The sequence below is a fragment of the Streptomyces lavendofoliae genome (assembly GCF_014649735.1).
Classification (GTDB): domain Bacteria; phylum Actinomycetota; class Actinomycetes; order Streptomycetales; family Streptomycetaceae; genus Streptomyces; species Streptomyces lavendofoliae.
On the sequence record NZ_BMTP01000007.1, the window covers coordinates 227,195 to 284,865 of the forward strand.

The 57,671-nt window shown below is 74.0% G+C and carries 49 protein-coding genes and 1 tRNA gene (2 of these 50 running past the window's edge); 29 read left to right on the forward strand and 21 right to left on the reverse strand.

The window, feature by feature from the left end; genetic code table 11:
• On the forward strand, positions 1-2,159 hold the 3' portion of the coding sequence (locus tag IE109_RS15710; protein WP_373297712.1) for a S8 family serine peptidase. It extends 1,162 nt beyond the left edge of the window; the window shows 2,159 of its 3,321 coding nt (coding positions 1,163-3,321); its start codon lies beyond the left edge, outside the window; it ends in the stop codon at positions 2,157-2,159.
• A gap of 92 nt (positions 2,160-2,251) precedes the next feature.
• Here IE109_RS15710 and IE109_RS15715 read toward each other — a convergent pair whose 3' ends face one another.
• The 5 genes from IE109_RS15715 to IE109_RS15735 all read right to left on the reverse strand — a co-directional run bounded on the left by IE109_RS15715 (position 2,252) and on the right by IE109_RS15735 (position 5,445).
• Complete coding sequence (locus IE109_RS15715; RefSeq protein WP_189551493.1) at positions 2,252-2,623, reverse strand: hypothetical protein; 372 nt, start codon at positions 2,621-2,623, stop codon at positions 2,252-2,254.
• 3 nt (positions 2,624-2,626) lie between these two features.
• Complete coding sequence (locus IE109_RS15720) at positions 2,627-3,151, reverse strand: hypothetical protein (protein ID WP_189551494.1); 525 nt, start codon at positions 3,149-3,151, stop codon at positions 2,627-2,629.
• A gap of 46 nt (positions 3,152-3,197) precedes the next feature.
• Positions 3,198-3,917, reverse strand: coding sequence for a hypothetical protein (locus IE109_RS15725; protein WP_189551495.1), 720 nt, complete (start codon positions 3,915-3,917; stop codon positions 3,198-3,200).
• A 215-nt stretch (positions 3,918-4,132) separates the two neighbouring features.
• Complete coding sequence (locus tag IE109_RS15730) at positions 4,133-4,762, reverse strand: hypothetical protein (protein WP_189551496.1); 630 nt, start codon at positions 4,760-4,762, stop codon at positions 4,133-4,135.
• 161 nt (positions 4,763-4,923) lie between these two features.
• The gene (locus IE109_RS15735) at positions 4,924-5,445 is read right to left on the reverse strand and encodes an RNA polymerase sigma factor (RefSeq protein ID WP_189551497.1); all 522 of its coding nucleotides are present in this window, start codon (positions 5,443-5,445) and stop codon (positions 4,924-4,926) included.
• A 167-nt stretch (positions 5,446-5,612) separates the two neighbouring features.
• On the opposite strand from IE109_RS15735, the gene IE109_RS15740 reads away from it, so the two are divergent.
• Entirely contained in the window at positions 5,613-6,632 is a 1,020-nt protein-coding gene (locus tag IE109_RS15740; protein WP_189551498.1) for an aspartate-semialdehyde dehydrogenase, read from the forward strand.
• A 108-nt stretch (positions 6,633-6,740) separates the two neighbouring features.
• Here IE109_RS15740 and IE109_RS15745 read toward each other — a convergent pair whose 3' ends face one another.
• Positions 6,741-7,244: a DUF1203 domain-containing protein gene (locus IE109_RS15745; protein WP_229891090.1), complete on the reverse strand. Its 504-nt coding sequence runs from the start codon at positions 7,242-7,244 to the stop codon at positions 6,741-6,743.
• A gap of 112 nt (positions 7,245-7,356) precedes the next feature.
• On the opposite strand from IE109_RS15745, the gene pepN reads away from it, so the two are divergent.
• The 5 genes from pepN (at position 7,357) to IE109_RS15770 (ending at position 13,075) form a co-directional block, all read left to right on the forward strand.
• Positions 7,357-9,918, forward strand: coding sequence for an aminopeptidase N (pepN, locus tag IE109_RS15750; protein WP_189551500.1), 2,562 nt, complete (start codon positions 7,357-7,359; stop codon positions 9,916-9,918).
• Between the two features lie 179 nt (positions 9,919-10,097).
• Positions 10,098-11,696: a sensor histidine kinase gene (locus IE109_RS15755; protein ID WP_189551501.1), complete on the forward strand. Its 1,599-nt coding sequence runs from the start codon at positions 10,098-10,100 to the stop codon at positions 11,694-11,696.
• Complete coding sequence (locus tag IE109_RS15760; protein WP_073751149.1) at positions 11,693-12,100, forward strand: roadblock/LC7 domain-containing protein; 408 nt, start codon at positions 11,693-11,695, stop codon at positions 12,098-12,100. The genes IE109_RS15755 and IE109_RS15760 overlap by 4 nt, the downstream gene beginning before the upstream one ends.
• Complete coding sequence (locus IE109_RS15765) at positions 12,097-12,474, forward strand: DUF742 domain-containing protein (protein WP_189551502.1); 378 nt, start codon at positions 12,097-12,099, stop codon at positions 12,472-12,474. Before IE109_RS15760 ends, IE109_RS15765 begins: the two co-directional genes overlap by 4 nt.
• Entirely contained in the window at positions 12,455-13,075 is a 621-nt protein-coding gene (locus tag IE109_RS15770; protein WP_189551503.1) for a GTP-binding protein, read from the forward strand. The genes IE109_RS15765 and IE109_RS15770 overlap by 20 nt, the downstream gene beginning before the upstream one ends.
• 92 nt (positions 13,076-13,167) lie before the next feature.
• On the opposite strand, the gene alc is transcribed toward IE109_RS15770, so the two are convergent.
• Positions 13,168-14,358 carry an allantoicase gene (alc, locus tag IE109_RS15775; protein WP_189551504.1) on the reverse strand — a complete coding sequence of 397 codons (1,191 nt, stop codon included), beginning with the start codon at positions 14,356-14,358 and terminating at the stop codon, positions 13,168-13,170.
• Between the two features lie 169 nt (positions 14,359-14,527).
• Between alc and IE109_RS15780 the strand changes: the two genes are divergently transcribed.
• Positions 14,528-15,184 (forward strand): TetR/AcrR family transcriptional regulator, encoded by a 657-nt coding sequence (locus tag IE109_RS15780; protein WP_189551505.1) that lies wholly within the window; start codon positions 14,528-14,530, stop codon positions 15,182-15,184.
• Positions 15,185-15,211: 27 nt separating this feature from the next.
• Here the strand turns inward: IE109_RS15780 and IE109_RS15785 are convergent, their stop codons facing one another.
• From IE109_RS15785 to IE109_RS15795, 3 genes are all read right to left on the reverse strand, one after another.
• A complete protein-coding gene (locus tag IE109_RS15785; RefSeq protein WP_189551506.1) occupies positions 15,212-16,114 on the reverse strand; it encodes a LysR family transcriptional regulator in 903 nt (300 codons plus the stop codon).
• A 10-nt stretch (positions 16,115-16,124) separates the two neighbouring features.
• Positions 16,125-17,126 (reverse strand): DMT family transporter, encoded by a 1,002-nt coding sequence (locus IE109_RS15790; protein ID WP_189551625.1) that lies wholly within the window; start codon positions 17,124-17,126, stop codon positions 16,125-16,127.
• A 128-nt stretch (positions 17,127-17,254) separates the two neighbouring features.
• A complete protein-coding gene (locus IE109_RS15795; RefSeq protein ID WP_189551507.1) occupies positions 17,255-18,181 on the reverse strand; it encodes an EamA family transporter in 927 nt (308 codons plus the stop codon).
• Positions 18,182-18,287: 106 nt separating this feature from the next.
• On the opposite strand from IE109_RS15795, the gene IE109_RS15800 reads away from it, so the two are divergent.
• The gene (locus IE109_RS15800) at positions 18,288-18,800 is read left to right on the forward strand and encodes a MarR family winged helix-turn-helix transcriptional regulator (RefSeq protein ID WP_189551508.1); all 513 of its coding nucleotides are present in this window, start codon (positions 18,288-18,290) and stop codon (positions 18,798-18,800) included.
• A 169-nt stretch (positions 18,801-18,969) separates the two neighbouring features.
• Here IE109_RS15800 and IE109_RS15805 read toward each other — a convergent pair whose 3' ends face one another.
• The 3 genes from IE109_RS15805 to IE109_RS15815 are packed head-to-tail and all read right to left on the reverse strand — an operon-like array spanning position 18,970 to position 21,599.
• Positions 18,970-19,197: a hypothetical protein gene (locus tag IE109_RS15805; protein ID WP_189551509.1), complete on the reverse strand. Its 228-nt coding sequence runs from the start codon at positions 19,195-19,197 to the stop codon at positions 18,970-18,972.
• 20 nt (positions 19,198-19,217) lie between these two features.
• The gene (gene malQ, locus IE109_RS15810) at positions 19,218-21,329 is read right to left on the reverse strand and encodes a 4-alpha-glucanotransferase (RefSeq protein WP_189551510.1); all 2,112 of its coding nucleotides are present in this window, start codon (positions 21,327-21,329) and stop codon (positions 19,218-19,220) included.
• Positions 21,330-21,599 carry a hypothetical protein gene (locus tag IE109_RS15815; protein WP_189551511.1) on the reverse strand — a complete coding sequence of 90 codons (270 nt, stop codon included), beginning with the start codon at positions 21,597-21,599 and terminating at the stop codon, positions 21,330-21,332. It abuts the gene before it with no gap.
• 272 nt (positions 21,600-21,871) lie between these two features.
• On the opposite strand from IE109_RS15815, the gene IE109_RS15820 reads away from it, so the two are divergent.
• Entirely contained in the window at positions 21,872-24,868 is a 2,997-nt protein-coding gene (locus IE109_RS15820) for a glycoside hydrolase family 84 protein (RefSeq protein ID WP_189551512.1), read from the forward strand.
• A gap of 278 nt (positions 24,869-25,146) precedes the next feature.
• Here the strand turns inward: IE109_RS15820 and IE109_RS15825 are convergent, their stop codons facing one another.
• Positions 25,147-25,680 carry an HNH endonuclease gene (locus tag IE109_RS15825; RefSeq protein ID WP_189551513.1) on the reverse strand — a complete coding sequence of 178 codons (534 nt, stop codon included), beginning with the start codon at positions 25,678-25,680 and terminating at the stop codon, positions 25,147-25,149.
• Between the two features lie 234 nt (positions 25,681-25,914).
• Between IE109_RS15825 and IE109_RS15830 the strand changes: the two genes are divergently transcribed.
• The 18 genes from IE109_RS15830 (at position 25,915) to IE109_RS15915 (ending at position 48,467) form a co-directional block, all read left to right on the forward strand.
• Positions 25,915-26,988: a mechanosensitive ion channel family protein gene (locus IE109_RS15830; RefSeq protein ID WP_189551626.1), complete on the forward strand. Its 1,074-nt coding sequence runs from the start codon at positions 25,915-25,917 to the stop codon at positions 26,986-26,988.
• A 202-nt stretch (positions 26,989-27,190) separates the two neighbouring features.
• On the forward strand, positions 27,191-28,405 hold the full coding sequence (locus IE109_RS15835) for an ROK family transcriptional regulator (RefSeq protein ID WP_189551514.1): 1,215 nt from the start codon (positions 27,191-27,193) through the stop codon (positions 28,403-28,405).
• Between the two features lie 208 nt (positions 28,406-28,613).
• On the forward strand, positions 28,614-29,942 hold the full coding sequence (locus IE109_RS15840; protein ID WP_189551515.1) for an ABC transporter substrate-binding protein: 1,329 nt from the start codon (positions 28,614-28,616) through the stop codon (positions 29,940-29,942).
• Positions 29,939-30,880 (forward strand): carbohydrate ABC transporter permease, encoded by a 942-nt coding sequence (locus IE109_RS15845; protein WP_189551516.1) that lies wholly within the window; start codon positions 29,939-29,941, stop codon positions 30,878-30,880. The genes IE109_RS15840 and IE109_RS15845 overlap by 4 nt, the downstream gene beginning before the upstream one ends.
• Before the next feature lie 5 nt (positions 30,881-30,885).
• Positions 30,886-31,767, forward strand: a complete 882-nt coding sequence (locus IE109_RS15850) for a carbohydrate ABC transporter permease (RefSeq protein ID WP_189551517.1) — start codon at positions 30,886-30,888, stop codon at positions 31,765-31,767.
• Between the two features lie 5 nt (positions 31,768-31,772).
• Positions 31,773-33,038 carry a 6-phospho-beta-glucosidase gene (locus tag IE109_RS15855; protein ID WP_189551518.1) on the forward strand — a complete coding sequence of 422 codons (1,266 nt, stop codon included), beginning with the start codon at positions 31,773-31,775 and terminating at the stop codon, positions 33,036-33,038.
• Complete coding sequence (locus IE109_RS15860) at positions 33,029-34,012, forward strand: N-acetylglucosamine kinase (protein ID WP_189551519.1); 984 nt, start codon at positions 33,029-33,031, stop codon at positions 34,010-34,012. The genes IE109_RS15855 and IE109_RS15860 overlap by 10 nt, the downstream gene beginning before the upstream one ends.
• Before the next feature lie 179 nt (positions 34,013-34,191).
• Positions 34,192-35,601 carry a GlnX family signal transduction membrane protein gene (locus IE109_RS15865; RefSeq protein ID WP_373297714.1) on the forward strand — a complete coding sequence of 470 codons (1,410 nt, stop codon included), beginning with the start codon at positions 34,192-34,194 and terminating at the stop codon, positions 35,599-35,601.
• Between the two features lie 176 nt (positions 35,602-35,777).
• Complete coding sequence (locus tag IE109_RS15870) at positions 35,778-36,725, forward strand: glutamate ABC transporter substrate-binding protein (protein WP_506417183.1); 948 nt, start codon at positions 35,778-35,780, stop codon at positions 36,723-36,725.
• Positions 36,726-36,763: 38 nt separating this feature from the next.
• Positions 36,764-38,035, forward strand: coding sequence for a hypothetical protein (locus IE109_RS15875; protein WP_189551521.1), 1,272 nt, complete (start codon positions 36,764-36,766; stop codon positions 38,033-38,035).
• A gap of 41 nt (positions 38,036-38,076) precedes the next feature.
• Complete coding sequence (locus IE109_RS15880) at positions 38,077-40,614, forward strand: serine/threonine-protein kinase (RefSeq protein WP_189551628.1); 2,538 nt, start codon at positions 38,077-38,079, stop codon at positions 40,612-40,614.
• A 3-nt stretch (positions 40,615-40,617) separates the two neighbouring features.
• A complete protein-coding gene (locus IE109_RS15885; protein ID WP_189551522.1) occupies positions 40,618-42,129 on the forward strand; it encodes a PP2C family protein-serine/threonine phosphatase in 1,512 nt (503 codons plus the stop codon).
• Between the two features lie 80 nt (positions 42,130-42,209).
• Positions 42,210-43,568, forward strand: a complete 1,359-nt coding sequence (locus tag IE109_RS15890; RefSeq protein ID WP_189551523.1) for a vWA domain-containing protein — start codon at positions 42,210-42,212, stop codon at positions 43,566-43,568.
• 53 nt (positions 43,569-43,621) lie between these two features.
• Positions 43,622-44,935 (forward strand): FHA domain-containing protein, encoded by a 1,314-nt coding sequence (locus IE109_RS15895; protein ID WP_189551524.1) that lies wholly within the window; start codon positions 43,622-43,624, stop codon positions 44,933-44,935.
• A gap of 65 nt (positions 44,936-45,000) precedes the next feature.
• Positions 45,001-45,405 carry a globin gene (locus IE109_RS15900; RefSeq protein WP_189551525.1) on the forward strand — a complete coding sequence of 135 codons (405 nt, stop codon included), beginning with the start codon at positions 45,001-45,003 and terminating at the stop codon, positions 45,403-45,405.
• 160 nt (positions 45,406-45,565) lie between these two features.
• On the forward strand, positions 45,566-45,913 hold the full coding sequence (locus tag IE109_RS15905) for a hypothetical protein (protein WP_189551526.1): 348 nt from the start codon (positions 45,566-45,568) through the stop codon (positions 45,911-45,913).
• A gap of 5 nt (positions 45,914-45,918) precedes the next feature.
• Positions 45,919-46,221, forward strand: a complete 303-nt coding sequence (locus IE109_RS15910; protein WP_189551527.1) for a hypothetical protein — start codon at positions 45,919-45,921, stop codon at positions 46,219-46,221.
• Positions 46,218-48,467: a hypothetical protein gene (locus tag IE109_RS15915; RefSeq protein ID WP_189551528.1), complete on the forward strand. Its 2,250-nt coding sequence runs from the start codon at positions 46,218-46,220 to the stop codon at positions 48,465-48,467. Before IE109_RS15910 ends, IE109_RS15915 begins: the two co-directional genes overlap by 4 nt.
• Positions 48,468-48,625: 158 nt before the next feature.
• On the opposite strand, the gene IE109_RS15920 is transcribed toward IE109_RS15915, so the two are convergent.
• From IE109_RS15920 to IE109_RS15950, 7 genes are all read right to left on the reverse strand, one after another.
• Entirely contained in the window at positions 48,626-49,285 is a 660-nt protein-coding gene (locus IE109_RS15920) for a DUF8010 domain-containing protein (RefSeq protein WP_189551529.1), read from the reverse strand.
• Positions 49,282-49,722 carry an acyl-CoA thioesterase gene (locus IE109_RS15925; protein WP_189551530.1) on the reverse strand — a complete coding sequence of 147 codons (441 nt, stop codon included), beginning with the start codon at positions 49,720-49,722 and terminating at the stop codon, positions 49,282-49,284. Before IE109_RS15925 ends, IE109_RS15920 begins: the two co-directional genes overlap by 4 nt.
• A 10-nt stretch (positions 49,723-49,732) precedes the next feature.
• Positions 49,733-51,397: an energy-dependent translational throttle protein EttA gene (gene ettA, locus IE109_RS15930; protein ID WP_189551531.1), complete on the reverse strand. Its 1,665-nt coding sequence runs from the start codon at positions 51,395-51,397 to the stop codon at positions 49,733-49,735.
• A 203-nt stretch (positions 51,398-51,600) separates the two neighbouring features.
• Complete coding sequence (locus IE109_RS15935) at positions 51,601-52,968, reverse strand: Cys-Gln thioester bond-forming surface protein (protein WP_373297715.1); 1,368 nt, start codon at positions 52,966-52,968, stop codon at positions 51,601-51,603.
• Between the two features lie 313 nt (positions 52,969-53,281).
• Positions 53,282-53,746, reverse strand: coding sequence for a single-stranded DNA-binding protein (locus tag IE109_RS15940; protein ID WP_189551533.1), 465 nt, complete (start codon positions 53,744-53,746; stop codon positions 53,282-53,284).
• A 155-nt stretch (positions 53,747-53,901) separates the two neighbouring features.
• A complete protein-coding gene (locus IE109_RS15945) occupies positions 53,902-55,719 on the reverse strand; it encodes a GTPase (RefSeq protein ID WP_189551534.1) in 1,818 nt (605 codons plus the stop codon).
• Positions 55,716-57,314, reverse strand: coding sequence for a dynamin family protein (locus IE109_RS15950; protein ID WP_189551629.1), 1,599 nt, complete (start codon positions 57,312-57,314; stop codon positions 55,716-55,718). Before IE109_RS15950 ends, IE109_RS15945 begins: the two co-directional genes overlap by 4 nt.
• A 315-nt stretch (positions 57,315-57,629) precedes the next feature.
• Here IE109_RS15950 and IE109_RS15955 point away from each other — a divergent pair.
• Positions 57,630-57,671 (forward strand) — tRNA-Arg (locus tag IE109_RS15955) (it continues 31 nt past the right edge of the window).

Genomic DNA, 57,671 nt, shown 5'->3' on the forward strand with positions numbered 1-57,671 from the left:
ACATCGGCGTCGTCGAGTCCGACCACGGCTCGCACGTCGCCGGCATCACCGCCGCCCACGGGCTGTTCGGCGGGAAGATGAACGGCGCCGCGCCCGGCGCGAAGCTCGTCTCCTCGCGCGCCTGCACCTGGTCCGGCGGCTGCACCAACACCGCCCTGACCGAGGGCATGGCCGACCTGGTCATCAACCGCGGCGTGGACATCGTCAACATGTCCATCGGCGGTCTGCCGGCGCTGAACTCCGGCGACAACGCCCGCGCGGAGCTGTACGGCCGGCTCATCGACACCTACGGCGTCCAGCTGGTCATCTCGGCCGGCAACGAGGGCCCCGGCATCAACACCATCGGCGACCCCGGCCTGGCCGACAAGGTCGTCTCGGTCGGCGCGGCCATCTCCCGGGAGACCTGGGCGGCCAACTACAACTCGGTCGTCGAGAAGAAGTACGCCATGTTCCCGTTCTCCTCGCGCGGACCGCGCGAGGACGGCGGCTTCACCCCGACGATCTCCGCGCCCGGCTCGGCGGTGAACACCATCCCGCTGTGGATGGCGGGCGCCGGCGTCCCGGAGACCAGCTACAAGCTGCCCGCCGGGTACGGGATGCTCAACGGCACCTCGATGTCCTCGCCGCAGGCGGCGGGCGCGAGCGCACTGCTGATCTCGGCCGCCCGGCAGAAGAAGATCGAGCTGTCGCCGCTGACCCTGCGCACCGCGCTGACCAGCACCGCGCGCCGCATCTCCGGGGTGGCCGCGCACGAGCAGGGCGCCGGCCTGATCGACGTCGTCGAAGCGTGGGAGTCGGTCAAGGACGGGGCGACGGCGCACGACTACAAGGTCGAGGCCCCGGTCGACACCGCGCTGGACCAGCACCTGGCCAAGCCCGGCACCGGCATCTACGACCGTGAGGGCGGCCTCAAGGCCGGCCAGAAGAAGGTCTACGACGTCACCATCACGCGCACGAGCGGCCCGGACCGGCCGGTCGAGCACGAGCTGGACCTGAAGTACGACGACGGCACCTTCCGCATCCTCGGCGACGACGAGGTGGATCTGCCGCTGAACAAGCCGGTCACCGTCAAGGTGCAGGCCAGGCCCGGGTCCGCCGGCGTGCACAGCGCGATCCTGGAGGCGGACGACGAGGACACCGAGGGCGTGGACAAGCAGATCCTCGCCACCGTGGTCGTCTCGCAGGACCTGTCGAAGGCCCCGTACACCTTCTCGGCGAGCGGCAGCGTGCAGCGCAACAGCCACAAGTCGTACTTCGTGACCGTGCCCGAGGGCGCCAAGGCGCTGGAGGTCGCGATCGGCGGGCTGAAGGAGAAGAGCCAGACCCGGTTCATCGCCATCCACCCGTACGGTGTGGCCGTCGAGGACACCGCGTCCAACCGGTGCTACCCGCACTACAACCCGGCGAACACCTGCCGCCCGGACGTGCGCTCGTACGCCGACCCGGCGCCGGGCGTCTGGGAGATCGAGGTCGAGTCGCGCCGTACGTCGCCCGACCTGGACAACCCGTACAAGCTGGACGTCACGCTGCTGGGCGCGGCCTTCGACCCGGCAGTGAAGACGGTTCCGGAGGCCGGGGTCGGCACGCCGGCCGCGGTCGACTGGAAGGTCACCAACACCTTCGCGGCCATCGACGGCAGGCTGAAGGGCGGCTCGCTCGGCTCCGCGAAGGTCGCCGCGCCGACGATCGCCGACCACCAGTCGCAGACCAGCACGGTGACCGTCGGCGAGGGCGTGGAGCGCCTCGACGTGGTGATCGGCAACACCTCCGACAAGGGCGCCGACCTCGACCTGACGGTCAAGAAGGACGGCAAGGTCGTGGGCTCCTCCGCCGACGGCGACTCGGAGGAGGCGGTCTCGCTGGTGAAGCCCGCTCCGGGCACGTACACGATCGTCGTCGACGGGTACGCCGTGCCCGCCGGCACGACCACGTACGACTACAAGGACGTGTACTTCTCGTCCGCGCTCGGCACCCTGAAGGTCGACGAGACCAAGCCGGTCCCCCTGCCGAGCGGCGCCACGGCGCAGGTCTCGGCGGAGGTGCTGGTGAACGGCGCGGCTCCCGAGGGACGGCAGTTCTTCGGCGAGGTGTCGCTGCTGACGGCGCGCGGCACGGCCGCGGGCACGGGCAGCGTCGTGATCGGCAAGGTCACGCCGTAGCCGTGGCCGCGGACGCCCGCGGCTGAAGGGGAAGAGGCGCAGGCCGATGGCCTGCGCCTCTTCCGCGTCCCCGGACCGCGCGGCCGGAGGCGTCAGGAGCGGATGCCGCCGATGTTGATGTCGCAGACCCGCTCGATGAACTGCCCGACCTCATGGCTGGACGCGCGAGCCGCCTTCTCGTCCTCCGGCTCGGGGTGGTCGTACCAGGAGGTCAGCCGGTCGAACGTCGGGGCGACGCCGTCCGGGGCGCTCCTGCCGAGGTCCTCGATGATGTGCTGCCGCTTGTGCGGCGTGAGTTCCTCACTGCGCTGGAGGTCCAGGGGGGCGGCCGTCTCGCAGAACTCCGCGTGGCGCGCGGAGTTCCGGAACGCCTCCTCCTCCGAGTCCCGCGTGACGAGGAAACCCGTCACGGCGAGCGCGGCGGCCGAGACGCCCGCCGCTATGGCGATGGCTGATCTGCGCATGGCTCAGGTCCCCGCCTTGATGGCGTTCAGGTCGTGCTGGTCATAGCGGGTCGGCCATATCTCCACCCGCATGCAGGAGTTGTTGTCCGTGTCGTTGCTTCTGGCGCGGTGGCCGAGGTCGGCGGTGTGGCCGAACTCGTGACAGCCCAGGCTCTTCCACTGGGAGGCGGACTTGCTGTAGCTCTGGTTGAGCCGGACGCGGACGATGTCGCACGAGGTCCACAGGGCGTTCCAGTCGGTGCAGTCGGTGCGGCCGTGCCAGCCCGTGTCACCGTACGAGCCGTCGTAGACCTCGATGTCACCGCCACCCCACGAGGTGGAGATCACGCTGCGCTCGAGTTCGGCCTTTCCGTGGTTCATCGCGGACGTCCCGTTGGCCGTCAGGCTGAATCCCTTGACGGCCTGATTCCTGTTGTCCGGGTCCGTGCCGCTGTCGTCGTGACCGGCGTACGAGGTGGCGGGGAAGGCCATGAGGAGCACGGCGCTCATGGCGACGGCGCCTGAGATCCGGAGGGAGGTGGAGGGCATGCGGATGCCTCTTTCTGGGTGTGGGTCCCCTGGAGCGGGCGGACGGTCAGCTGGACGACGGGTACGGCGTGGGCTCCGAGCCGTCGTCGGTGGAGCCGTCCGGGATCGGCTCCTCGGCGCCACTGTCCGGCGCGGGGGACTCCGCGGCCGGGCCGGTGACCTCGGTGGGCTCCGCCAGCGGCGTCAGCACCTGCTGGTTCTTCTTGTCGAGCATCCACCGGATCTGGAAGGCCAGCTCGTCCGGCTGGTAACCGGTCAGGGCGGCGGCGAGTTCGGAACCCGGCTCGGCGGAGGACTGCAGCCAGCCGCCCTTGTCCAGCGCCCTGGACTGGGTGTTCACCAGCCGCCAGCGCTGGCCGTCGTCCGTCTTGCGCAGGAAGTAGAAGCCGGTGTCACCGACGTTGCTCCACGCGACGTTCTCCACCTGGTAGCCGTTGCCGTCGGCGTCCCAGCCGTACTCCTCCATGACGAGGGTGGTCGTCGCGCCCTGGTAGTTCTTCAGCGTGTCCGTGACCTGGAGCGTGACGTCGCGGGCCTGTTCGACGCCACCGGTCTCCTCACTGCCGGAGGTCCGCCCCGGCTGCACGCCGGTGACCTTCGCCTGGACGACGACGGGCGAGGTGGCGAGCAGTTCGCTCAGGCTCTTGAAGTCGAACACCTCACGGCCGTGGAGGATGCGCTCCGCCTGGACGTCGCGGTGCGGCGCCGCCGGACTTCCGTCGGCCGCGCCGCTCCAGGCGGCCGCCCCCACGACGATTCCGGCCACCGCCGCGCAGACGGTGATTCTTCGGGCAAGGCTCGCTTTCGAGACCCGCACGGGTACCCCCCCACCATGAATGAGGCGCGGAAAACCTTTCCGCGCCTTCGATCTTGATGACCGACAGTAGGTGGGTCCCCACAGTGCGCACATAACCTTTTCCGCCATAAGAATTCGGTCGGCATGGCAGAAAAGGTACTTTTATTTTCGAAAACGTTTTCCCGTCACCCCGGCGAATCGCACGCCATGCCGCGCGACGCAGGCAGCGCGGCCTGCATCCATTCCCGGGTGGTCGCCACCTCGGCTCCGGTGAAATGCAGCACCGGCTCGTCCGGGAAACGGGAAATACTCACCAGTATCCGTTCTCCCGCGCCAAAAAAGGCCGCTTCTTCGCGTGGCACGGAGAATTCCGTCTCCTCAGGGCCCCTGGCCGGCTTCAGGTACCGGTCGACCGCCAGCACGACGCGGGTGCGCTCACCGTCCGGTTCCGCGCGGGCGACGGTTCCCTCGGCGATGACACGCGCGCAGGCCACGACGCCCTCGGAGGACAACTTGGCCGCGCCCTCGTCCTCACCCCCGGCCGCCACACGCAGCACCCCCACGCCCGCGGCCGAGACGAGCACCGCGACCGAGGCGGCCAGCACCCACGTCCGGGGCCGCCACCGCCTGGCGGCTGGGCGGATCGCCGCACCGGGGACAGCCGGACCGCCTCCGGTCACCTCGCCGGCCAGCGCGTCCCCGATCAACCGGACCTGCGCCCGAAGTACCCGCACGTCCCCGGCCGCGGCCGCGTACCGGGCCCGGGTGCCCGCGTCGGCGCCCTCGGGCACCGGCTCACCGAGCAGGATCGCCATCAGCGCGCCGTCGGCCGCGTCGGCCCCGTCCGCACGCCGGCCGGAGCCGTTCTCCCTCATACCGCTCCCGGCCACGCCGCTCTCCTCCACACCGCTCCGGTCCACGCCGTTCCCCTCCGCACCACTTCCGGTCACGCCGTCCTCGCCCCCTCGCCGCACGGTCACACCACCTCGTCCACACGCAGTCGCGCCCGCATGGCCTTCGCCGCCGCATGCAGACGGCTTTTGACCGTTCCTTCGGGTATGCCCAGCTCCACAGCCATCTGCGGCACGGTCAGGTCCGCGTAGAAGCGGAGCACCAGGACCTGCCGCTGCGCGGGCGGCAGCGCGTCCAGCCCCTCGGCGACCGTGAGTGCCAGCAGCCTGGACTCCTGCTCCCCCGGGACCTGCTCGTTCCACAGCCCGAGCCGGCCGAGCCGGGCGGCCGTGCGCTCCAGCCGGTGGCGGGCCCGGTGCCAGTCGGCCGCGATGCGGGAAGCCACCACCGCCGCCCACGCTCCGACGTCCCGTGGGGGCTCGTCACCACCGGCTCCGCGCTCCAGCAGGCGGAGCCGGACCTGCTGGAGGCCGTCCTGGAGGTCGGCCTGCGGTACGCCACCGAGCGCGAGGACGGCACACACCCTCTTCACCTGCGAGGGGTCGAGCGGATCGTCCCCGGGGCCCGGGGCTGTTCTGGTCACCAAGGACTGCCTCCCGACGGATGGTGTTTCCCCTACGACGTGGGAGTCCGTGGAAACGTTCGCCCGTCCGGCACCTGGACAATCGATTGGACAAGGAGGCCCCGGACATACGCATGATGGGTGGGGGCAGCCAGGCCCGCCAGCTCGCACATGTGTACGGAGGAGTCCCCGTGAAGGTCGGAATCGTCGGAGCCACCGGTCAGGTCGGCACGGTCATGCGCAGGATCCTCGCCGAGCGGAACTTCCCGGTCGACGAGCTGCGGCTGTTCGCCTCCGCCCGCTCGGCGGGCACCGAGCTGGACGGGGTGACGGTCGAGGACGCCTCCAGCGCCGACTACACCGGGCTGGACATCGTGCTGTTCTCGGCCGGTGGCGCCACTTCCAGGGCGCTCGCCGAGAAGGTCGCCTCGCAGGGTGCCGTGGTGATCGACAACTCCTCCGCCTGGCGCCGGGACCCCGAGGTACCGCTGGTCGTCTCCGAGGTGAACCCTCACGCGATCAAGGACCGCCCCAAGGGGATCATCGCCAACCCGAACTGCACCACCATGGCCGCCATGCCGGTGCTCAAGCCGCTCCACCAGGAGGCGGGCCTGACCGCGCTGGTCGCCACCACGTACCAGGCCGTGTCCGGCTCGGGCCTGGCGGGCGTCGCGGAGCTGGACGGGCAGGTCAAGGCCGTGGCGGAGAAGGCCGCCGAGCTGACCCATGACGGTGAGGCCGTGGCGTACCCGGAGCCCGGCGTCTACAAGCGCCCGATCGCCTTCAACGTGCTGCCGCTGGCCGGCGCGATCGTCGACGACGGCTCCTTCGAGACGGACGAGGAGCAGAAGCTCCGCAACGAGTCCCGCAAGATCCTGGAGATCCCCGGCCTCAAGGTGTCCGGTACGTGCGTGCGCGTCCCGGTCTTCTCCGGCCACTCCCTCCAGGTCAACGCCCGCTTCGAGCGCCCGATCGGCGTGGAGCGCGCGTACGAGCTGCTGAGGGACGCCGAGGGCGTGGAGCTCTCCGAGATCCCGACCCCGCTCCAGGCGGCCGGCAAGGACGCGTCCTTCGTGGGCCGCATCCGGGTCGACGAGACGGTCGAGAACGGCCTCGCGCTGTTCGTGTCCAACGACAACCTCCGCAAGGGCGCGGCGCTGAACGCCGTGCAGATCGCGGAGCTGGTGGCGCGGGAGCTCAAGGGCGCCTGACCCCGGTACGCACCCGCGAGAGGGCGGCCACCCCGACGGGGGTGGCCGCCCTCCGCCGTACCCGGACCGGCGCCCCGCACCCCCCGCCGTACCCGGCGCCCCGCGGCCTCAGGGCCGGCGCACCTCGAAGTGGAAGCAGCCGTACTCGACGGCCCGGATGTGGACCAGGGCGACGGCCGGGTCGGCGAAGGCTTCCGCGAACGCCCGGTCGAAGCCGTCGGTGGCGTCCTCGGGGATCTCCAGGAGCCGCCCGCCGGCGATCCGGCCCCCCGCGTCGTAGCGGCGGACGACCCGCAGGGCGCCGGGGCGCGCGAAGGGGTAGCCGGCGCCCCCGCCGGCGGGCCCCGCGCACGCCTCGGCGTGGACGAAGACCGGGCCCTGTTCGTCGTACGCGCCGGGCGCCGCGCCCGTCGCGGCGGCCCAGCGGCGCAGCGGGGCGTAGGAGACGAGCGCGACGCGCTCCCCCGGCGTGGAGAGCCGCAGGCAGCAGCGCAGCGGGGAGCCGCCCTCCCCTTCGGTGTACGGGGCGAGGGGGCGGCCCGCGTCGTCGGTCCGGCGCAGGCCCTCCAGGGTGACGGGATCGATGGGGCGTGCGGTGTACGTGGTCGTCATGCGACCAGCGTGGGGCCGCGGCACCCGGCGGCACTGGCGGTAATCGGTCATCGCGTTCCCCGCCCGCCGTGGAAGGATGACCGGAAACGTCACACAACGAGGAGATGACCGGGTGCCTGGCACGAACCTGACCCGTGAAGAGGCCCAGCGGCGGGCGGAACTGCTGACCGTGGACTCGTACGAGATCGACCTGGATCTCAGTGGGGCGCAGGAGGACGCGACCTACCGGTCCGTGACCACCGTGCGCTTCGACTCCGCCGAAGAGGGGGCGGAGACGTTCATCGACCTGGTGGCCCCGGCCGTCCACAAGGTCACGCTGAACGGCCGCGCGCTGGACGTGGCGGCCGTCTTCCGGGACTCGCGGATCACGCTGAAGCACCTGAGGCAGGGGCGCAACGAACTGACGGTCGTCGCGGACTGCGCGTACACCAACACCGGTGAGGGCCTGCACAAGTTCGTCGACCCGGTCGACGACCAGGCGTACCTCTACACCCAGTTCGAGGTGCCGGACGCGCGGCGGGTGTTCGCGAGCTTCGAGCAGCCCGACCTGAAGGCGACGTTCCGGTTCACCGTGAAGGCCCCGTCCGGCTGGACCGTCATCTCCAACAGCCCGACGCCCGAGCCCAAGGACGACACCTGGGCCTTCGAGCCGACGCCGCGCATCTCGACGTACATCACGGCCCTGATCGTCGGGCCCTACCACGCGGTGCACAGCACGTACGAGAAGGACGGGCAGGTCGTGCCGCTGGGCATCTACTGCCGTCCGTCGCTCGCCGAGTTCCTGGACGCCGAGGCGATCTTCGAGGTGACGCGGCAGGGCTTCGACTGGTTCCAGGAGAAGTTCGACTACGCGTACCCCTTCGCCAAGTACGACCAGCTCTTCGTGCCGGAGTTCAACGCCGGCGCGATGGAGAACGCGGGCGCGGTGACCATCCGCGACCAGTACGTCTTCCGCTCCAAGGTCACGGACGCGGCGTACGAGGTGCGCGCGGAGACCATCCTGCACGAGCTGGCGCACATGTGGTTCGGCGACCTGGTCACCATGGAGTGGTGGAACGACCTGTGGCTGAACGAGTCGTTCGCCACCTACACCTCGATCGCCTGCCAGGCCGCGGCGCCGGGCTCGCGCTGGCCGCACTCGTGGACGACGTTCGCGAACTCGATGAAGACCTGGGCGTACCGGCAGGACCAACTGCCGTCGACGCACCCGATCATGGCCGAGATCAACGACCTGGACGACGTCCTGGTCAACTTCGACGGCATCACCTACGCCAAGGGCGCCTCCGTCCTGAAGCAACTGGTGGCGTACGTCGGTGAGGACGCGTTCTTCCGGGGCGTGCAGGCGTACTTCAAGCGCCACGCGTTCGGCAACACGCGCCTGTCGGACCTGCTCGGCGCGCTGGAGGAGACCTCCGGGCGCGACCTGCGGACCTGGTCGAAGGCGTGGCTGGAAACCGCCGGTATCAACATCCTGCGCCCGGAGATCGAGGTCGACGGTGACGGGGTCATCACCTCGTTCGCGGTCCGGCAGGAGGCCCCGGCGCTGCCGGCCGGCGCGAAGGGCGAGCCGGTGCTGCGGCCGCACCGCATCGCGATCGGCCTGTACGAGCTCCAGGACGGCGCGCTGGTCCGCACCGACCGGGTGGAGCTGGACGTCACGGCGACCGACCGCACCGACGTGCCGCGGCTGGTCGGCACACGGCGGCCGGCGGTGGTGCTGCTCAACGACGACGACCTGTCCTACGCCAAGGTCCGCCTGGACGAGCTGTCCCTGGCGAACGTCACCGCCCACCTGGGCGACTTCACCGAGTCGCTGCCGCGCGCCCTGTGCTGGGCCTCGGCGTGGGACATGACGCGGGACGGCGAGCTGGCCACGCACGCGTACCTGGAACTGGTGCTGTCCGGCATCGCGAAGGAGTCGGACATCGGTGTGGTGCAGTCGCTGCACCGGCAGGTGAAGCTGGCGCTGGACCTGTACGCGGCACCGGAGCGGCGGGAGAGCGCGCTGGGCCGCTGGACCGAGGCCACGCTGGCCCACCTGCGCACCGCGGAGCCGGGCAGCGACCACCAGCTGGCGTGGGCGCGGGCGTTCGCGGCGACCGCCCGTACGCCGCAGCAGCTGGACCTGCTGACGGGCCTGCTGGAGGGCACGGAGACGATCGAGGGCCTGGTCGTCGACACCGAGCTGCGCTGGGCGTTCGTGGAGCGGCTGGCGGCCACGGGCGTGTACGACGAGGCGGAGATCGCCGCCGAGTACGAGCGCGACCGGACGGCGGCGGGCGAGCGGCACGCGGCGACCGCGCGGGCGGCCCGGCCGACCGAGGAGGCCAAGGCCGAGGCGTGGGCGTCGGTGGTCGACTCCGACAAGCTCCCCAACGCCGTGCAGGAGGCGGTGATCGGCGGCTTCGTCCAGACCGACCAGCGTGAGCTGCTGGCCCCGTACGCGGAGCGGTTCTTCGCTTCGGTCAAGGACGTGTGGGAGTCCCGTTCGCACGAGATGGCCCAGCAGATCGCGGTCGGGCTGTACCCGGCGCTCCAGGTGTCCCCGGAGACCCTGGAGGCCACGGACGCCTGGCTGGCGAGCGCCGCGCCGAACGCGGCGCTGCGGCGGCTGGTGTCGGAGTCGCGGGCGGGCGTCGAACGCGCGCTCAGGGCACAGGCGGCCGACGCGTAACGACGACCGGGTGAGACGCCCCGGACCCGGGTCGACCGGGTCCGGGGCGTCTTTGCGCCAAGGGCCGTCGTACGGCGGTCCGCATGCTGACCCGATGTCAAGAGGCGTGCACAACAACCGATAAGCTTCCGGGCCGTTGTGTCCTTTGATCTTTCGCTTTCGATCGTTTGAGGGTTCTGATGGTTCGAGAGGGATCGTCGCCCGGTGGTTCTGGGCCCGCCTCACCCGTCATATGGGCGTTGCCCGCCGTCGTGATCGCAGCGGGCACCGCCGTCGCCGTGGCCCTGGTCTCCGGGCCGGCCCGCACCCCGGTCGCCTGGCTCGGAGCCGGCGCCTTCGTCGCGGTCGCGCTCGCCTGCGGTGCGGCCGCCCGGCGCGGCCGGGAGCTGGCGCGTCTGCGGGTCACGGTGGCCGAGCAGCGGACGGCCCTCGCGCGCCAGGAGGCCGAGACGGTACGGCTCGCCGACACACTGCTGCCGGACGTGGTGCGGCGGCTGCGCGAGGGCGAGTTCCCCGAGGACGTCCTCGCCTCGCTGGAAGCGCACGACGCCCACGGTCCCGGGCTCACCCCGGAGTTCCGGGCGGCCCACCTGGCGGTGCTGCGCTCCGTGCTGGACGCCGTGGTCGCCGAGGAGGACCTGCGCGAGTCGGCACAGCGCGCCTTCGTGAACATCGCCCGCCGCGTCCAGGCCATCGTGCACCAACAGGCTCAGGAGCTGCGGGACATGGAGGACCGGCACGGCCAGAGCCCCAGCGTCTTCGGCGACCTGCTGCGGCTCGACCACGGCACCGCGCTCATCGGCCGGCTCGCCGACTCCATCGCGGTGCTCGGCGGCGCGCGGCCGGGCCGGCAGTGGAACAGGGCCGTGCCGCTCTACAGCGTGCTGCGCGGCGCGATGTCCCGGATCATCGACTACCAGCGCGTCGAACTCCACTCGGTCTCCGAGGTCGCCGTCGTCGGCCCCGCCGTCGAACCCCTGATCCACGCGCTGGCCGAGCTGCTGGACAACGCCACCCGCTACTCGCCGCCGCGCACCAGGGTCCACCTGACCGCGGTGGACGTGAACGCCGGCATCGCCATCGAGATCGAGGACGGCGGCGTGAGCATGAGCGAGGAGGCCCGCAACCGGGCCGAGCGCATGCTCCGCCAGGCCCAGCAGGGCATCGACCTGAACGACCTGGGCGAGACGCCGCGCCTGGGCCTCGCCGTGGTGGGCCGGCTGTCGCAGGCGTACGACTTCCAGGTCTCGCTGCGGTCGTCGGCGTACGGCGGTGTCCGCGCCGTCCTCGTCGTCCCACAGGACCTGATCACCACCACCTCGGCCGCGACGGGCATCGCCCACGGCATCGGCACCTCCTCCGGGCCCCGCGGCGCCCTGACCCCGGCCGCCGGGGACACCGGCGGGGCGACGGGCGGGGCGACGACCGGCGTGACCGGCCCGTCCCGCCCGGCCACCGGCCCGTCCGGCCCCGACGCGCCCGCGGTGACCGAGCGCACGCCCAGCGGCCTGCCGCAGCGGCGCCGCAAGACCCGCGTGACGGCACCGGCGTCCGCCGCCGCGCCCGCGGTGCCCCCCGCGCCCGACGGGGCCGCCGGGCCCGCGGGCGCCTCCACGACCACCCGGACCGCGGCCACCGAACCGGAGCCCGCGCCCCACGTGCAGCCCGGCATGTGGCTGGCCGCCTTCCAGAGCGGCCTGTCCGGGGACAGCCGGACCGGCGCAGACCAGAACAGCGACGCCTCGCCGGTCCCGGCGAGCAAGGGGGAACAGCCATGAGTCAGCAGCGGCCCGACATGGACTGGATGCTCAAGGACCTGGCCGAGAGCGTTCCGCAGACCCGCCACGTCATCGTGCTCTCCGCCGACGGCCTGCGCATGGCCCAGTACGGCGCCGAGACCGACACCGCCGACCGGCTGGCCGCCGCCTGCGCCGGCCTGCAGAGCCTCGCGGGCGCGGTCGCCGCCGAACTCCCGCACAGCGAGGGCCGAATGCGGCTCGTCGTGATCGAGATGGACGGCGGCTTCTTCTACCTGATGGCGGCCGGCGCCGGGGCCTATCTCGCCGTCCTGGCCGACGAGGGCGTCGACGCCGGTCTGATGGGCCAGCGGATGCGCGACCTGGTGGCACGGATCGGAGAGCACCTCAGCAGCCCGCCCCGGCGCGACGGACAGCCCGCGTGAGCGACCCGGACCACCGGCACGGTGAGGGTTACGGCTGGGAGGACGGCAGCCCCGAGCGGCTCTACGTCATCACCGGCGGCCGCAGTGGTTCATTAGAGTCGGCCCCGCTCGACCTGGTCACGCTGATCGTGGCCAGGTCGGCGCCCGCACCCGGGATGCAGCCGGAGCACGCGGCGATCATGCGGATGTGCCAGGCTCCGCTGTCGGTGGCCGAGATCTCCGCGTACCTCTCCCTGCCGGTGAGCGTGGTGACCGTCCTGGTGGGTGACCTGCTCACCGACGGGGACGTACTGGCGCGCGCGCCCGTCGCCCGCGCCGAACTCCCCGACCTGGCACTGATTGAGGCAGTGATCGATGGACTTCAGAAGCTCTGAGCCACCCGCCGGGCCGTCCCGCGCGGACGCCCTGCCGGAGACGGCCACCGCCGCGGTCAAGGTGGTGATCGTCGGCGGCTTCGGGGTGGGCAAGACGACCCTGGTCGGCTCGGTGAGCGAGATACGGCCGCTGACCACCGAGGAGACGATGACCCAGGCCGGGGTCGGCGTCGACGACACGGCGGGCGTGGAGCGCAAGAGCTCCACCACCGTGGCCATGGACTTCGGCCGCATCAGCATCAACGAGGAACTGGTGCTGTACCTCTTCGGCACGCCCGGCCAGGAACGCTTCTGGTTCCTGTGGCGCGGCCTGTTCGAGGGCGCGCTGGGCGCGGTGGTCCTGGTCGACACCCGCCGGCTGGAGGTCAGCTTCGACGTGATCGGCAGGCTGGAGGAGCGCGGCGTGCCGTTCGTCGTCGCGGTCAACTCCTTCCCCGGCGCCCCCGAGCACCCCCTGGAGGAGCTGCGGGCCGCCCTCGACCTGCCCGGCTCGGTGCCGATCGTCGTGTGCGACGCCCGGCGGCGCGAGTCCAGCCGCGACGTCCTGATGACGCTGATGCGCTACCTGCACTCCCTCGCCATGACCCCGAAGGCCTCGTGACCACGCCGTCCGCTCCCCCGGCCCCGCGGGCCGCCGCCGGGTGAGTGCCGCCCGGGACCGGGTGGCGGGACGGGGGCCGGGCGGCGGGGCGGTCAGCGGGTCAGTGCGGTCCAGCGGGCGCGCAGGGCGGTGGCGCCGTCCTCGGTGAGCGAGCCGTGCAGGCGCATCCGGGCGATGCCGCCGTCGGGGAAGGCGTCCAGCCGGACGTGGGTGGCGACGGCCGGGGCGGGCAGCGCGAACCGGTGGAGGGTGTCGGGCTGGAGCCGGGTGCGCGGGAGGATCTCGAACCACTCGCCGGACGCGCCGTCGCGGCCCTGGAGGGCGATCCACCCGGCGGAGTTGCCCTTGAGGTACGCGGTGTCGATCTCGACCGCCCGGACGGCGCCCCGCGCGGCGAGCCGGAAGCGGACCCAGTCGTTGGTGCCGCGCACCCGGCGGCGCCGGTTCTCCCAGCCGTCGTCCATCTTGGCGGACGTGCCCGGCAGGATGATCTGGGTGGGCGAGGAGTAGAACCTGTCCGACGCGTCCTCGTACGTACCGCCGTTGAGTACGGAGACGAGGTCGACCGTGCCGAGCAGTTCCAGCCATTCGGGGTCCGGCACGACCTCGCCGTGGACGCGGAGGCGGGCGATGCCGCCGTCGGGGTGCTGGCACAGGCGCAGGTGGGTGAAGCGTCGCTCGACGTCGATCGCGAAGCCGTTGGCGGCATGGCCGCGCACGGGGGTGGGCGGTACGAGCTCCACCCACGTCACGTCGTCGGCGAGCAGCCGCTCCGGGCCGGGCGCACCGGGGACGAGGGCCGCCTGGAGGGACACGCGCCGGGGGTAGTTGCCGCGGAAGTGGGCGGTGTCGACCACGATGCCGCGGATCACGCCGGGGGCGCCGAGGCGGATGATCGCCCAGTCGTGGTCCCCGGGCGCGGGGAACGGGTCCGCGCCGTCGGTACCGCGCCGGCGGCGGGTCTCCCAGCCGTCCATGATCTTGCCCTTGTGCCCGAAGTGCTCGGGGTCGAACACGGCCCGCTCCCGGACCAGCAGGTTCTCGCGCTCGGCGAAGAACTCGTCGTTGGCGGCGATCACGGCCGCGCCGAGGCGGCGGTCCGCGAGGTCGACCAGCTCGGTGAAGGGGAAGTCACCCGTGCGGTAGTCGGCGTACGGGTCACCACCGCCGTAGGGCGCCGCGTCGTTGGCGTGCGGGTCCTGGTGCTGGTGCTGGTCCTGGTCCTGGTCCTGGTGCTGGTGCTGGTCCTGGTGCTGGGCGGCGAGGCCGGCGTCGAAAGTCATGCCCCGACTGTCCCGCCGACCGACCGGTCAGGTCCATCGGAAGTTCCTTCACTGATTGTTCGACCAAACTGAAACAACGTTCCCATGGCGGGTGGGCAGCCATCGCGGTCGACGAGAGGAGCCGGGCGCGAACCGGATAGCTTTCCGTTACCGGGGTTATGCTGGAACCATGGACGTTCCGCAACCGCAGGGCGCGCACCTCCCGCTCGCGAGCGGACCCGACGCGGAAGGATCCGGGCGCGCCGGACGCACCGGTCGCGCCGAGCGCGCGGACGCCGCGGACAACCGCCGCCGGATCATGGAGGCGGCGGCACGGATCGTGGCCGAGAAGGGCCCGGGCGCGCTGACGATGAACGCGGTCGCCCATGAGACCGGCATGGGCGTGGGCACGGTCTACCGCCGCTTCGGCGATGTCGCCCAACTGCTGTTCGCCCTGCTCGACGAGCGGGAGAAGCGGTTCCAGGAGGCGTTCATGACCGGCCCTCCGCCGCTGGGCCCCGACGCCCCGCCCCTGGAGCGGCTGCGCGCCTTCCTGCACGCGCTCGCCGACCGCGTCACCGGGCAGCTGGACATGATGCTGGCCGCCGAGACGGCCGCGCCCAGCGCCCGCTACAGCAGCGGGGCGTACGCGACGATGCACACGCACGTGACGGTGCTCGTCACCCGCGTCCGCCCGGAGTCCGACGCCGCCCTGCTGGCCCATATGCTCCTCGCCCCGTTCATGCCGAGCCTGACGCACCACCTGACGCGGGACGGCGGGCGGACGGTCGACGAGATCAAGGCGGCCACCGACGACCTGCTCCTCGGTATCGCCCACCCGCGCTGAACCGGCGTCCGGCGGACCGGGCGGCGCCTACCGGCTCGCCGCCACCTCGCGCAGTGCCGCCAGCAGCCGGGAGACGGCCGGGGCGGACTCCGCGCCCCGCCGCACCGCCGCGACCACGTGGCGACGCGGCTGGTCGGCCTCCAGCACCCGCGTCACCACCCCCGACGCCCGTTCCGCGCCCGCCATGCGCGGCACCAGCGCGATACCCATGCCGGCCTCCACCATCGCCAGGATGGCCGTCCAGCCGGCCGCCGAGTGCGCCTGCTCCGGCACGAACCCCGCCGCCTCGCACGCCGCCCGGGTGATCTCCGACCAGGGCCCGCTCCCGCCGAAGATCCACCGCTCCCCCGACAGGTCGGCCAGCCGCAGCCCCGGCGCCCCCGCCAGCGCGTGCCCGGCCGGGAGGGCCACGTCCAGCGGGTCGGCGAGCAGCGGCACGCGGCTGAACCGGGCGTCCCGGGCCGTCGGCGCGTGCGCCGCCAGCGACAGCGCCAGGTCCACCTGCCCGGCCGTCAGCAGCTCGTACGCCTCGGCGGCCTCGGCCTCCCGGACCCGCACCTCCAGGCCCGGGTGCGCGGTGCGCAGCCGCAGCACGGCCGGGACGACCAGCGCGGGGACGGCCGTGGAGAACGCCCCCACCCGCACCTCCCCGGCCTCGCCCCGGAGGTAGCCGGTCAACTCGGCGTCCGCCCGCTCCAGTTGCGCGAACACCGCCTCCGCGTGGCGCAGCACGAGGTGGGCGGCGTCCGTGAGCCGCACCCGCCGCCCGTGCGCCTCCAGCAGCCTGACGCCGAGCTGCCTGGAGAGGTTCGTCAGCTGCTGGGACACGGCCGAGGGGGTCATCAGCATCGCCTCCGCGGTGGCGGTCACCGTCCCCCGGTCGCGCAGGGTGCGGAGGATCCGGAGCTTCTTGATGTCCCACTCGGTCATGCCCGGCAACCTACACAGGGTCCCGCCCGGCCCCCGGGGCCCTGGTCCCGGCCCCCCGGGTGCGGACCGGCGACCCGGCCGCCCGCGCCCGCGCCCCCGCCCCGGCCCCGGCCGTCCCCAGGACCACCCCGCCCAGGATCAGCGCCATGCACAGCAGCCCCAGCGGCCCCAGCTCCTCGCCCAGCAGCGCCCAGGAGAGCAGCGCCACGCACACCGGCTGGAGGTAGTACACGACTCCCGCGCGGGCCGCGCCGATCAGCTCGACGGCCCGGTTCCAGGCGAAGAAGGCGACGGCGGAGGAGAGGACCCCGACGTACACCAGGGGGCCGAGCGTCCCGGCGGTGGGCTCGAACCCGCCCTGTACGGCGAGGCTGACCGCGTACGCCGGCAGCAGCATCAGCGCGCCGATCACGAAGGTGGACAGCAGCAGGGCCGGGCCGCCGAGCCCGGCCGGACGCCGCTTCAGCAGGGCGCTGTACGAGGCGAAGCAGACCGCCGCCGCGACGATCCACAGGTCGCCGGTGGCCGGCCCGGAAGCCGGTGACCCGTCGCCGACCAGGAGCAGGACCCCGGTGAAGGCGATCAGCAGGCCGGCCGCCCGGCGGGGGCCGAGCCGGGTGCCGCCGAGCCGTTCGCCCAGTGCCATCAGCACCGGGGAGGCGGCCATGACCATGCCCATGGTGCCCGCGGAGGTGGTCAGGCCGGCCTGGTTGACGAGCGTGTTGTAGACGGTGACGCCGAGCAGCGACGCGAGGCCCACGAAGCCGAGATGACGCCGTATCAGCCGGCGCTGCCGCCAGGTGGCGCGGGCGGCGAAGGGGGCGACGGCGAGGATCGCGACGATCCAGCGCCAGAAGGCGGCCTGCACCGGCGGGACGGAGTCGTGGAGGGCCCGGGAGGTCACGAAGCTGCCGGACCAGACGACCGTCGCGACGGCGGCGAGGAGGAGGCCCGCGCCGGAGAACCGGCCGCCCGCCGCCCGCGAGGCCGTCGCTCGTACGGCCGTCGCCACCCGTGTGCCCGCCCCCCGCGCGGCCGTCGCTCCGGGTGTCGTCGTCCCGTCGATCCGGTCCCGGTCCAGGACTGCCACGGTCGCCCCCGCCTCTCCCCCGTCGCCGCGGGGCCTCGGAATTCAGGGACCTACCGTCGCACCGCCGCATCACTCAGGTCCATCGAAACCTTCTCACCGTTCCCTTCAGGAGAACTGAACGGTGGGCGGGGCGCCCACTGGCCCGCGAGCGTGGCGCCCAGGGCGAGGGCCATCCCGGCCAGCTGGACCGGCCCCAGCGCCTGCCCGAGCGCCGCCCAGCCGATGACGGCGGCGGTGAGCGGGGACAGGGAGCCGAGGAGCGTGACGGAGGTGGCGGGCAGCCGCTCGACGCCCCGCAACCAGAGCCAGTACGACACGGCGGTGTTGGCGAGCGCCAGGTAGGCGTACCCGGCGACCCCCCGGCCGTCGAGGGCCGGCGGGGCGCCCTCCACCAGGAGGGCGACCGGCGCGATCAGCAGGCCGCCGGCGCTCAGCTGCCAGCCCACCATGGCCAGGGGGCCCACCCCCTCGGGCCGGCCCCAGCGCTTGGTCAGCACCGTGCCGGCCGCCATGGACGCCGCCGCGGCGAGCCCGGCCACCACGCCCACCGGGTCGAACGCCGCGCCCGCCTTCAGGACGACCAGGCTGACGCCGAAGGCGGCGGCGATGGCGGCCGACAGGGAACGGGCGGTCGGCCGCTCCCCCAGCAGCAGCGTGGCGAGCCCGACGACGAAGAGCGGCCCCACCGACCCGACGACGGCGGCCACACCGCCAGGCAAGCGGTAGGCGGCCAGGAACAGCAGGGGGAAGAAGGCGCCGATGTTGAGCGCTCCCAGCACGGCCGAACGCCACCACCACGCGCCGCGCGGCAGCGACCGGGTGAGGGCCAGCAGCGCCAGTCCGGCGGGCAGGGCGCGCATCAGGCCGGTGAACAGCGGCCGGTCGGGCGGCAGGAACTCGGTGGTGACCGCGTAGGTCGATCCCCAGGAGACGGGCGCGAGCGCGGTGAGGCCTATGACGGTGGCTCTGCGGGACATGGACGCTCCCCCTCGAATGGCTTGGCGATAAGTAGCTTACCTCTAAGCTACTTACTCGTAAGCCACTTTCTTGCGTGCGAGGGGAACCGGAAGCAGACTGGCCGCCATGACCTCCGCGACACCCGCGCCCCAGGACCCCGTCGACGCGATCACCGCCCAGTGGGCGGCCGTACGCCCCGACCTGGACACCGTGCCCATGGCGGTCTTCGGGCGGATCTACCGGCTGAGCAGCGCCATGGCGGTCCGTATGGACAGGGCGTACGCGCCCCTCGGCGTCTCACGCGGCGAGTTCGACGTCCTGGCGACCCTGCGGCGCTCGGGCGAGCCGTACACCCTCTCACCCCGTGAGCTGTCGGCTACGCTCATGCTGACGACGGGCGGAATGACGGGGCGGCTGGACAAGCTGGAGCGGGCCGGGCTGCTCAGCCGCAGCCCCGACCCGCACGACCGGCGCGGCCTGCGGGTGACGCTCAGCGAACGCGGTCGCGCGCTGGTGGACGAGGCGGTGGTGGCCGGGCTCGCGGTGCAGCGGGAGGCCCTCGAGTCGGCCCTGGACGCCGAGGAGGCCGAGCAGCTCGGCGGCCTGCTGCGCAAGCTCCTGGCGGCGACGGGCGCGTGACCCCTGCGGAGCGGGGGTTCACAAGAAACGCCGCAGCGGATGGCTCACGGAAAACGCCGACGGCCCGGGCGGTACGGGAGTACCACCCGGGCGGGTCGGCGACGGAGCCGAAGGGGCGCGGCCGGCGGCCGGCGCTCGCGCCCCGGGAGGCGGGGGAGTCTCGGGAAGGTCAGACCTTCTTGGACTTGTCCAGCACCATGACCAGGCCGGCGATCACGGCGAAGAGCACGAGCGGGGCGGCGACGTACAGACCGAGGGTCTCCGCGACGCTCAGGCCGGGGCCCGGGTCGTCACCGTCGTCGCGGTTGAGCGCGAGCGCGGGGGACGACATGAGCAGCATCATCAGCGTCGTACCGGCCGCGACGGCGCCGGCGCGCAGGGCGTTCTTCTTGTCCACGGTGCAAACGTAGCGAACGCCTAGAGACCTCGCGCGCCCGGGGGTGGGGTGGACGGCCGCAGAACCTCCATCAGGGCGTGCAGGCGCGGGGAGACGGCCAGGTCCTCCAGGGTGACGGGGCGGCCCTCGGCGTCGGCCACCGGCAGCCGCCAGTTCGGGTACTGGTCCCAGGTGCCGGGCAGGTTCTGCGGGCGGCGGTCGCCCACCGCGTCCGGCAGCCAGATCCCGGTCATCCGGGCGGGGGTGCGTCGCAGGAAGCGGTACACGGCCCGGATCTCGGCCTCCTCGTCGCGCGGGCCGTCCTCCAGCAGGCCGAGCTCCCGCAGGTACGCCAGCCACTCGGCGACCTCGTCGGCGTCCTCTGCCCGCTCCTCCTCCAGGGGGCGGGCGAGCAACCCGAGCCGGTGGCGCAGCTCGACGTGCTCTCCGGTGAGCCGCGCGGCGGTGGAGGGCAGGTCGTGCGTCGTGGCGGTGGCCACGCAGTCGGCCCGCCACGTCCCGGGGGCCAGCGGGCGCCGGTCGCCCTCCCAGTCCCGCTCGAACCACAGCACCGACGTCCCGAGGACGCCGCGCCGCTGGAGGGACTCCCGTACGCCGGCCTCGACCGTGCCGAGGTCCTCGCCGATCACGACGGCACCCGCGCGGTGGGCCTCCAGGGCGAGGACGGCGAGCATGGCGTCGGCGTCGTACCGGACGTACGTCCCCTCCGTGGGCCGCCGCCCCTCGGGCACCCACCACAGCCGGAACAGCCCCATGACATGGTCGATGCGCAGCGCGCCCGCGTGCCGCAGCAGGCCGCGCAGCAGATCCCGGTAGGGGGCGTAGCCGGAGGCGGCCAGCGCGTCGGGGCGCCAGGGCGGCAGGCCCCAGTCCTGGCCGTGGGCGTTGAACGCGTCCGGCGGGGCGCCCACCGACATGCCGGCGGCGAACGCGTCCGCCTGCGCCCACGCGTCGGCGCCGTCCGGGTGCACGCCGACCGCGAGGTCGTGGACGATCCCGACCGGCATGCCCGCCTCCGCCGCGGCCCGGGCCGCGGCGCCGAGCTGCTCGTCGGTGAGCCAGGCGAGCCGGCAGTGGAAGTCGACGCGGTCGGCCAGCTCGTCCCGCTCCCGCGCGGTGGCGGCCGACCGGGGGTCGCGCAGGCCCTCGGGCCACTGCCGCCGGTCGGCGCCGTACCGCTCGGTGAACGCGCACCAGGTGGCGTGGTCCAGCAGGGCCTGGCCCTGCTCGGCGCGGAACTGTCGCAGCGCGGCCTGCCGGCCGGGGCCGAGCGGTACGCGCCGCAGCACCTCCAGGGCCTGTCGCTTGAGCACCCACACCGCGTCCCGGTCGATCAGCTCGCCCTTGCGCAGCACCCCTTCACGCAGCTCGGCCGCACGCCCGGTGAGCGCGTCGAGCTCGGCGCGGTCTTCACCGCTCACGTACGCGTACTCGGGGACGTCCTCGACGCGCAGGTGGACCGGGTCGGGGAAGCGCCGCGAGGAGGGGCGGTACGGCGACGGGTCGGTGGGCGTGCCGGGAACGGCCGCGTGCAGCGGGTTGACCTGGACGAACCCGGCTCCCAGGTCCCGGCCCGCCCAGCCGGCCAGCTCGCGCAGGTCCCCCAGGTCGCCCATGCCCCAGGACCGGCCGGACAGCAGCGAGTACAGCTGGACCAGCACGCCGTACCCGCGCCCCGGGGGCTGCGGCACGCGCGCGGGGGCGACGACGAGGGTGCTGTGCGCCGTGCGCCCGTCGCGCGCCCGGGCGTTGATCCGGTGCACGCCCAGCGGCAGCCGCTCCCAGCGGGGCGTGCCGGAGATCTCGTCACCGTGCTCGGTGGTGATCCGCACATCGGTGCCCGGCGGGAGCGCGGTGAGCGGGCGGGGCAGCTCGGGCGGGCGGCCAGGGGGCTGCGCCCCGGTGTCCGGGTCGTCGTGCCACAGGACCAGTGTCGGCGGGAGCAGCCGGGCGTCCCTGGCCGCTTCGGTGGCGGTCAGGGACGCGCGCAGCGCCTCGGGCGTGGAGGCGTCGACGTCCAGGGCGGCGAGGACCTCCACCACCGTGGCGTCGGGGACCGGGACGGTGACACCCGCGGACGGGGAGTACGCGGTGGCGACACCGTGCAGCGCGGCGAGCCGGGCAAGGGTCATTCAGGCTCCTGGGGACTCCGGTCCGCCGGCCGCGCGGTGCGCGGTCGGCTCGCTGGTCAGGGGGGTGAGGTCGGTCAGCGCGGGTTCGCTGGTCAGGGGGGTGGCGCCGGCGAGCGGTGGCTCACTGGTCAGGGGGGTGCCGACGGCGGGCAGGCCGGTCAGGGGGCAGAAGCCGGGACCGGTGCCGTCGGCGGGCCGGTCGGCGGCGGGCGCCGGTCCCGGGACCTGTTTGGAGAGGGCGGAGAGCAGGAGCTGGGCGGAAGCGGCCACGGTGGCCTCCCTGTGCAGGTGACGGTGGGACACACCAGCAGCCCTACCCAGCGGGCGGCCACACATCCGCGCAACGTGGCGTCGGTCACAGGGCGTTCCCGCGGGGGAGACGTGCACGCCTCCCGTGACGCGGTAGGCAAATACGACACAACGGCCACGCACATTGACACCTTCGGCGAGTCGGTGGTGGGCTCGAAACCGACCGGTTCAGCCATCGCTCCGGCCACCGGCAAAGCTACTCGCAGAACAACGAAAGACGAGGGGAGACGCGCGTGCAGTTCGGGCGCTTCGGCCGCGGCAAGCGGACCGCGACGGCCGTGGCCGTCGCCGTGATCGGCGGCCTCCTGGGCGGCGCCCCCGGCGCGCTGGCCGCGCCCGGCGGCCCCGGCTCCCCCACCACGGCCGCTCCCGGGCGGGACGCCACCGCCCTGCCCCCGGTGTGGCCGCGGCCCCAGTCGCTCCGGCCGGCCGGCACCGCGGTGCCCCTCGGCGACGAGGTGACGGTCCTCGCGGAGGGGGACGCCGACCCTTACGCCGTGACGGCCCTGGAGGGCGTCCTGCGCGACGCGGGCGTGCGTACCGTCCGCACCGCGCCGGGCGGGCGCGGGCCGGTCGTGCTGCTGGGCGGCACCGGCGGGCGTGACGCGCTGCGGGCCCTGCGGGCGCCGGAGCGGGGCGACCTTCCGGCGGGCGGCTACCGCATCGCGACCGGCCGGTACGAGGGGCGGGACACGGTCGCCGTGGACGGCGTCGGCACGGACGGCCTCTTCCACGCCGTGCAGACACTGCGCCAGCTCATAACCGCCGGCCGGACGGTGCCCGGTGTCCTGGTGCGCGACTGGCCCGGGACGGCCGTGCGCGGCATGACGGAAGGTTTCTACGGCCGCCCCTGGAGCCACCGGCAGCGGCTGGCCCAGCTCGACTTCATGGGCCGCACCAAGCAGAACCGGTACCTCTACGCCCCCGGCGACGACCCCTACCGGCAGGCCCAGTGGCGTGAGCCCTACCCGGCCGCCCAGCGGGCCGAGTTCCGGGAGCTGGCCGACCGGGCGCGGCGCAACCACGTGACACTGGCCTGGGCCGTGGCGCCCGTCCAGTCGATGTGCCTGGCCTCGCCGGAGGATTTGGCGGCGCTCAAGCGCAAGGTCGACGCGATGTACGCGCTGGGGGTGCGCGCCTTCCAGGTGCAGTTCCAGGACGCCTCGTACGACGAGTGGCACTGCTCCCGGGACGCCGACACCTTCGGCTCCGGCCCCGCCTCGGCGGCGCGGGCCCACGCGCGCGTGGCGACGGAACTGGCCCGGCACCTGGCCGGCCGGTACCCGGACGCGCAGCCCCTGGCGCTGATGCCGACCGAGTACTACCAGGACGGCGCCACCGAGTACCGCACGGCGCTCGCCGCGGAGCTGGACGACCGGGTGCAGGTGGCCTGGACCGGGGTGGGGGTCGTGCCCCGTACGATCACCGGCCGCGAACTGGCGGGCGCGCGGGCCGCGTTCGGCCACGCGCTGGTCACCCTGGACAACTACCCGGTCAACGACTACGCGCAGGACCGTGTCTTCCTGGGCCCGTACATGGGCCGTGAACCGGCCGTCGCCGCCGGTTCCGCCGCCCTGCTGGCCAACGCGATGGAGCAGGCGACCGCGTCCCGCATCCCGGTGTTCACCGCCGCCGACTACGCCTGGAACCCGAAGGGCTACCGGCCCGGGGAGTCGTGGCACGCCGCACTGGACGACCTGGCCGGCGGCGACCCGCGGGCCAGGGAGGCGCTGCACGCCCTGGCGGGCAACGACGCCTCCTCGATCCTCACCCGCACCGAGTCGGCGTACCTGCGGCCGCTGCTGGCCGATTTCTGGCGGACCCGGGCGAGCACGACCGCCGACGCGGCGGCCCGGGACCGGGCGGCGGGCGCGCTGCGGGCGGCGTTCGGCGTGATGCGGCAGGCGCCCGAGCGGCTGACCGGCACGGCAGACGGGCTGCTGGACGACGAGGTACGGCCCTGGCTGGAGCAGCTGGCGCGGTACGGGCGCGCGGGCGAGGCGGCCGTCGACATGCTCCAGGCGCAGTCCCGGGGCGACGGGGCGGGCGCCTGGCGGGCGTCGCTGGACCTGGAGCCGCTGCGCAAGGAGGTGGCGTCCAGCCCGGTCACGGTGGGCGAGGGCGTGCTGGACCCGTTCCTGACGCGGGCCGTGCGGGAGGGCGCGCGGTGGACGGGCGCCGCGCGCGACGCGGGCACCGTGGAGCGCGAGGACGGGGCGTACACCGTGCGCCTGGAGCGGGCCCGCTCCCTGGACACGATCACCGCCATGACGCTGCCGGGCGGCGCGCACCCCGCGAGCGGCTCCGTCGAGGCGCACGTGCCCGGCCAGGGGTGGCGGCCGCTGGGCGCGCTGTCGGGCAGCGGCTGGACGCAGGCGGTCGCCCGGGGCCTGACCGCCGACGCGGTACGGATCACCTGGACGGGGCGGTCCCCCGGCGTCCGGGCCCTGGTGCCGTGGTTCGCCGACGAGCCGCAGGCCCGGCTGGACCTGCCGCACGCCGAGACGGACGCGGTGATCGGGGGAGCCCCGCGCCGGGTGAACGCGGTGCTCGCGGCGCAGCGGCCCGGCGAGGTGCGCGGCACCCTCACGGCGAAAGCCCCCAAGGGCCTGAAGGTCACCGTCCCGAAGCGGACCACCGTCCCGCGCGGCACGGCCGCCACCGTCCCGGTCGACATCACCGTTCCGGCGGACACGCCGTCGGGCGACTACCGGGTGCCGCTCGCCTTCGCCGGCCAGGAGCGCACGCTGACGGTCCGGGCGTACCCGGCGACCGGTGGCCCGGACCTGGCCCGTACGGCGACGGCGTCCTCGTCGGGCGACGAGACCGCCGACTTCCCCGCCTCGGCGGCGATCGACGGCGACCGTGAGTCGCGCTGGTCGTCCCCGCCCGAGGACGGCGCCTGGTGGCAGCTGGAGCTGGAGCGGCCCGTACGGCTCGGCCAGGTGGTCCTGCACTGGCAGGACGCCCACGCGGCGAGGTACCGCATCCAGGTGTCGGCGGACGGCCGCGTCTGGCGCACGGCGGCGACCGTACGGGACGGCAGGGGCGGCCGCGAGGCGATCCGCATGGACGCTCCCGGCACCCGTTTCATGCGCGTCCAGGGCGACGCGCGGGCGACCGAGTACGGCTACTCGCTCTTCGCGGTGGAGGCGTACGCGGTGACCCCGCCCCCGGCGGACAAGCCGCGCGCCACCCCCCGTCCCGCCGCCTCACCCCCCGGCGAGTGAGGCGAAGGGGCGCGGCGGGTGTCGAGAGGGAGAACGCGCGGAGGGTCGCGAGGCACGAGCGACCCGAGCACGATCGACCGTCGACACACGCTCCAGCGCCCCGGAGCCGAACCGAGCCGCCGGAAAAAGAAGCGCGAGGCACGAGCGACCCGAGCACGATCGACCGTCGACACACGCTCCAGCGCCCCGGAGCCGAACCGAGCCGCCGGAAAAAGAAGCGCGCGGCGGGTGTCGAGAGGGAGAGCGGCCTTTTGGCGCCCCCGTGCCGGTCCGGGCCTTCAGGAGACGCGGTCGATGCGGGCCATGGCGTCGTCCGCGCCGTAGGGCTGGAGGTAGGGCAGCCAGCGCGGGTCCCGGTGGCCGGTGCCGATGATGCGCCAGGCCAGTCCGGTGGGCGGGGCGGGCTGCTGGTGGAGCCGCCAGCCCAGCTCCCGCAGGTGCCGGTCGGCCTTGACGTGGTTGCAGCGGCGGCAGGCCGCCACGACGTTCTCCCAGGCGTGCTGTCCGCCGCGGCTGCGCGGCACGACGTGGTCGACGCTGGTTGCGACGCCACCGCAGTACATGCAACGCCCGCCGTCGCGGGCGAAGAGGGCCTTGCGGGTCAGAGGAACGGGCCCCCGGTAGGGGACCCGTACGAACCGTTTCAGGCGGACCACGCTGGGGGCTGGCATGACGCGGGTCGCGCTGTGCATGAAGGCGCCGGACTCCTCGAGGCAGATGGCCTTGTTCTCGAGGACGAGGACGAGCGCGCGGCGGAGCGGTACGACGCCGAGGGGCTCGTACGACGCGTTGAGGACCAGGACGTGCGGCACGGATGCCTCCTTGTACGCCGGCGGCGCGTGGCTCGCGCCGGGACGATCTGCTCTCAGTCTCTCCTCATGCCAGGTCGAAGCGCCACCACGTACCGGTAACGGGCCCGAAGTGTTTTCGACCACACCCTGATCATCCCCAGGTGAGACGCACCTCTCCCTCGAACACGGCAACGAACCACCCCCGATGCACCGTTAATGTAATTGGTCCGCTTGTCCATCCTGGAGGTTCCCGCCGTGCTCTGGTCCGCCGTTCCGGCTGCCGACCCCACACCCGCGCCGGTGTCGCTCGACGAAGCCGCCAAGCAGGCCGGCGAGGCCGCCGGCTGGGTGGAGCAGAACTGGTCCACCTGGCTGAGCACCGGTCTGCGCATCCTGCTGATCCTGGTGGTGGCCGTGGTGCTGCGGCACCTGGTCCGCCGGGCCCTGACCAAACTGATCGAACGCATGAACCGCAGTGCCCAGGCGGTCGAGGGTTCCGCGCTGGGCGGTCTGCTGGTGAACGCGGAGCGGCGCCGGCAGCGCTCCGAGGCCATCGGCTCGGTGCTGCGCTCGGTGGCCTCCTTCCTGATCATGGGTACCGCCGGTCTGATGATCCTCGGCGCGTTCAACGTGAACCTGGCCCCGCTGCTGGCCTCGGCCGGTGTCGCCGGTGTCGCCATCGGTTTCGGTGCCCGGAACCTGGTCACGGACTTCCTCTCCGGCGTCTTCATGATCCTTGAGGACCAGTACGGCGTCGGCGACTCGATCGACGCGGGGGTCGCCTCCGGCGAGGTGATAGAGGTGGGCCTGCGCGTGACCAAGCTGCGCGGCGACAACGGTGAGATCTGGTACGTCCGCAACGGCGAGATCAAGCGGATAGGCAACCTGAGCCAGGGCTGGTCCACGGCGACGGTCGATGTGACGGTCCGCCCGGGGGAGGACCTGGACCGGGTCCGCACGGTGATCACCGAGGTGGGCGAGAGCCTCGCCAAGGAGGAGCCGTGGAACGAGCGCCTGTGGGGGCCGGTCGAGGTGCTGGGCCTCACGGAGGTGCTGCTCGACTCCATGACGGTCCGGCTGTCCGCGAAGACGATGCCGGGCAAGTCCCTCGGCGTGGAGCGCGAGCTGCGCTGGCGCATCAAGCGGGCCTTCGACGAGGTCGGCATCCGCATCGTGGGCGGCCTTCCGGCGGTCGCCGGGGAGGACGCCGCCGCCGACCCGACGGCGTCGATGGCGCCGCCGTCCGCCTTCGCCTCCACCACCTCCCCCCAGTCCGTCGCGGCGACCCCGCTGACCCCGCCGCCGAACCTGGCCAAGCAGGACCGGTGACCGGCACCGGGCGGCCGGCGACCGGATGACCCGGCACCGGACGACCCGGATGCGGTGACCTGCGAAGGGCGCCCCCGCCATGACGGCGGGGGCGCCCTTCGTCGTCGGCCGGAACGGGGTCTTGACGGGTACCTGACGTCCGCCATAACGTCTGCCCACCACGACAGTAAAGTTTCCTAACAGTGCGGGCAGGTGCACGTCCATGAGCGCGACCTCCGGCAACACCCCCGGCACGCCCCGGGTCCTGCGCGCCATGAACGACCGCGCGGCGCTCGATCTGCTCCTGGAGCACGGGCCCCTGTCGCGGACCCGGATCGGGAAGCTGACCGGGCTGTCCAAGCCGACCGCCTCCCAGTTGCTCGCCCGGCTGGAGGCCGCCGGGCTGGTCGTGGCGACCGGTGTGACGGAGGGCCGGCCGGGGCCGAACGCGCAGCTGTACGCCGTCAACGCCCGCGCCGCGTACGCCGCCGGGCTCGACGTGACCCCGCGGCGCATCCGCGCGGCGGTGGCCGACCTGACCGGAGCGGTGGCCGGGGAGTTCCGGCTCGCCACCCCGAGAAAGGCGGCCGGGGACGTCGCACGGCAGGTCACCGAGGCGCTCGACGGGGCGGTGAAGGCGGCCGGGATCACCCGGGGCGAGGTGCGCCGGCTGGTGATCGGCACGCCCGGCGCCTTCGACCCGTCGACCGGGCGGCTGCGGTACGCGTCCCACCTGCCGGGCTGGCACTCCCCCGCGCTGCTGGACGAGCTCGCCGCCGCGCTGCCCATGCCGGTCGGGTACGAGAACGACGTGAACCTGGTGGCCGTGGCCGAGCAGCGGCTCGGGGCGGCCCGGGGGCACGGCGACTTCGTGCTGCTGTGGAACCAGGAGGGCCTGGGCGCCGCGCTGGTGCTCGGCGGGCGACTGCACCGAGGGTTCACCGGCGGCGCCGGCGAGGTGGGTTTCCTGCCCGTGCCGGGCGCGCCGCTGGTGCGGCAGGTCACCCGGGCCAACAGCGGCGGCTTCCAGGAGCTGGCCGGCGCCCAGGCGCTGGCCCGGCTGGCGCGCGAGTACGGCATCGGGGACGTGCCTCGCGGGGAGCACTCCGAGGTCGCCGCCGAGCTCGTCCGCCGGGCGGCCGGGGCGGGCTCCGGCCCGTACGCGAGGCTCCTGGACGCCTTCGCGACCGGTCTGGCCACCGGTCTGGCGTCGCTGGTCGCCGTCCTGGACCCGGAACTGGTGGTGCTGTCGGGCGAGGTGATCGTCGCCGGTGGCGAGGCGCTGCGCGAGCGGGTGGAGGCCGAGCTGGGCGAGCTGGCCGCGTCCCGGCCCCGGCTGGTCGTCGGCGGCGTCCAGCGGCACCCCGTGCTGCGCGGCGCGCTGGAGAGCGCGCTGGCCGCCACCCGGGACGAGGTCTTCGACACCTCCCGCCGCTGAGCGGCGCGCGCCGGACGCTCCCGAACCCGAACCCGCGCCCGGCACCGGCCCCACCCAGCCGGCCCACCGGCCTCACCCAGCCCACCGGCCCCGCCCACCTCCACCAGCCCCACCGACCTCCTGAGCGCCGCCACCCCACTCCCCCCAGCACCACCCCGGAGCACCATCCCCCAGCACCGCGCCGAGAACGAACCAGGGAGACACCGTCATGAACCGCACAGCCGCCGGGGCGCTCGCGTCGGCCGCCGTCATAGCCCTGCTCACCTCCGCCTGCACCGGCTCGGCCGCGTCGGGCGCGAACGACGACCCGGCGGCGAAGGTCACGCTGACGTTCTGGCACGGCTGGTCGGCGCCGGGCGAGGTGAAGGCGGTCGAGGCCGGCATCGAACGGTTCGAGGCCGCCCACCCCAACATCACGGTCAAGGCCGTCCCCAACATCACCGACGACAAGATCCAGCAGGCGCTGCGGGCCGGGGGCTCCGCCGCCCCCGACGTGGTGTCCTCGTTCACCACCGACAACGTGGGCAAGTTCTGCTCCTCCGGGGCCCTCGCCGACCTGGCCCCGTTCGTCGGGAAGGCGGGGATAGACCTGGAGAAGACGTTCGCGAAGCCGCGCCTGGACTACACGCAGTTCCGGGGCAAGCGCTGCGCGCTGCCGCTGCTGGGCGACGCGTACGGGCTGTATTACAACAAGGACGCCTTCGAGGAGGCGGGCATCACGGCGCCGCCCAGGACCTGGAGCGAGTTCGACCGGGCCGCCGAGAAGCTGACCAAGCCGAAGGGCGACTCGTACGAGCGGCTCGGCTTCATGCCGAACTTCCACGGCTACGAGTCCACCCCCGGGCACCTGGTCGCCCAGTGGAGCCCGGCGTACTTCGACCGGGACGGCAGGTCGAACATCGCGAGGGATCCGGCCTTCGCGGCGATGTTCACCTGGCAGAGGAACCTGATCGGGAAGCTGGGCGGCTTCGCGAAGCTGGAGAAGTACCGCAACACCTTCGGTGACGAGTGGGGCGCCAAGCACCCCTTCCACACCGGCCAGGTCGCCATGCAGCTCGACGGCGAATGGCGGCTGGGCATGACCACCGACGCCAAGGTGCCCTTCGAGGTGGGCGTCGCACCGCTGCCGGTCCCCGACGACCGGGCCGCCGACTACGGCATGGGCTACCTCTCCGGCACCATCGTCGGCATCGCGTCCACCAGCCGGAAGCAGAACGCCGCCTGGGAACTGGTGGAGTACCTGACCACCGACACCGACGCGGTCGTGCGCTTCGCCAACGAGCTGCGCAACGTCCCCTCCACACACGCCGCGCTCGCCTCCCCGAAGCTGAAGCTCGACCCGCGTTTCAGGACCTTCCTGGACATCGCCCGGCACCCCAGGTCCAACACCACCCCCGCGTCCGTCAACGGCGGCGCCTACCAGGTCACCCTCCAGGAGTTCGGCTACCGGCACGAGGCGGGCAAGGTGCCCGACCTGAAGGCCGGTCTGGAGGAGACCGCCGAGCAGATCGACACGGACATCGAGAAGGCGAAGTGACGGTCCGCGCGCTCCGGGCCAGGCGCGCCCGCGCCGCGCTGCGCACCACCGCGTTCCTGTCCCCGTGGCTGGTCGGCTTCGGCGTCTTCTTCGCCTACCCGCTCGCGTCGACCGTGTACTTCTCCTTCATGGACTACGACGGGTTCGCGGCGCCCGTCTTCAACGGCCTGGAGAACTGGACGTACGTCCTCACCGACTACCCCGCCTTCTGGCCGTCGATGGGGAACACCTTGTGGCTGGTGCTCGTCATGGTCACCTGCCGGGTCGTCTTCGGGCTCGGCACCGGCCTGCTGATCACCACGATCAGGACGGGGGCCGGGGTCTTCCGGACCCTGTTCTACCTGCCTTACCTGGCCCCGCCGGTCGCAGCCACCCTCGGCTTCGTCTTCCTGCTCAACCCCGGTACGGGCCCGGTCAACGCGCTCCTGGGCGACCTGGGCCTGCCGGCCCCCGGCTGGTTCACCGACCCGGCCTGGTCCAAACCGGCGCTGACCGCCCTGGCCGTGTGGGGCGTCGGCGACCTCATGGTCATCTTCATGGCCGCCCTGCTCGACGTGCCGAAGGAGCAGTACGAGGCGGCCGAGCTGGACGGGGCGTCGGCCTGGCAGCGCTTCCGGTACGTCACCCTGCCGAACATCTCGCCCATCGTGCTGTTCGCCGTGGTCACCGGGGTCATCCAGACCATGCAGTACTACACGCAGCCGCTGGTCGCCGGGAAGGTCGCCTCCGGCGTCATCGGCAACAGCGGCCAGCAGTTCGAACCGGGCTACCCGGAGAGGTCGACGCTCACGCTGCCGCAGCTCGTGTACAACCTCGGCTTCCAGCGCTTCGACTACGGATCGGCCTGTGTCGTCGCCCTGGTGCTCTTCGCACTCGCCATGGCCTGCACGGCGCTGCTGATGCGGCGGCGCGGCGGCCTTCTGCAAGGAGGCGACTGACCGCCATGACGTATGTGCTCGACACGCCTCCGCGGACCACGGCCGCCGCCCGTGGCGCCCGGCGCAGGGCGGTGCTGCACTGGATCGCCGTGCACGCCCTGGGTGTCGCCGCCGCGCTGTTCTTCGTGCTGCCGTTCGTCTTCCTGTTCCTCACCTCGCTGATGAGCGACCAGCAGGCACTCACCCGCGACCTCACCCCCGACACCTGGGAGTGGGGCAACTACACGCGCGTGTGGAACACGCCCGGCTTCCTCACCTGGTGGAAGAACACCCTGCTGTACGCCGGGCTCGGCACCCTGCTCACGGTCCTGTCGTCGGTCCCGGTCGCCTACGCGCTCGCGAAGTTCCGCTTCCGGGGACGGCGGCTCGCGCTGATGCTGGTCATCTCGATGATGATGCTGCCGCCCCAGGTGGTCATCATCCCGATGTACCTGTTCTGGGCGAAGCAGATGGACCTGTCCGGATCGCTGTGGCCCCTGATCGTCCCCATGGCGTTCGGGGACGCGTTCTCCGTCTTCCTGCTGCGGCAGTTCCTCCTCACCATCCCGGACGAGTACCTGGACGCCGCGAGGGTGGACGGCTGCGGCGAGCTGAGGACACTCGTGCGAGTGGTTCTGCCCATGGCCAGGCCGGGTATCGCGGCCGTGGCGCTGTTCCAGTTCTTCTACGCCTGGAACGACTACTTCGGGCCGCAGATCTACGCCTCCGAGAACCCGGCCGCCTGGACCCTCAGTTACGGCCTGGAGTCCTTCAAGGGCGCGCACCACACCGACTGGAACCTGACCATGGCCGCGACCGTCCTGGTCATGGCCCCCGTGATCCTCGTCTTCTTCTTCGCCCAGAAGGCGTTCGTCGAGGGCGTCACCCTCACCGGAGTGAAGGGCTGAAGCGTATGAAGCTGGCTGTCGTCGGGGGCGGCTCCACCTACACCCCCGAACTGATCGACGGGTTCGCGCGGCTGCGCGACACCCTTCCCGTCACCGAACTGGTCCTGGTCGATCCGGCCGCCGACCGGCTGGAGAAGGTCGGCGGGCTGGCCCGGCGGATCTTCGCCAGGCTGGGCCACGACGGGCTGATCACGACCACGTCCGACCTGGACGCCGCCGTCGAGGGCGCCGACGCCGTGCTGCTCCAGCTGCGCGTCGGCGGACAGGCGGCGAGGCAGCGCGACGAGACCTGGCCGCTGGAGTGCGGCTGCGTCGGGCAGGAGACGACCGGCGCGGGCGGGCTCGCCAAGGCGCTGCGCACCGTGCCGGTGGTGCTGGACATCGCCGAGCGCGTACGGCGGGCCAGTCCCCGGGCCTGGATCATCGATTTCACCAACCCGGTGGGCATCGTCACCCGGGCCCTGCTCCAGGCCGGTCACCGGGCCGTGGGACTGTGCAACGTGGCCATCGGCTTCCAGCGGAGGTTCGCGCGGCTGCTGGACGTCACCCCGGACGCGGTGCACCTGGACCATGTGGGGCTCAACCACCTGACGTGGGAGCGGGGCGTGCGGCTCGGCGGGCCGGACGGGGAGGACGTACTGCCGAGGCTGCTCGCCGGCCACGGTGACTCCATCGCCGGCGACCTGCGGCTGCCGCGCGCCCTCCTCGACCGGCTGGGCGTCGTCCCGTCGTACTACCTGCGGTACTTCTACGCGCACGACGAGGTGGTCCGCGAGCTGGGCACCAAGCCGTCGCGGGCCGCCGAAGTGGCCGCGATGGAGCGGGAGCTGCTGGAGATGTACGACGACCCGGCGCTGGACGAGAAGCCCGAGCTGCTCGCCCGGCGGGGCGGCGCGTTCTACTCGGAGGCGGCGGTGGACCTGGCGGCGGCGCTGCTGGGCGGCTCCGGGCCGGCGACGCAGGTCGTCAACACGTACAACCGGGGCACGCTGCCGTTCCTGCCGGACGACGCGGTGATCGAGACGCAGGCGGCGGTGGATCCCTCCGGGGCCGTGCCGCTGGCCGTACCGGAGCTCGATCCGCTGTTCGCGGGGCTCGTCGCGGGCGTCACGGCGTACGAGGACCTGGCGCTGGAGGCGGCGCTGCGCGGCGGGCGCGAGCGGGTGTTCAAGGCCCTGCTGGCGCATCCGCTGGTCGGCCAGTACGCGCTCGCCGACGGGCTGACCGACCGGCTGATCGCCCACAACCGGGAGCACCTGACGTGGGCGTGACGGCCGCCGTCCTGGCGATCGACGCGGGCAACAGCAAGTCGGACGTGGCGCTGGTCGGCGAGGACGGCTCGGTCCTGGCCACGTCCCGCGGACCGGGGTTCCAGCCCCCGCGGGTGGGCGTCACGGCGGCGCTCGACGTGCTGGCGGACACCGTGCGCGAGGCGCTCGGGTCGGCGCGGGTGCCCGCCGGCCGCGTACGGCACGTGTCGGCGTGCCTGGCCAACGCCGACTTCCCGTCGGAGGAGGCGGAGTTGGCCGCCGCCGTGCACGCGCGCGCGTGGGGGCGGACCGCCGAGGTGCGCAACGACACGTTCGCGATCCTGCGGGCGGGTGTCGACGAGCCGCGGGGCGTGGCCGTGGTGTGCGGCGCGGGCATCAACTGCGTGGGCATGCTGCCGGACGGGCGCACCGCCCGGTTCCCCTCGATCGGCCGGATCTCCGGGGACTGGGGCGGCGGTTCGGGGCTGGCCGAGGAGGCGATGTGGTGGGCGGCGCGGGCGGAGGACGGGCGCGGCGAGCCGACGGCGCTGGCCCGTGCCCTGCCGGAGCACTTCGGGTTTCCCTCGGTGTACGCGCTGGTCGAGGCCCTGCACCTGGGGCGGATCCCGGCGGAGCGGCGGCACGAGCTGACGCCGGTGCTGTTCGCGGTGGCCGCGGCGGGTGACCCGGTCGCACGGTCGCTGGTGGAGCGGCAGGCCGAGGAGGTCGCCGCCTTGGCGACGGTCGCCCTGGACCGGCTGGGGCTGCTGGACGCGGAGGCCCCGGTGCTGCTGGGCGGCAGCGTCCTGGCGGCCCGGCACCCGCGGCTGAACGGGCGGGTGACCGAACTGCTGGCCGTCAAGGCGCCGAGGGCCACCGTCCATGTGGTGACCGAGCCGCCGGTGCTGGGCGCGGCGCTGCTGGGCCTGGACCACCTGGGGGCGCCGGCCACGGCACGGGACCGGCTGCGGGCGCACTGGGCACGGCGTCCCTGAGGGGCTCCGGCAAGGCCGCGGCGGGGAACCGGCGGGGCCCGGCGGGCGTATACACAGGGGGGAAGGCGAGCGGTGGTGCGGCGGGGCGGCGGGCACGAGAACCACAAGATCGAGTCAAGCCTGGTGTGAACACCGGCCCCTCCAGCCATACTGCGGTGAGCGACCGAGGGGGAGGTCCCGTGACATACGCACCGGATGCGCCGGCTGTGCCGGGCACGCCGCCGCCCGCGTCCGGCGTGCTGCCGCCCCGGCCGCCGGCGGGGCCCGCGGGGCCGCCCGCGGGGCGGGGCGCGTGGGCCGAGGGCGCGGCACGGCTGCGCGCCGCGGCGACGACCGAGCCGGGCCGGCTGCGCGTCCTGGGCGCCGTACTGGCGGCGCTGGTCGTCACGTTCGGGGCGGTCACCGCGTTCGAGGTCTCCGACCGGGCGGCGGCGGCCGACGACGTGGTGAGCCGCAGCCAGCCGCTGAGCGCGGACGCGGCCGACATCTACCGCTCGCTGGCGGACGCCGACACTGCGGCGGCGGGCGGCTTCCTGGCCGGCGCCCAGGAGCCCGCCGGCGTGCGGGAGCGGTACGAGAAGGACATCACCACCGCGTCGCGGCTGCTGGTCAAGGCGGCGGCGAACACGGACGGTTCCTCGCGGTCCGCCCGCGACATCGCCATCCTCAACGAGTACCTGCCGCGCTACTCGGGCCTGGTCGAGCGCGCCCGCGCGGCCAACCGTCAGGGTCTGCCGCTGGGCGGCGCGTACCTGCGCTACGCCAACCAGCAGATGAGCACCCGGATGCTGCCCGCCGCGGAGCGGCTGTACGCGGCGGAGACCGCGCGGCTCGGTCAGGACGACCGGGACGCCCGGACGTGGCCGTTCCTCTCGCTGGGTGCCGGGATCGTGGCGCTGGCCGCCCTGTTGTGGGCGCAGCGCCGCACGTACCTGCGGACCAACCGGGTGTTCAACCAGGGTCTGCTGGCCGCGACGGCCGCGTCCACGGCGGTGCTGCTGTGGCTGGTGGTGGGGCACGGTGTGGCGCGGGCGGAGCTGGACGAGGCGAGGGCCCACGGCCAGGATTCGCTCGAGGTGCTGAACGAGGCGCGGATCAACTCCCTCAAGGCCCGCGCCGACGAGAACCTGACGCTGGTCGCCCGCGGCGCGGTGCTGACCGCCGACGGCAGGAGCGACAAGTACGAGACGGACTACGGCACGGGCATGGGCCGGCTGACCGCCGCCCTGACCCGGGCGGCCGCGCTCGCCGACGACCCGGCGGGCGGCGACCCGGTCGCGGACGCCGCGCGGCGCGTGGTGGAGTGGCGGCAGCGGCACAAGGCCGCGCGCGAGACGGACGACGGCGGCGACTACGAGGGCGCGCTCGCCCGGGTGATCGGCGCGAAGGACTCCACCGGGGAGTCCTTCGACGAGGTGGACGCGGCGCTGGAGAAGGCCCTGGTCCATGAGCAGGGCGAGTTCACCAGAGCCGCCGAGGACGGGCGGGCCGCGCTGACCGGCCTGCCGGCCGGGGCCGCGGTCCTGGCCGCGCTGGCCGCCGCCGGGGCCGTCATGGGCGTCAACCGCAGGCTGTCGGAGTACCGGTGAGGGCGAGGGGAGGCACGATGAGGGGCGACGACGGGACGCACGGCGCCGACGGCACGGCCCCCGGCACCCGCGCGGGCGGAGCCGCCCCGGCCACCGCCGGGGCGAGGGCGGCCCCGGGCATCCGCGCGGGCGGGCGGGCGGCTTGGCGGCTGCGCGGCTGGGGCGGGGTCGCGGCGATGGCCGCCGCCTGCGGGCTGACCGCCGCGCTGACCCTGGTGCCGCTGTCGCGGGGCGACCTGGGGCCCGCCCGGGTGTCCGGCGCGGGCAGGGCCCTGCCCGCCGAGACCGGCACGTGCCGCGACCCGGAGGCGTCCCTGCCGCCGTCCCCCGCCGGCGGACCGACCGTCGACGCCATCAAGGCGCGCGGCAAGCTGATCGTCGGCGTGGACCAGAACAGCTACCGGTGGGGGTACCGCGACCCGGCGACCGGCCGGCTGGAGGGGTTCGACATCGACCTCGCCCGCGCGATCGCCGACGACCTCCTCGGCAGCAGGGACGCCGTGATCTTCCGCGCCGTCCCCACCAACCAGCGGATCGCCGCCCTGGAGAACGGGACGGTCGACCTGGTGGTGCGCACGATGACGATCAACTGCAAGCGGATCGAGCAGGTCGCCTTCTCCACCGCCTACTTCCAGGCGGGGCAGCAGGTCCTCGCTCCCGAGGTCTCCCCCGTCACGGGCTACGACTCCTCCCTCAAGGGAAAGCGGGTCTGCTCGGCCGAGGGGTCGACGGCGTACGAGGCGCTGGAGAGGCAGTCGTTCGGCGCCGTCTTCCGGGACACGCACGAGGACTCCCCCGAGGACGAGGACGTCCACACCGTGCCCAACCAGCTGGACTGCCTGGTGCGGCTCCAGCTGGGCGAGGTCGACGCGGTGGTGACCGACAACGCGCTGGCCGCCGGTCAGGCGGCGCAGGACCCGGCGGTCGAGCTGAAGGGCAGGCCGTTCACGACCGAGTACTACGGCGTGGCCGCGAAGCTCGGCAACGACGACCTGGTGCGGCGGGTCAACCAGGTGCTGGTGGACTACCGCAAGGGGCCGTGGATGAAGGCGTACGACCGGTGGCTGCGTGCGGTGCTGCCCGGCATCACCGGGCCGCCCGCGCCGAAGTACCGCACCGACTGATGCGCTGTTACGAGCCTGTACGAGTGGAGAGGTGATCGATGGGCGTCACGGGACATCCTGGGCCGGTGATGGACCGGGACGAGGTGGACCGTGCGCTGGCGCGGCTCGGGGCGGAGCACAAGGCGGTCGAGGACTCGCTGCTCGCCCTCCAGGACCACGCGGGCCGCAGGCTCCTCGAAGGGGCGGAGCTGACCGGTACGACCAAGGACCGCTGGGCCGCGACGGAGCGGAAGATCACCCTGCTGTGGACCTACTTCGACGCGTACACGGCGGCGTTGCGCGAGGCACGCGAGGTGCGCGCCCGGCGCCGGTGGCCGGGGCGCGAGGAGCTGGCCGAGCTGACGGAGCGGCTGCGGGGCGAGAGCGTGACGGTGTCGGGCTCGCCGGCCAAGCTGGCCGAGCGGTTCACGCTGGAGCGGCTGGTGGAGCGGATGAACGAGCTGTACGCCGACTCGCTCGACATGGTGGTGACGGCGGACGCGGTGTGGTCGGCGCTGCCGGCGCGGATAGACCTGCTGGCCGCCGAGCTGCACCGCACCCGCTCGCTGGCGCACTCGGTGGGCGTACGGCCCGGTGAGCACCCGTCCGGGGACGACCTGGAGGCCATCACGCACGAGCTGGCGTCGCTGCGGTCGCAGGTGGTGACCGACCCGCTGGCGTTCTGGCGGCCGGCGGCGGGCAGTTCGGCGCCGGGCGGCGGGCGGCCGGACACCGACCGGTACGACCGGGCGGCCCGCGCGCTGGAGGACGTGCGCCGGGAGATCGAGGCGGTGCTCCAGGTACGGCAGGACTCGGAGACGCGCCTGCTGCGGCTGCGGGACGTGCTGTCGCGCGCCGACCGGACGCTGGCGGAGGCGCGGGCCGCGCGGGGCGAGGTGCTGGCGAAGATCGCCGCGTCGGAGGTGCCGGTGGTGAGCGGTCCGCCGACCGCGTTGCAGGAGCGGCTGGCGACCGCCGCCGAGTACCGGCGGCACGCCCAGTGGCACCGGCTGTCGCCCCTGCTGGAGGCGCTGGAGCGGGAGGCGGAGGAGGAGTTGCTGCGGGCGCGCGAGCAGTTGACCGCGGTCACCGCGCCGCTCGCGGTGCGGGCGGAGCTGCGCGGCCGGCTCGACGCGTACAAGGCGAAGGTCGCCCGGCACGGCATGGCGGAGGATCCGCTGCTGGTCGAGCGGTACGACGTGGCGCGCCGGATGCTGTGGAGCGCCCCGTGCGACCTGCGGGTCGCCGAGCAGGCGGTGCTGCGCTACCAGCGGCTGGCGGCGGACATGCTGTCCGGGGCGGGGCCCGTGGACCGTGGGGGGATGCAGTGAGGACGTGTCAGCGGCCCGGTTGCGGGGGCTCGTACGAGGACATGGGCGGCGGCGAGCTGTACTGCGGCACGTGCGGTCTGGCGCCCGTCGTCTCGCCGTCGGGGATGGTGTCGTCGCCGCCGACGGGGATCGCGGGGGGCGGGAAGGGCTCGGCCGGCGGTTCCCGCTCGTCGTCCGGGGCGTCGTCCCGGTCGTCCCGGTCGTCGTCCCGGTCGTCGTCCCGGTCGTCGCGGCGCTCGGTGTCGGGGCGGCTGTCGCGTTCGGTGGCGGGTGGGACGGGGGCGTCCCGGTCGGTGTCGGTGCGCAGTTCCGGGTCCTCCACCGGAGGGTCGGGGCGGGGCAGGCTGGGCGCGGGGCTGGTGTCGGTCCCCGCGGTGCCGCGTCCCGATCCCCGGTCGGTGGTCATGGCGGACCCCGAGGTGCCCGAGCGGAAGCGGTTCTGCTCGCGGTCCGACTGCGGGGCGCCGGTCGGCCGGGCGCGCGGGGACCGGCCGGGGCGTACGGAGGGCTTCTGCACCAAGTGCGGTCACCCGTACTCGTTCGTGCCGAAGCTGCGGACTGGTGACGTGGTGCACGGCCAGTACGAGGTGGCCGGGTGCCTGGCGCACGGCGGGCTGGGCTGGGTCTATCTCGCCGTGGACCGGGCGGTGTCGGACCGGTGGGTGGTCCTGAAGGGCCTGCTGGACACCGGCGACCAGGACGCGATGGCGGCGGCGATATCGGAGCGGCGGTTCCTCGCGGAGATCGAGCACTCCAACATCGTCCGCATCTACAACTTCGTGGAGCACCTGGACCAGCGGACCGGTTCGCTGGACGGGTACATCGTCATGGAGTACGTCGGCGGCAAGTCCCTGAAGGACCTCGCCAACGAGCGGCGGGGGCCCGACGGGCGGCGCGACCCGCTGCCGGTGGAGCAGGCGTGCGCGTACGGCATCGAGGCGCTGGAGGCGCTCGGGCACCTGCACGGCCGGAACCTCCTGTACTGCGACTTCAAGGTCGACAACGCGATCCAGACCGAGGACCAGCTGAAGCTGATCGACATGGGCGCGGTGCGGAGGATGGACGACGACGAGTCGGCCATCTACGGCACGGTGGGCTACCAGGCGCCGGAGGTGGCGGAGACGGGCCCGTCGGTCGCGTCGGACCTGTACACGGTGGCGCGGACGCTGGCGGTCCTGACGTTCGACTTCCAGGGCTACACGAACGTGTTCGTGGACTCGCTGCCGGACCCGGACAACATCGCGGTGTTCCGGAGCTACGAGTCGTTCTACCGGCTCCTGGTGCGGGCGACCGACCCGGACCCGGCGCGCCGGTTCGCCTCGGCGCAGGAGATGGCCGACCAGCTCACGGGCGTGCTGCGGGAGGTGGTCGCGCTCCAGACGGGCCGTCCCCGCCCGGCCCTGTCGACGCTGTTCGGCCCGGAGGTTCGGGTGACGGACACGGAGTTGTTCGCGGCCGACGACGGGGACGTGTCGGAGCTGGGCGCGCGGCAGGTCCCGAAGGGTCTCGGGCTCCTCGGTGGCCGGCGCGGGCGCGGCCCCGTGGCGGTGGTCCTGCCCGCCCCGCGGACGCCGCCGGCCGGCGCCGGGGATCCGGTGGGTGCGGCGGCGGGCGCCGTCCCGGGTCCAGGGCCGGCGCCTTCGGCCGCGCCGCTGCTCGCCCCGCTCGACGCCCGCGCCACCGCGCTGGCGCTGCCCGTGCCGCACGTCGACGCCGCCGACCCGAACGCCGGGTTCCTGGCGGGCCTGATGGCGTCCGCGCCCGCCGAGCTGATCTCCGCCCTGCGCACCGCCCCGGCCGACTCCCTCGAACTGCGGCTGCGTGAACTGCGCGCCCGCCTGGAGATGGGGGAGGCGGGCTCGGCGGTCCGGGCGCTGGAGACGCTGGAGGCGCGCCATCCCGACGACTGGCGGGTCGTCTGGTACCGCGGCGTCGTGTCCCTGGCGACGGGTGACCACGAGCACGCCGCGCTGTCGTTCGACGCGGTGTACGACGCGTTCCCCGGTGAGCCGGCGCCGAAGCTGGCGCTGGGCGTGTGCGCCGAGGTGCTGGGCCAGTCGGACAACGCGGCGGAGTACTACCGGCTGGTGTGGACGACGGATCCGGGGTACGTGAGCGCCGCGTTCGGCCTGGCGCGGGTGCGGCTGGCCGCCGGTGACCGCGCCGGTGCCGTCGGGGCGCTGGAGTCGGTGCCCGAGGTGTCGATCCACTACACGGCCGCGCGCGTGGCGGCCGTACGGGCCCGGCTGCGGCGCCGCAGCGAGCGGGAGCCGCTGGCCGGCGACCTGACGGCGGCGGCCGCACAGGTGTCCGCGCTCCGGCAGCTCGGGCTGGACGCGGTGCGGCGCGAGCGGTTGTCGACGGAGGTGCTGGGCAAGGCGCTGGACTGGGTACTCTCCGGTAGTCCCGGCGCGGGCACCGCACGGACTTCGCTGCTGGGCAGCGAACCGGACGAGCGGTCCTTGCGTCTCGGACTGGAACGCTCCTACCGGGTGCTCGCCCGGCTCGCTCAGCGCGGCGAGGAGAGGATCGACATGGTGGAACGGGCGAACCGCTTCCGCCCCCGGACATGGGTGTGATTGATGTCGCAGAGGCACCAGCTGTCCGCCTGCCCCAGCTGCGAGGAGCCGCTGGAGTCGGGCGACCTGTTCTGTGGTGCGTGCGGGTACGACCTGTCGGCCGTACCGCCGCCGCCCGAGGACCGTCCGACCGTGGTGACGGGTCCCCCCGCGGCCGGCGCCGCGTGGCCCCCTGCCCCGGCCGGGTCCGGTCACGAGCAGCCGCTCGGTGACCCACCGGGCGGGCGGACCGCCCCCGGCGTCCCGGCGGTGCGGTTCGACGCCCGCGCCGCGGTGGCCGGCGACGCCGGGGACTTCGAGCTGCCGGCGCCCGCCCCGGCGCCCGTGCCCGGAACGGCCGCCGAGCCCTGGGGCCCCGGCGCCCCGGTGCCTCCGCCCGCTCCGGAGGCCGCTCCCGAGGCCGTCCCCGAAGCCGCTGCCGAGGCCGCCCCGGCGGCCGGGACCCGCGCGCCGGCGCCCCCGGCTCCCGCGACCGCGCCCGCCCCCGCGCCGTACGCGGAGGCGTCCGGACATGCCCCCGCGCCCGGCCAGGCACCCGATCCGCGGGCGGCGGAGCACACGGCGACCCCGCCGGCCGGGACCCGGCTGTGCGTGGCCTGCCGGGCCGGGCATGTGGACCCGGACGGGTACTGCGAGAACTGCGGGCACGCGCAGCCGCGCGAGCGGGACCACATGGAGGAGGAGCTCGGCGCCGTCGCCGCCGTCAGCGACCGGGGGCTGCGCCACCACCGCAACGAGGACGCGTTCGCCGTGTCCTCGACGGCCCTGCCGGACGGGTCGCCTGCCGTCGTCGCGATCGTCTGCGACGGGGTGTCGTCGGCGACCCGCCCCGACGAGGCGTCGGCGGCCGCCGCGGCCGCCGCCAACGAGTCGCTGCTGGCCTCCCTCCCGCGCGGTACGCACCCGCAGACGGCGATGCACGACGCCATCGTCGCGGCGTCCGAGGCCGTGAACGCCCTCGCGGACGGCGACGGCGGCCAGGACGGCGACGCCATGGAACACGACCCGCACCGCCACCACCGGAACGCGCCGGCGTGCACGCTCGTCGGGGCGGTCGTCGCGAACGGCCTGCTGGTGGTCGGCTGGGTCGGCGACAGCCGCGCCTACTGGGTGCCGGACGACCGCGGCGGCCCGCCCGCCCGGCTCACCGAGGACGACTCGTGGGCCGCGCAGATGGTCGCGGCCGGCCTGATGAACGAGGCGGAGGCGTACGCGGACGAGCGCGCCCACGCCATCACCGGCTGGCTCGGGGCCGACGCCTACGAACTGGACCCGCACACCGCCGCGTTCAAGCCGGACCGTCCGGGCGTGGTCGTGGTGTGCACGGACGGCCTGTGGAACTACGCGGAGGGAGCCGGGGACATGGCGCGGGTCGTGCCGCCGGACGCGGCCGACCGCCCCCTGCACAGCGCCCAGGTCCTCGTCGGGCACGCGCTCGACGGCGGCGGGCACGACAACGTAACAGTGGCCGTCGTGCCGTTCGCCGTGGTGCCCGGAGGGGCAGGATCGGCCTGACCGTTTCGCCCGACGACCAGCCCCCCACCCCCCTCCGTCCTTCGTGTGGGCGCCAGTCCACGTCCTGAGGAGCCGATCAGATGGCGAACTTCTCGAAGTCGACCGTGCCGCAGTTCTCGGTGGACGTGTACCAGAACGAGTTCCTGCCGGAGGGCGGGCGCGAGGTCAACGCGATCGTCACGGTCACCTCGACGGGCGGCGGAACGAGCGGAGGGATCCCGCTGACCGGGGCGTCGGCCGGCCCCGCCGCCCTGCCGGGACGGGCGCCGGCCGCCGCCGTGGTGATCATGGTGGACTGCTCCGGCTCCATGGAGTACCCGCCGACGAAGATGCGCAACGCGCGCGACGCCACGGCCGCCGCGATCGACACCCTGCGCGACGGCGTGGCCTTCGCGGTCGTCGCGGGCACCCACGTCGCCGACGAGGTCTACCCGGGCGGCGGCCGGCTGGCCGTCGCCGACCCGGGCACCCGCGCCCGGGCGAAGGAGGCACTGCGTGGGCTGGGCGCCGGCGGCGGCACCGCGATCGGTACGTGGCTGACGCTCGCCGACCGGCTCCTGGCGTCCGCCGACGTACCGATCCGGCACGGCATCCTGCTCACCGACGGCCGCAACGAGCACGAGTCCCCGGGCGACCTGCGGGCCGCCCTCGACGCCTGCGCCGGCCGCTTCACCTGCGACGCCCGCGGCGTCGGCACGGACTGGGAGGTCAAGGAGGTCACCGGGATCGCCTCGGCGCTGCTCGGCAGTGCCGACATCGTCGCCGATCCGGCGGGCCTGGCCGCGGACTTCACGCGGATGATGGAGAACGCGATGGGCAAGGAGGTCGCCGACGTCGCGCTGCGCCTGTGGACCCCGGTGGGCGTGGAGATCGTGTTCGTGAAGCAGGTGGCGCCGACCGTCGAGGAGCTGACGGACCGGCGTACGGAGGCCGGGCCGCGGGCGGGCGACTACCCGACCGGGTCGTGGGGCGACGAGTCCCGCGACTACCACGTGTGCGTCCGGGTGCCGGAGGCCGGGGTCGGCCAGGAGATGCTCGCGGCCCGGGTCTCGCTGATCCTCCCCGACCCGGCGGGCGGTACGCCGCGGTCCCTGTCGCAGGGTCTGGTACGGGCGGTGTGGACGGACGACATGGCGGCCTCCACCTCCATCAACCCCCAGGTCGCGCACTACACGGGCCAGGCCGAACTGGCGGACGTCATCCAGCAGGGGCTCGACGCCCGCAAGTCGGGCGATTTCGACGGCGCGACGGCGAAACTCGGCCGCGCCGTGCAGCTGGCGGCCGCCTCCGGCAACGCGGACACCGCGAAACTCCTTTCGAAGGTGGTGGACGTGGTCGATGCGGCGACAGGTACTGTGCGACTGAAGGCGAAGGTCGCGGAAGCGGACGAGATGACACTCGAGACGCGCTCCACCAAGACCGTTCGTGTCAAGAAATAGGTCACGATCTGCACGGCCCGCGCGGCCGGACGAGGAGAGGGGGAAGCGCCGACATGCCGACCTGCCCGAACGGACACCAGTCGGGTTCCGACGACTGGTGCGAGGTCTGCGGCCACCGCATGGCCGGGGCGGGCGCGCCTGCGGGTGCCGTTCCGCCGCCGCCTCCCCCGCCGCCGCCCGCGTACGGCTATCCCGGTCCGGGCGGACCGGGCGGCACCCCCGGTGGACACGGTGGCCCCGGCGGCTTCGCCGGCGGCGACCCGAACGCCACCGCCCAGGCGGAGCTGTGCCCGCAGTGCCGCACCCCGCGGGAGGCCATGGCGCCGTTCTGCGAGGAGTGCCGGTGGAACTTCCTCACCAACACGGCGACGTCGTACACCCCTGTCGCACCGCCCCCCAACCCGGGCGCCCAGGGCCGCCCCGGCGGTCCCGGCGGTCCCGGCGGTCCCGGCGGTCCGCCGCCCGGGATGAGCCTGCCGCCCGGCTTCCAGTCGCGGCCGCAGGCGCCTTCCGCGCCGCAGGCGCCGCGCCCGCCGGACCCGTTCGACTACCAGGGTTCGCGCCCGTCGCAGATGAACCGCCCGGCCGAGCCCCTGCCGCACGAGCCGTCGACGCCCCAGCGCCCGCCGCAGGGTCCGCCGCCGGTACCCCAGGCGTTCCAGCAGCCTCCCGGTCCGCCGCGTCCGCCCGAGGCGTTCCAGCAGCCCGGTCCGCCGCCCCCGCCGCAGCCCCGGTCCCCCTCCCGGCCGCAGGCGCAGCCGGCCGGCGGCGGGGACGACTGGATGCTGCCGCCGCCCTCGCAGCAGCGCCCCCCGGCGCCGCAGCCGCAGGCACCCCAGCCGCAGCAGCAGCAGCCTGCGCCTCAGCCGCAACACGCGCCGCAGCAGCCGCAGCAGGCCGACCACCAGTCGCAGGCCCCGCACGCGGACGGCCCCCCGCCCCCGCAGTACCAGGCGGCGCCCGCTGACTGGACGGCCGTCGTGGCACCCGACCGCACGTACTTCATGGCGATGATGCGGCGCAGCGGCCCCGAGGCCGCGGGGCTGAACCTGCCCGCCTACTCCCCCGAGCAGCGCCTGACGCTGTCCGGGAACCAGGTGAGCATCGGCCGCCGCCGGCACTCCACGGGCGAGTCCCCCGACATCGACCTGTCCGTACCGCCGGAGGACCCGGGCGTCTCGCACCAGCACGCCGTGCTGGTGCGGCAGCCCGACGGCTCCTGGGCGGTCGTCGACCAGAACTCCACCAACGGCACCACGCTCAACGGCGCCGAGGACCCGATCCAGCCCTATGTGCCCGTCCCGCTCAAGGACGGCGACCGGGTCCACGTCGGCGCCTGGACGACCATCACCATCCAGCGCGGTTAGCCGGTCGCGGGGTCCCGGGTCCTAGGGCCCGGGACCTCGGCCGGTGCGTCTGAGACGATGGAGTCGTGAATGAGATCCCGCGCGGCACGCTTCAGGAGCAGACCTTCTACGAGCAGGTCGGCGGCGAGCCCACCTTCCGGCGCCTCGTCCACCGTTTCTACGAGGGAGTCGCGGGCGACCCCCTGCTGCGGCCGATGTACCCGGAGGAGGACCTCGGTCCGGCCGAGGAGCGGCTGGTGCTGTTCCTCATGCAGTACTGGGGCGGCCCCCGCACCTACAGCGACAACCGCGGCCACCCGCGCCTGCGGATGCGGCACGCCCCCTTCACCGTCGACCGGGCGGCGCACGACGCCTGGCTGAAGCACATGCGGGCGGCGGTCGACGAGCTCGGCCTGCCGGAGGAGCACGAGCGGACCCTGTGGAACTACCTGACGTACGCCGCCGCGTCGATGGTCAACACCCCGGACTGAGCGCGCGTACGCTCCGTGACCGGTAAGTGACAGAAAAGGTTCCGGCCAACTCTGCTCCGTCCTGTCCCCCTGAGCCCCCCGACCACCTAAGTTCACAGCCGCAACACTTCGAACGGGCATCCGCAGCCGGCGGGTGCCCCTCGTCTTGTGGAGGTGCGACGTGCGGCGGAGGACCACACGGCTGGGTGCCGTGGCGATCGCGACGGTCGCGGTACTGCTCGGTGCCGGTACCGCTCTCGGTGACACGTTCTACGTCTACGAGGGCGAGGACTTCGGCTACATCGGCGGGGACCACAAGTACGCGGGGGTCTGCGACCGCGAGTACGACGGCTTCAACGTGTACGTCAACTTCAAGCGCACCACACCCAACACCGTGGTGCGCATGGAGGAGCCGAACGGCTACTGCCGGACCTCCACGACCGGTACGTACCCGATCTACACCATGCAGACGTGCGAGAACCGCCCGCTGATGACGGACGCGTGCTCCGGCTGGCAGAGGCACCCCTGACCGTCATGGCCGCACCGACCATGACGGTCTCCGCGACGGCCCGCACCGGGGCGCTCGGCGGGCGCGGCGCCGGCGACACCCGCGCGCTGCTGTTCGGGCCGGCCGTCCCGTACGGCCGCACGCCGGCCGGCGTCACGCACCACCCGGTGGCCACCTGCCACCCCGGCCGGCAACTCGCCCTGAAGGACGGCGCCCTGCGCCGGCCGACCGGCATCGGCACCTCCCGCCCCTCCGGAACTCCCTCCACCGGCGCCACCAACACCGACCGCATTGGCGGCACTTCCGGCGCCAGGGCGGCCGACGCGTGAGCCGCCTCCGGCGGCCGGGCGCGATCGCGCGGCCGCCCACCACCGGCCCGCGCGCCTCGGCCGACGCGGCCGACGCGACCCGCCGGCACGATCCGCGGCTGACCGTGCGGGCGCTGTGCCTGGTCCTCACCGGAATGGCGGCGGCCCTGCTGGTGTGGGGCGCGCAGGCGGTCCAGGCCGTGTACGAGGCGCGGGAAACCCGCGTCGCGGCCCGTACGCCGGTGCCCGCCGCGCCCGGCACGCGCCCGGTCGCCTGGTGGAACCAGGGCGACGACAGCTGGCGGGAGCGGGTCTTCTCGGTGGTGCGCGTCGAGCCCGCCGTGCCGTCGGCGCCGCCGCCACCCGGCCTGCCCCGATGGCCGGAGCCGGGTGAGGCGTTCGTGTCACCGGCGCTGCTCGGCCTCATGCCGCCGGCCGCCACCCGGTACGGCGAACTGGCCGGCACGGTGGCGCGGGAGGGGCTGGCCGACTCCGGTGAGCTGTTCGTGTACGTCCGCCCGCCGTCCGGCCTGCGGGTCCAGGGGTACGGGACGACCTTGGGGATCAGCGGCTTCGGCGCCCCGGGGCCGGCCACCGACCCCTACTTCGTCAGCCAGTCGTTCGACCGGCCGAGGAGCGACCTCCATGCGCTGTTGGCCTGCCAGCTCGGGCTGCCCGTCGCCGTCCTGCTGATCGTCGCCGCCCGCCTCGGGGCCCGGCAGCGGGACCGGCGCCCGGCGGCGTACGCGATCGGCGCCGGCCGTTCCGGGCACGCGCGGATCGCCCTCGGCGAGTGCGTGCGCCCGCTGGGGGCCGGTGCCCTGCTCGCGGGCGTGCCGCTGACGGCGCTCACGCTGACCGGCGTACGGCTGCCGCTGACGGGTTACCCGGTGGCGGCCGCCGATCTGGCGCCGCTGCGCTGGCAGTTCCCGCTCGCGCTGGCCGGGGCGTGGGCCATCCTGTGCCTGCTGTTCGCCGCGCTGCGCCCGCGGGTGCGCCCGCCCGGGTCCGGGCGGCCCCGGGCGGCGCGGTCCCGGGCGGCGCGGTCCCTGCCGTCGGCCTGGCCGGGCGTGCTGTGCCTGACCGGCGGCCTGGCCGTGGTCTCCGGGGCGGCGACCGGCCAGGCGACGGGCACCCGGCTGTTCGTGCTGGGCGCGGCCCTGGTACTCGCCGGGCTGCCGCCGCTGCTGGGCCGCGCGGCGGCGCGGGCCTGCGCGCGGCTGACAGTGCGCGGCACGGGCGACGCGGCGCGGCTGGCCGGCGGGCGCTGGGCGGCCGCCCGTCCCGCGGTGTTCGCCCGGGCGTGCGCGGCGCTCGTCGTCATGCTGGGACCGGCCGCCCAGGCCCTGGTGATGGTCACCGACCTGACGGACGCGGCCAGGAACGCCACCGTGCTCGGGCGGCGGCTGGACGACCGCCTGCTGGAGGTCCGCAGCGCGCCGGCCGACGCCCGGGCGCACGCCCGCTTCGTGGCCGCCCTCGCCCCGGGGGACCGGGTGCTGCGCGTGGTGCCGGGCGGTGACGCGTCCGGGACCGGCGGGCCGCCCGTGCTCGTCGGCGACTGCGGCGACCTGGCCGCCCTCGGGGCCTTGCGCTCCTGCCCGCGTGAGCGCGCGGTACCGGCGCACGAGGTCTACCGGCAGCGCACGCCCCGTACGGAGGCGCTGCGTTGGATGGGCTTCGGGCCCGTCCACGTCCGGGCGGCCGGCTCCCGGGCCGGGTCGCCGGCGACGGCGACGGCGCCGCAGGGGCCTTTCGTGGTGCTGACGAGCGGGCCGGAGGGGCGTGAGCGGGCCGAGCGGGCCGCCCTGGCGACGCTGCCGCTCCCGCATGTCGCCGTCCCCGGCGACGACGACGTCGTCGGCGGCCGGGCCCGCGCGCGGCAGGCCGACTGGGTGCTGCTCCTGGCGGCCGCCGGGTTCCTGCTGCTGGCGCTCACCGGGGCGGCCGGGCTGCTGCACGCCTTCCTCGACGGGGCAGACGCGCTGCGGCCACCGGCCGGGTACGCCGGGGACGTACGGTTCCACCTGCGGGTCGCGTGGTGGGCCATGGGCGTCCCGATGGTCTGTGCGCTGGGCCTGGCCACGGTGTTCACGGGGCTGCTCGCCGGGGTGAACCTCGCCTTCCTGTCGCCGTCGGGCGGTTCGCCGCTGGGGTTGCTCGGCGGCGGGCTGGCGGTGGCGCTCGCGGTGTGCGCGGCGGCGACCGTGGGGGGCGGGCTGCTGGCGGCGCGGTGCACGCACCGGTGGGGTAAGCGGGGCGACTGAACCGCCCGGGAACGCGCGCCGCCGGGCCGGCGCCCCCGAACCCGGAGCTGGTGGAAGCCGGGAGCCCCGAACCCTGAACCTGGAACCCGGAGCCCGACCGCGTCGTGGGGCCCGGACGGCGCCCCGCTCCCCGGCGTGCGGCCCGCGAGGGGGCGGGGTCAGACGGCGGTGACGGTCAGTCCGGTGCCGAGGCCGGTCCTGCGCACGGCGATCGACCCGTAGGGGCTGCGCAGCCGCAGCCACGACCCGGCGGCGAGCAGGGCGACGGGTGCGTCGTGCGGGGGGAGGAAGCCCAGCGACTGGGCGGCGTGCACGGCGCGCAGCGGAAGCCCGGTCGCGCCGAGGGTCCGGGACCAGATGTCCCGGCCGATCCGGTCGCGCTCCGCTCGGGTGCGCCGCTCGGCGGGCAACGCGCCGTCCCGCTCCCGGAATTCGGCCACGGCGGCGGTGACCGCCGCGCGCAGGCCCGCGGCGTCCGGCAGCCCGGGGACCTCCTGCCAGCCGGCCCGCGGGGGCAGCAGGCCCGCCCACGGGGGGCCGGTGACGGGGGCGGGCACCATGGCCTTGCCCGCCGACTCCTCGATGCCGTCGAGGAGTTGTCCCGCGGAGACGGTGACGTCCAGCGGTGTGTCGTCCAGGAGTGCCGCCGTCCGGATGGCGAGGACCTCGAAGGACGGCGGCCGTCCGAACACGGCCAGGGCGCCGCCACCGGCCTGGAGGCGGACGGCGGCGGCCCGGTCGTAGTGGATCAGCCGGGCCAGGAAGGCGGCCAGACCGGCCGCCTCCCTGGCATCGGCGAAGTGCAGCGGCGGAGTCATGCCGCGGCGGCCTCCCCCGGGGAGCGCATGCCGTCGTCCACGTACTCCTCCAGGAAGGACCGCTCCTCCGCCGTGATGCGGCGGGGGCGCTGGGCCTCCAGGTCGAACGGCACGACGACCGTCGAGGCCCGCACGTACACCTGGTCCGGGTCCTTGATCTCGTACGCGATCGTCAGCGACGCCGCGCCGATCTTCGTGACCCACGACTCGATGGTCACCGGCTCGTGGCGGTGGACCAGCGGTCGCAGGTAGTCGATCTCGTGCCGGGCCACGACGGACCCTCCGGAGAACGACGGCGAACCGTCCCCCGGCGCGAGCCGGAACATGAAGTCGATCCGCGCCTCCTCCAGGTAGCGGAGGAAGACGACGTTGTTGACGTGCCCGAAGGCGTCCATGTCCGACCAGCGCAGGGGGCAGCTGTAGAGGTGACGGGCCACTGTCTCCGCCTCAGCCCCGGGTGAGCTTCTTGTACGTGGCGCGGTGCGGGCGTGCCGCGTCCGGGCCGAGGCGCTCGATCTTGTTCTTCTCGTACGACTCGAAGTTGCCCTCGAACCAGAACCACTTGGAGTCGCCCTCGTAGGCCAGGATGTGCGTGGCCACCCGGTCGAGGAACCAGCGGTCGTGGGAGACGACCACGGCCGCGCCCGGGAACTCCAGCAGCGCGTTCTCCAGCGACGACAGGGTCTCGACGTCGAGGTCGTTGGTCGGCTCGTCGAGGAGCAGCAGGTTGCCGCCCTGCTTGAGGGTCAGCGCCAGGTTCAGGCGGTTGCGCTCACCGCCGGACAGGACACCGGCCGGCTTCTGCTGGTCCGGGCCCTTGAAGCCGAACGCGGACACGTAGGCGCGGGACGGCATCTCGACCTGGCCGACGTTGATGTAGTCCAGCTCGTCGGAGACGACGGCCCACAGCGTCTTCTTGGGGTCGATGTTGGCGCGGCTCTGGTCGACGTAGGAGATCTTGACGGTCTCGCCGACGCGGATCGAGCCGGAGTCCGGCTCCTCCAGTCCCTGGATCATCTTGAACAGCGTGGTCTTGCCGGCGCCGTTGGGGCCGATGACGCCGACGATGCCGTTGCGCGGGAGGCTGAAGCTCAGGTCGTCGATGAGGACCTTGTCGCCGAAGGCCTTGTTGAGATTCTCGACCTCGACGACGACGCTGCCCAGACGCGGGCCCGGCGGGATCTGGATCTCCTCGAAGTCCAGCTTCCGCATCTTGTCGGCCTCGGCGGCCATCTCCTCGTACCGGGCGAGACGGGCCTTGGACTTGGCCTGGCGCCCCTTGGCGTTGGAGCGGACCCACTCCAGCTCTTCCTTGAGCCGCTTCTGGCGCTTGGCGTCCTTCTGGCCCTCGACCTTCAGGCGCGAGGCCTTGTTCTCCAGGTAGGTGGAGTAGTTGCCCTCGTAGGGGTGGGCGCGGCCGCGGTCGAGCTCCAGGATCCACTCGGCGACGTTGTCGAGGAAGTACCGGTCGTGGGTGATGGCGACGACGGTGCCCTCGTACTTGGCGAGGTGCTGCTCCAGCCACTGCACGGACTCGGCGTCCAGGTGGTTGGTGGGCTCGTCGAGCAGCAGCAGGTCGGGGGCCTCCAGCAGCAGCTTGCAGAGCGCGACGCGGCGCTTCTCACCACCGGAGAGGTTGGTGACCGGCCAGTCGCCGGGCGGGCAGCCAAGGGCGTCCATGGCCTGCTCCAGCTGGGCGTCGAGGTCCCACGCGTTGGCGTGGTCCAGCTCCTCCTGGAGCTTGCCCATCTCCTCCATCAGCGCGTCCGTGTAGTTCGTGGCCATCTCCTCGGCGATGGCGTTGAACCGGTCGAGCTTGCCCTTGACCTCGCCCACGCCGTCCTGGACGTTCTCCAGGACCGTCTTGGACTCGTCCAGCGGCGGCTCCTGGAGCAGGATGCCGACGGTGTAGCCGGGCGACAGGAACGCGTCGCCGTTGGACGGCTGCTCCAGGCCGGCCATGATCTTCAGCACGGTCGACTTACCGGCGCCGTTCGGGCCGACCACACCGATCTTCGCACCGGGCAGGAAGCTCAGCGTCACGTCATCGAGGATGACCTTGTCGCCGTGCGCCTTGCGCGTCTTGCGCATCGTGTAGATGTACTCAGCCAAGAGAAACCGTCCGGCAATCCGAGAGTGGGCAGATACACCCCATCTTGCCTGACGTCCACCCCGCGAAGGAAACCAGTAAGGCCCGGGGCCCGCTTCGTGCGCCCGCGTCCGGTGCGCGGTAGCCGCCCGGTCACCCGGGGTCGTCGCGCCGCCGGCGCCCGGCGCTCCCGCCACCCGGTGGCGGGGTGGCGGGAGGGGGTGGGTCAGTCCTCGGCGCCGGGGTCCTTCTTCTTGCGCAGGAGCAGCACGACGACACCGCCGACGACCAGCATCGCCAGCGCGATGCCCGCGATCATGGGGGTGGCGCCGGAGGCTCCGGTCTCGGCGAGGTCCGGCCCGTCGGCCGGGTCGCCCGGGCCGGCCGAGGTGCCGCCGGCGGAGAGCGGGCTGGGCTGGGAGCCCTGCGGGCCGGCCATGGCGACGGCGGTGGAACCGGTGGTCCGGCAGTCGAGGATGCCGCCGAACGTCTTCAGGAAGCCGTCGGGCCCGGTGAGGGTGAACTCGTACGCCTGGTCCTCGCCGACCGGGACGCTCACCGTCCGGGTCCCGCCCGCCTCGACCGTGTACGTCGCGCCCAGCAGCTCGAAGGTGAACGGCGCGTCGCCCTTGTTCGTGGCGGTGACGTCCACGCGGCCCTCGGCGCAGTTCTTCCGGGCCGAGAGCGCCGGAATGGCGCCCGAGGCGGCCCAGGTGGCCGTGGCGGTGGCGGAGACCGTCGACTGGCTGGAGCCGGCCAGGATCTGCGTCTGGCTCTTGGTCACCCCGGCGAAGACCCGGCCGACCGGCACGGACGTGGTGGCCTGCACGGTCAGGGCGGCGGAGCCCGCGGCGGCCCCGGCCGGCACGTCGACGTACAGCCGGCTGCCGTCGGCCGCCGAGGCGACCGGCGTGCCCTTGGCGTCGGTGATCCGGATGCCGCTGGCGGCCGCGTCGGCGGGCGGGGTCACCGTGACGCGGTCGGCGTCCGTGCGCACGGTCACCGGTCCGATGCGGGTGCCGGCCGGACCGGACACGGCGCCGGGCAGCAGGCTGAGGGACGCGCCGGGCTCGGCGATGTTCTCGGCCTCCTTCTCCAGCCAGTCCGCGAGCTTCTCGGCAGCCGGGTCGAGCGCCTGGACCTGGGCGTCGTCCGAGTAGCGCCAGATGGCGACCTGGGTTCCCGCGGCGGCGGTCCCGGCGGTCAGCGGGCCCGTGCCGGCGTTCTTCGCCAGGCCCACCAGGTCGTCGACCCGGGGGTAGGAGTGCTGGAGGATCCACCGGATCCGTCCCGCGTCCCGGTTGCGGCCGAGCGAGGTCTGGTCCCAGGACGTCTCCAGGTACCGGGCCTTCTCCTGGGTGGGGTTGTGGAGGTCCACGCAGTAGGTCTTCAGGGTTCCGCCGCCGTCGACGGTCATCTCGAACAGGCCGGCCGGGATCTCCTGCTTCTCGCCGTCGACGCGGAGGACCGCCTGGTCGAAGGTGGTCAGCCCGTTGAGGGTGGCGGAGGCACCGCCCTGATGCTGAGATGCCTCGTCGGCCGAGGCGGCGGACGCCCCGGCTATGAAGCCTCCGGCGACCAGCCCGGAGGTCACGACCGCGGCGAGGAGGCGGGCGGGACCCCTCCTCCGTCTCCGTACAGCGAACCCAGCAACCCCAGCAAACACAGACTTCCCCTCCGGGCGAGACCTCGGCGCGTGTGGCGCGTGGGGGGAGTGCCTCGCCTGCCGACTCAAGTGCCCCGTGAGTACCCGGGAATCCTAAGGAGGCGACCCAGCACAGTCCCCTGTCATACCGTCAGACAACCATTCCGACTCGGAATCGTTATCGCGAACGCGTGTCCTGCGGCCCGCGCTCGCCGAATCTCCACATCACCGCACCGCACGGTGTCCCGGCCCTGACACACCGTCACGACACCGGCTCCGGCGTGCGCTCGGCGCCGGCGACACTGCCGGCGGTACTCACACCTCCCCCTGCGCCGACGGCGGCCGCTTCCACGGCGTCCGGCCGCTCCGCCCTCGGCCCCCGCCGGAACGCGCAGGTCCCGCGCGACAGATCGTGGCCCACCGACGAGGCGTCGATGTCCACGAACGTCCTGCGCCGGCCGTCCCGGTCCTCTTCCCGCACCCTCAGTCGCCCGTGCACGACCAGCGGGTCCCCCACCGACACCGACGCCGCCAGGTTGGCACCGAGCGCCCGCCACGCGCTCACCGTGTAGAAGCTGGTGGGCCCGTCGACCCAGACCGCCCGCTCGCGGTCCCAGCGCCGCGCGGTCGCGGCGAACCGGAACCTCGCCAAGCCTCCCGCCGCCGTGTCGCGGTAGTCCACGCTCGTCGCCACATTGCCCACCACCGTCACCATCGTGTCGTTCATGACACCCACCCCTCACGGTCGTCCTGCTGACGACGTCCATGCTGGACCGGCTGCCGGAAGCCCGCTCGGCCCTGTGGACGACCACCCGGCTGTGGACAACTCGACCACCCGCAAGGGGGACGCCCGACCGGCCGTACCCCGGTCACCGCCCGGTGTCACCTCCGCCCCCGCCCCGCCTGCCCGGCGAACCCGGCCCCCGGCCCCGCGACCGCGCCGCCCACTCCCCCGGCCCCCACGCCGCCGCCCTCGCCGGGCCCGCGCGCCACATGGGCGTACCGCTCACGTACCTCCCGGTAACGCATCAGCTCCGCCGCGACCGGGTCGAGGACCATGGCCCGGCCGCAGCCGGCCGCGGCCTCCCTGAGCCGGCGTTCCGTCTCCTGCCCGTACCTCCGGGCCGGCCCCCGGGCCGCGGCCGCGCACGCCCACTCCACCAGGGGCCCGCCGACGATGCCCGCCAGCATGATCAGCACCGGCGGGACCAGCCCCGGCTCCAGGACGCCCACGATCTGCCCGACCAGCCACAGCGCGCCGTAGAACTGGAGCAACGTCATCGCGGCCTGGGCCAGTACGGCCGCCGGCCACCAGGCCGGCCGGGGCGGGCGCGCGCCCGCCGGCGGGGCGGCCAGGGACACCGCCAGTTCGTCCAGCGCCTCCGGCAGCCCGCGCGCCCCGCGCACCGCCGCCTCCCGCACCGCCTGCGCCCACGGCCCGGGCAGCCCGCGCGACGCCTCCTCCGCGACCACCCGTACGGCCTGCTCGACGCGCTGACGGGCGGTCAGCTCGTCCTCCTCCACCACGCCGGCCGCCGGCTCGGCGCCCTCCTCCGCGCCCGCCGCGCCGCCCTGGGTGCGCAGCCGCTCGTACCAGCGCCACAGCCGCAGCCACGGCGTCCCGCACGCCCGGCCCGCGTTGCGCCGCCACTCGCGCTCCGCCGCCTCCCCGGCGGCCCGCGCCCCGACGGCGACCGCGAGCCGGGTGCCGAAGTCCTCGCGGGACCGCTCACCCAGCCCGGGGTGGCCGTCCGCGACGTACACCGGGTGCAGCCGCGCCGCCGCCGCGTCCACGTCGGCGGACAACCGCCGTTCGGCGGCGCCGCGGCCCTGCACGAACGCCCCGAGCATCTCGCGCAGTTCCGCCACGCCCTCCCCGGTGAGCGCGGACACCGCGAGGACCGTGGCCCCCGGCTCGCCGTGCTCGCCCAGCGCCATGCCGTCCTCGTCGAGCAGCCTGCGCAGGTCGTCCAGCACCTGGTGGGCGGCGTCGCCGGGCAGCCGGTCGACCTGGTTGAGCACCACGAACGTCACCTCCGCGTGGCCGGCGAGCGGCCGCAGGTACCTCTCGTGCAGCGCGGCGTCCGCGTACTTCTCCGGGTCGACGACCCAGATCACCGCGTCCACCAGGGCCAGCACCCGGTCGACCTGCCTGCGGTGCGCGGTGACCGCCGAGTCGTGGTCGGGCAGGTCGACCAGGACCAGGCCCTGGAGGGCCTCGTCGCCGGCCCCGCCCGCCAGCGGCCGGCGCCGCAGCCGCCCCGGGATGGCGAGCCGGTCCAGCAGGCCGGCGGCGCCCTCGGACCAGGTGCAGGCGATGGGGTTGGCCGTCGTGGGCCTGCGCAGCCCGGTCTCCGAGACCGGCACCCCCGCCAGCGCGTTGATCAGCGCCGACTTGCCGCTGCCGGTGGGTCCCGCGATGGCGACGACGGTGTGCCGCGACGACAGCCGCTGCCGTGCGGCGGCCTCCTCCAGCACCCGCCCCGCCTCGGCGAGGGTGTCGCCGTCCAGGCGGGTCCTGGACAGGCCCACCAGCTCCCGCAGGGCGTCCAGCCGGGTCCGCAGCGTCCCGGCGTACGCCTCGCCGATCGGCAGGTACGGCTCGTCCGGCGGGGGCCCTCCGTCGGCGGCCTGCTCCTGCGCACGGCGGGCGATCAGCCCGTCGTCCCAGCGTTCGTCAACGGCGCTCACCGCCGTCACCTCTCCTTCTGCAGTCGGGACAGCGCGGCGATGAGCTCGGCCTGTGGCTCGGGGGTCACGTCGAGGGCCCGCAGCGGCTGGAGCCGCCGGGCCCGCTCCTCGGTCAGTACGCGGTCGATGTACGTGGTCACCAGCTCGCCGCCCCGGTCGCGCAGCCGCAGGGCCCCCTGCGCCCCGAGCAGTTCGGCGAGCCGCTCGCCCGCGCCCCGGGCCCTGCGCCCGCCGAGCAGCGCGGCCGCCAGCAGCGCGGCAACCGTCTCGGGGTCCGGGGCGGCGGCCCGGTCCATGCGCCGTACCTCGTCCTCGGCCAGCTCCTCCAGGACGCGCCGCCAGCGCCGTACGGCCATCCCGATCCGCTCGCCGGTCTCGCGGTCGGGCCCGGGCTGGGCCCCGGCGTCGTCCTCCAGGACGCGCGCGGCCGGTTCACGGCGCCAGGCTTCCCGTACGTGGTCGTCGGCGGCGGCGACGGCGCACTGGAGCAGGGCGGTGAGGGACTCGGCCAGGGAGTCGAGCAGTTCGGTGGCCGAGCAGTCGCGGGGGTAGCCGCGCCAGCGGGTGCGGGCGTCCCCGGCGAGGACGGCGCCGCGCCGCAGTTCGCGGCGCACCCGTTCGCCCTCCTGCTCGTAGGCCGTCTGCACGGCGCCGGTGAGGCGTACGGCGGCGGCGTACTGCGCGGCGACGGCCCCGGCCAGCTCCGGCATCCGCACCTTCAGCGAGTCGATCACCCCGCCGGCCGTGCGCCCCACGGTCTGCTGCCGGGCGGCGGGGTCCTGGGCGCGCTGCGCGAGCCAGGCCCGTAGCGGGGCGACGGCGGTGTCGGGCAGCAGCCCGACACCGCCGCCCGCCGATTCGGGCAGCTCGGGGATGGTGAACCGCGGCACGTCCCCCAGCCCGGCGCGCACGAGGAGCGCCTCGTACTGCCGGGACACCTCGTTGATCACCTGGTGCGGCACCCGGTCGAGGACGGTGACGAGCGTGGCGTCGTACTCCTTGGCGGTGCGCAGCAGGTGCCAGGGCACGGCGTCGGCGTACCGGGAGGCGGTGGTCACCATCACCCAGACGTCGGCGGCGCAGATCAGTTCGGCGGCGAGCTCCCGGCTCCGTACGACGAGCGAGTCGACGTCGGGGGCGTCCAGCAGCGCGAGGCCGCGCGGGACGGTGTCGGCGGTCTCGACCCGCAGGGCCCGCTCGTCGCCGCCGTCCTCCCCTTCGGCCTCCCCGCCCTGGGGCGCGCGGACGCGGGTGAGTTGCGGCAGCACCCGTACGCCGGCGAACCAGTGGTGGTCGTCCGGGTGGCAGACCAGGACGGGGGTGCGCGTGGTGGGCCTGAGCACCCCGGCCTCGCTGACCCGGCGCCCCACCAGGGAGTTGACCAGCGTCGACTTGCCCGCCCCGGTGGACCCGCCGATGACGGCGAGCAGCGGGGCTTCGGGCTCCCTGAGGCGGGGCACCAGATAGTCGTCCAGTTGCGCGAGCAGCTCGGCACGTGTCTGCCGCGCCCGTGGCGCACCCGGAAGGGGCAGTGGAAGACGCACGGCGGCGACACGGTCGCGCAGGGCGGAGAGTGCGTCGATGAGCTGAGGCCGTACGTCCAAGGTCACCACATGCGAAGAATGCCCAATTTCATGACCTTTTTGAAGCGTATGGCGCTCTCTGCGCGCCGATCAGACACATGGGACAGACGGGACGAGTGGGACGCAGGCATAACGAGTAGACAACACCCGGGGCGCAAGACGCGAAAAGCGCTGCGGGAATCGCACCTGCCTGCGATTATCGGTCTGCTTCACTGAACCTCCACATCGTGCCACGCAGGTGAAGCGACCGGGTCAAGGCGATCGGAGCCCTATCCTTGTCCCCGGCAAGGTCACGGAACCACCCAGCAGGGGCTCCAGGCCACACGGCCACCACCGGCCCCCGTAGCTCAGTGGATAGAGCAGGCGCCTTCTAAGCGC

Bases quoted from the DNA above. Each gene is read 5' to 3' on its own strand.
- IE109_RS15715 (WP_189551493.1), bottom strand. From the start codon at position 2,623: ATGCGCAGATCAGCCATCGCCATAGCGGCGGGCGTCTCGGCCGCCGCG.
- IE109_RS15870 (WP_506417183.1), top strand. From the start codon at position 35,778: ATGGCCGCCGCCTGCGGGCTGACCGCCGCGCTGACCCTGGTGCCGCTG.
- IE109_RS15760 (WP_073751149.1), top strand. From the start codon at position 11,693: ATGAGTCAGCAGCGGCCCGACATGGACTGGATGCTCAAGGACCTGGCC.
- alc (WP_189551504.1), bottom strand. From the start codon at position 14,358: ATGACTTTCGACGCCGGCCTCGCCGCCCAGCACCAGGACCAGCACCAG.
- IE109_RS15855 (WP_189551518.1), top strand. From the start codon at position 31,773: ATGAAGCTGGCTGTCGTCGGGGGCGGCTCCACCTACACCCCCGAACTG.
- IE109_RS15895 (WP_189551524.1), top strand. From the start codon at position 43,622: ATGCCGACCTGCCCGAACGGACACCAGTCGGGTTCCGACGACTGGTGC.
- IE109_RS15785 (WP_189551506.1), bottom strand. From the start codon at position 16,114: ATGACCGAGTGGGACATCAAGAAGCTCCGGATCCTCCGCACCCTGCGC.
- IE109_RS15780 (WP_189551505.1), top strand. From the start codon at position 14,528: ATGGACGTTCCGCAACCGCAGGGCGCGCACCTCCCGCTCGCGAGCGGA.
- IE109_RS15850 (WP_189551517.1), top strand. From the start codon at position 30,886: ATGACGTATGTGCTCGACACGCCTCCGCGGACCACGGCCGCCGCCCGT.
- IE109_RS15920 (WP_189551529.1), bottom strand. From the start codon at position 49,285: ATGACTCCGCCGCTGCACTTCGCCGATGCCAGGGAGGCGGCCGGTCTG.
- IE109_RS15745 (WP_229891090.1), bottom strand. From the start codon at position 7,244: ATGACGACCACGTACACCGCACGCCCCATCGATCCCGTCACCCTGGAG.
- IE109_RS15835 (WP_189551514.1), top strand. From the start codon at position 27,191: ATGAGCGCGACCTCCGGCAACACCCCCGGCACGCCCCGGGTCCTGCGC.
- IE109_RS15910 (WP_189551527.1), top strand. From the start codon at position 45,919: ATGGCCGCACCGACCATGACGGTCTCCGCGACGGCCCGCACCGGGGCG.
- IE109_RS15885 (WP_189551522.1), top strand. From the start codon at position 40,618: ATGTCGCAGAGGCACCAGCTGTCCGCCTGCCCCAGCTGCGAGGAGCCG.
- IE109_RS15840 (WP_189551515.1), top strand. From the start codon at position 28,614: ATGAACCGCACAGCCGCCGGGGCGCTCGCGTCGGCCGCCGTCATAGCC.
- IE109_RS15720 (WP_189551494.1), bottom strand. From the start codon at position 3,151: ATGCCCTCCACCTCCCTCCGGATCTCAGGCGCCGTCGCCATGAGCGCC.
- malQ (WP_189551510.1), bottom strand. From the start codon at position 21,329: ATGACCCTTGCCCGGCTCGCCGCGCTGCACGGTGTCGCCACCGCGTAC.
- IE109_RS15800 (WP_189551508.1), top strand. From the start codon at position 18,288: ATGACCTCCGCGACACCCGCGCCCCAGGACCCCGTCGACGCGATCACC.
- IE109_RS15755 (WP_189551501.1), top strand. From the start codon at position 10,098: ATGGTTCGAGAGGGATCGTCGCCCGGTGGTTCTGGGCCCGCCTCACCC.
- IE109_RS15730 (WP_189551496.1), bottom strand. From the start codon at position 4,762: ATGGCGATCCTGCTCGGTGAGCCGGTGCCCGAGGGCGCCGACGCGGGC.
- IE109_RS15880 (WP_189551628.1), top strand. From the start codon at position 38,077: ATGGGCGGCGGCGAGCTGTACTGCGGCACGTGCGGTCTGGCGCCCGTC.
- IE109_RS15770 (WP_189551503.1), top strand. From the start codon at position 12,455: ATGGACTTCAGAAGCTCTGAGCCACCCGCCGGGCCGTCCCGCGCGGAC.
- IE109_RS15795 (WP_189551507.1), bottom strand. From the start codon at position 18,181: ATGTCCCGCAGAGCCACCGTCATAGGCCTCACCGCGCTCGCGCCCGTC.
- IE109_RS15875 (WP_189551521.1), top strand. From the start codon at position 36,764: ATGGGCGTCACGGGACATCCTGGGCCGGTGATGGACCGGGACGAGGTG.
- IE109_RS15890 (WP_189551523.1), top strand. From the start codon at position 42,210: ATGGCGAACTTCTCGAAGTCGACCGTGCCGCAGTTCTCGGTGGACGTG.
- IE109_RS15940 (WP_189551533.1), bottom strand. From the start codon at position 53,746: ATGAACGACACGATGGTGACGGTGGTGGGCAATGTGGCGACGAGCGTG.